This is a genomic window from Acinetobacter sp. I-MWF (genome assembly GCF_025433935.1).
GTDB classification, from domain to species: Bacteria; Pseudomonadota; Gammaproteobacteria; order Pseudomonadales; family Moraxellaceae; genus Acinetobacter; species Acinetobacter guillouiae.
On the sequence record NZ_JAMBAR010000001.1, the window covers coordinates 620961 to 678631 of the forward strand.

The following is a 57671-nucleotide window of genomic DNA, read 5'->3' on the forward strand; positions in this document are numbered from 1 at the left end:
CGTCAACAAGTCGAAATAGATACACCTAAGCGCTTATATAAGCTATGAAATTTAAAAGATTTTAAATATAGGAGATAGGAAAGATGGATTTACACCTCAAAAATAAAGTCTTTATCGTTACGGGTGGTGGTGCAGGAATTGGTGGCGCAATTTCATTATTGCTCGCACAAGAAGGTGCAACGGTTGCCATTTTTGGTCGTTCAGACCTGAGTTCCGAATTTGAAATATCTTTACAGGGAACAGAGGCAAACTACTCCTTCCATCAACTGGACTTGACTGATGAAAAAGCCTGCCAAGAAAAAGTTCAGAATGTCATTGACCTATATGGACGTCTGGATGGTTTAGTCAACAATGCAGGAATAAATGACAATGTCGGACTTGAAGACAGTATTGATGCGTTTAGACAGTCTTTAGATAAAAACCTGATTCATTATTTTACAATGGCTCACTTTTGCATACCGCATCTCAAACAAAGCAAAGGCAGCATTGTCAATATTGGTTCTAAAGTCGCAGTCACAGGGCAGGGACATACCAGTGGATATGCTGCTGCAAATGGTGGCCGATTGGCTTTAACACGAGAGTGGGCAGCGCAATTTAAAGATGATGGTGTTAGAGTCAATGCGGTTTTACCTGCTGAAGTCATGACACCACTTTATCAACGCTGGGTAGATAGCTTTGATAACCCAACCCAAAAGTTAGCACAAATTACCCAAAATATTCCGTTTGGTCATCGTATGACGACGACCAATGAAATTGCAGATACCACGGTATTTTTACTGTCTGATCGTTCTTCGCATACCACTGGACAACTTTTATATGTCGATGGTGGTTATACCCATTTAGATCGAGCCTTAGATCAAAACGAAGACTGATATGCCGCAAAGTGGAGCGAAAAATGAAACGCTATTGTTTGGCTTTAGACCTAGTGGATGATGCTGAAAAGATTCAACAATATCAGCAGTATCATCAAAAAGTATGGCCCGAAATCATCACCAATATTCGCAATCGTGGTGTGCTGGATATGCAGATTTGGCAAGTCGAAAATCATCTTTTTATGATCATGGATACTACCGACGATTATGACCCTGATGTTGCAGAAAATGTTGCTGTTTCAGAACCGAAAAATCTTGAGTGGGAAAGTTTGATGTCGCAGTACCAGCAAGTACTGCCTAGTGCAAAACGTGGTGAAAAATGGATCGAAATGGAAAAAATATTTGATCTAAAACAATAATCCGAATGATATAAGGAATTCAGCCATGAAGGCAAAAATTACAGAACCTCAATTTAGGATGGGGTTGATATTGGTCACGACACTCTTCTTTATGTGGGGATTGTCGTATGGTTTGGTCGATGTTTTAAATAAACATTTTCAGGAAGCTTTGCACATTTCTAAAGCACAATCGGGGCTGATTCAGGCTGCGTATTTTGGTGCCTATTTTGTGATTGCATTACCTGCGGGTTTATTTATCGAAAAAAAAGGCTACAAAGCTGGGATTATTCTCGGTCTTTCCCTTTATGCAATCGGGGCACTGCTCTTTGTCCCTGCCGCAAATATGATGACATTTAGTTTTTTCTTATTTGCATTATTTGTACTTGCCTTGGGATTAGGTTGTTTAGAAACAGCTGCAAATCCTTACTCATCTGCATTGGGACATCCGTCAACTGCTGAACAGCGGCTCAATTTATCTCAGTCTTTTAATGGTCTAGGGCAATTCTTTGGTCCACTGATTGGCGGTTTATTTTTCTTTAACTCTGTAGAGGGTGACAGTGCTGCAAGTTTTGATGCTGTGACCTATACCTATGTCGGTATTGCTGCAATTGTCATTGTTTTGATTGTATTTTTTGCTAAAGCAAAACTACCTGATTTGCGTGAAAATGAGGCGAAACTGGATGCAGCCAATCTTCAAAATAACAATGCATCGATGTGGTCACACGCAGAATTTAAATTTGGCGTCATCACCCTGTTTTTCTATGTCGCCGCGCAGGTGGGGGTAGGTGCATTTTTCATTAACTTGGTGGTAGAAACTTGGCCACAGAGTTCAAGCCAACAAGGCGCATATTTCTTATCTATTGCCATGCTGGCTTTTCTGATTGGGCGGTTTGTCAGTACAGGCATCATGTCAAAAATATCTGCCAACCATTTGTTGCTGATTTATGCCGTGATTAACAGTGTGCTGTGTATCGTGATTTTATCTGGCGCTGAGTATATTTCAGTGATCGCAGCGATTGGTATTTTCTTCTTTATGTCGATTATGTTCCCAACTATTTTTGCGATGGGAGTAAAGAATCTAGGATCTAAAACAAAAATTGGTAGCTCATTTATGATCATGGCGATTGTGGGCGGTGCAATCATGCCTTTTTTCATGGGGAAATTGGCTGATCACTATGGAACTCATATTTCCTATCTATTGCCATTGATCTGCTTTGTGATCGTATTTTTCTATGCGAAGAGTTATCAAAAAATCGCATTGGCACAGATCAATTAATATCCCGATTTTATCGCAGTGAGTGCGATAAGCGTGATAACACCGCCATTTAATAATAAAAGGCGAAAATTATAGGATTAAGGACAATACAATGAAAATTCAAAATGGAAGCCGTAGAAAAGTACACTTCGCAATCCTTGCATTATCAAGTGGTTTAACGATGAGCTCTGCCATGGCAGCAGATGCTTTTCGTGTAGATAGCCCATGGATGTTTGGAGATTGGAATGGTAAAAGAACTGAGTTAAAGGACCAAGGCTATGACTTTAATATCGGTTATACAGGTGAGTTCGCAGGTGTCATCAATGCAGATCGTGATGGTAAGGGCAATGCTTATGCTGATCAGTGGGCTTTTGGTGCAAACTTTGATTTAAATAAGATATTGGGTTGGCGTGATACAGAAGCAAAAATTGTCATTACCCATCGTGGTGGAAAAGCCCTGAATACTGAAGCGGATGTTATGGCACCTCAATTTAACCAAACTCAAGAAGTCTATGGTCGAGGACAAACTTGGCGTTTAACAGACTTATGGATTAAGAAAAAATTTGTAGATCAGCGATTGGATGTAAAACTAGGGCGTTTTGGTATTGGTGAAGACTTTGCAGGTTTTGATTGTGAATTTCAAAACCTTGCTTTATGTGGTGGACAGGTTGCCAATTGGGCTGGAGATCAATGGTATAACGGTCCTGTCAGCCAATGGGCAGGAAGAGTTAAATACAATATTCACCCAGAATTGGCCGTTCAAATGGGAATTTATGAACGTAATACGGTCAACGCCAATGCGACTACTGCCAGTGATGGTTTTAACTTAAGTACAGATGGCTCAGATGGTGCAGTGATTCCATTGGAAATTGTCTGGCAACCAAAAAAAACCAGTAACAATTTGAGTTTACCAGGAGAGTACCGACTTGGATATTTTGTAAGTACGGTGGATACGCAGAATGTTCAGGTGGATTATTCTGCTCCGGGAATCTCCCAAAAATTTGATGCTGATCATCATAAATGGGCTGCATGGCTTTCAGCAAAGCAACAATTGACTCGCCATCATGGCGATGAATCTCGTGGTTTGACCCTGATGGGACAAGCCACTTTTTATGATGACAAAACCAGTGCATATAGCGATGCGCAAAATATTGCAGTGGTCTATAAGGGATTATTTGATGCTCGCCCAAGCGATGAAATTGGAATCGGATTAGCACGGATTGGGGTAAATACTGATGCGATCAAATTTAATGGCAAAGTCGAGAATGAAAAGTTTGATGATGAATTGGATGCAGAAATTTATTATGGCTTAAAAGCGACTCGTTGGTTGACAGTACGTCCAAATATTCAATATGTAAAAAATATTGGTGCCAATAAAGCCTATGGTGATGCATGGGTCGGTGGGGTGAAATTTAATATGAATTTCTAAATATTGAATACGCTTAACTATTAAAACTGAGTTGACTTCTAGACTCAGTTTTAATTTGTCAATTATCTGACACAATAAAATCTGTCGCTATTAAAGGTGTGAATTTATAAATGATATAGTTTTTTATAGCAAGCAAGCCCATGGTTAGAGCATGGGCTTTTTATCTCTATTTACTGTTATTAATTTTTTGCATTGTTTCTGTATCCATGAGGGCACGGATACTTTTAAATAATGGATGTTTATCTGTATATTTTTCACCATAGCTAAGATTAAATTCATAATCAAAGTCATCAGGATTAATTCCTTGATTATGCTGTAAAATTGTTTCTAGCTTATCCAAAGCCTTTACTGCAACAGCTTCTTGCGTTAGACCAGCTTCATATTCTTCCCATAACCCAAGTATGGTGTTTCTTAGGGGAGCATCTAGGGATTGAGTAAGTAATAATAGATCGTTACGTTCTTGAACGTCTTTATCTGGATGGTTTTTCTTTTCAGTCGCTGGAACATCACCATTGATTGTCTCGCCTAAATCATGAACAAGACACATCTTTAAAACCTTTGAAAAGTTTAGATATTTTAATTCATCTTCAAATACAAGAGCTAACAGGGCAAGCCTCCATGTATGCTCGGCTGTACTTTCAATTCTACCTTTAGAGGTATGAGAGGAACGCATTATATTTTTCAGGTTTTCAGCCTCTTTCAAAAAGAGTAGACGACCTTTAATAATGTCAGTATTCATTTCGGTTTCTTATTCCTATCAAAATTATAGATTTTTACTTTTAATAAGCTTAATAAATGCTTTTTAAAGTAATCTGTTTTGATTCTGGTTACTACGAGAGCAGCTACAGGCTTATGTATTAAATAGAAGCAATCAATAACATAATATCCAGATGACTTTTTGCTAACATCTTCAATTCAGGCATATGCGTTGATCGCTGCATTGTAAATTTATCAGCCGAAGCATTGTATATGGATCAGTAAGGGGCTCATCGTGACACAACTTTGGCTATTGGAGTGGTCTACAGCTTATGCTTCAAGATAAATTAAAAAAAGGACAGATGACCTTTTTTTATATTGACCGTAAAATACCTTGTCTCAAGAAGATAACTTGGGTCATGTCACTGTTTATTACCTATTATCTAGGCCCAGTATAGGTTTCAAATATTGATAAAGACTTTGAAAATATAGATAGTTTTGAATGAAGAGTCGTGAAAGATGAGGACTAGTAGTAATGATGAATTAATACAGAATTATATCGATAAGTTTTTTTTATCGCGTTATTTTTCTCCAATATTGTTAGAAAATTTCTTATTAAAACAAATAGAAGCAGGTGAGTATCTGCTTGCACAAGGAAGCTCGCTAAGTAGCCTCTATTTACTTGTGAATGGAAAATTACAAGTAGAACATTACCAAAAAGATGGGAGTTGTGCCGTATTCTCTATTGAAAGGGCTTTTTCCGTGATTGGTGATTTAGAGCTTTTTTTAGATAGAGATATAGGTACAGTAAGTACGGTGACTGCGATTTCAAAAGCGGATATTCTCGAGATATCCCTGAACAAAATTGAGCAATATGCGTTTAACGATCCAGCTTTTCTACGTTTTATCTGCTCTCATCTCAGTCAAAAATTATATGCTTCTACTCAACTGTTAACAAATGCAACGCTTCCAGCATTTATAAAAGTACGTAAATATTTAGCAATTAGGGTGGAAATGGAGGGGAGTATGATTCACTTGGAAAAACGTGATTCTATTGCTGCTATGTTAGGAATTTCGACCAGACAGCTAAATCGGATTTTAAAAGATTTATCAGACTTAAACATCATTCAGCTTAAAAATAAAACGTTAAAAGTTTTGGATAATGACTATCTCGCTGAAATAGAACCGATAGACCTTTTATAATTAGATAGCGGTGAAATAAAAATAGAATTATGTTCAAGATATTTAGTGAGGGTTTTAGCCGTCAAGTTTATGCTTTGAATTGATTATGGAGGACGCTACAAACCTTCTTCTTTCATTGCAAGCAAGCCCATGGTTACCGCATGGGCTTTTTTGATGTAAATGAACAACTCAGGACAGAAGTTCCGAACTACTTTCAGCATGTTTTGACAATGAACGTAAATCTGAACCAGAAGGAGCCTGATAAATTTTTAGCCCAAATTCAGGGATAATTGCCATCAGATGGTCAAATATATCAGACTGGATTGCTTCATAATCATTCCATACCGTTGTATTGGCAAATGCATAGATTTCCAGCGGTAATCCCTCCCTCGTTGGTTGTAACTGACGGATAATTAGGGATTGGTTTTTAGCAATACCAGCGTGTTGTTTTAAGTAGAACTCGACATAGGCCCGAAATGTTCCAATATTGGTTAGGCGGCGCTGGTTATAAACTGACTGATCTTCAAATTGTTGATTAAAGCTGTCCAATTCAGATTGTTTATTATCCAGATATTGATCCAGTAACAGGAACGCTTTTAATTTCTGTTGTTCTTCATGGGTAATAAAATGAATGCTGGTTTGATCAATAAAGATTGAGCGCTTAATGCGTCTCGCCCCCAACAATTTCATCCCACGCCAGTTTTTAAAGGTGTCCGTCACCAACTTATTGGTCGGAATTGTGGTAAAGGTTTTATCAAAATTCTGTACGGTAATGGTATGTAAGGACATATCAATAACATCACCATCTGCATTTAATGTTGGCATTTCAATCCAGTCACCGATACGAACCATATCGTAGGAAGAGATTTGCACCGATGCCACCAAGGACAGAATTGTATTTTGAAAAACCAGTAACAATACCGCTGCCATCGCACCAAAACCAGCAAGCAGGGTAAAAACATCTTTCTTTAAGAAGGTACCTAAGATCAGCAGACCACAAACGATAAACAGAATCAGCTTGATCAGTTGAAGATAGCCTTTGATGGGCTTATTCAGTGATTTTGGATTACGTTGATAAAGCAGATTAAAGACATTTAAAAGTTCACTGATGGCCAGTGCAATGGTCAGGAAGATAAACGCCTGTGCAGCCATTTGTATCAGGCCAACCGCTTTTAAGGACAAATGTGGAACTGTGGTTATACCATTTAAAATAACAATGGCAGGAACAATATTCGCCACTCTGCGGATAACACTATGCTGGGAAAAAATTTCACTGTGTGCAAACTTCATTTTTGAAATAAGTTTACGTATCCCACGAACAACAACTTGTTTTGCAATATAATTTGCGACAAAGGCGAAAAAAATTAGAATGGATAATGATGTTAGCATCTCTAGCCATGGATACTGATCAGACCATTCCTGAATATTCTTTAAGAAGGCAAATTTATCCAAAAGTACAACCTCAAAATAGCAGATACGCTATTGTATTGATTGTGAATGACAATAATTTATAAAAATACTTTTTAGCTACATTCGGTCATCAATTACTTACTCAACAAGATTGACAGACTCTCAGAAAGTCCAAGTGAGTATGTGAAGATAAGTATGCAACCGTTGGGCATAGATAAACCCAGTTTCACGGATCACAATATGCCAATCAACAGTACTTTATTGAATACGATGGGATGCTAAGTTTTAATTTGTGAGACTCAATAGTGGCTGATTTTATCCGCAAGATTGGCAATACGGTTTAGACGGCAAGACTGTGCATCTAACATTTGTCCTTGTCCTTCGGTTTTCGGATCCCAATTACAATACTTGTCGGTGTTTTCCCACCATGCTGCGATTTCATCCATCTGCCGGTCTTTTTTCACACTGTCTGGACGACTGATGATTTTGGCAAAGGCCTGTTGAACGCGGTTCTTATGTTGGGCATATTCTTGGTCCATACAGCTTTGCATTTCAAATGTTACTGCACCGCTTTGCTTGATACATTGGCTATAACTGCTGCTTAATTTGGCATGAATATAAGAATCATCTGGAAGGGGACGAGACATTTCATCATCGGCAAAAGCTGCAAAAGGAAGAAGAGATATGAACAACAATGTAGTAGTTTTAAATTTTTTCATATATTTGACCTTTAGTTTTATCTTGATCTCGATGTTCGTTCTTGAATATCTCTATGCTTTGATTCGCATTATTGAAGTAAATTCAGATAGCGTTGCAATTGTGCAGTACGGCCTGCGATACGCTGTATATCATTAAGTTCAGTTTGCAAGTTGTCTGGCTGTGATTGACCATACAGCGTTGTTTCCAGTTCAGCATCACTTTGACGTGATTGTAGCCAAATGCGTTGTGATGCAACCAGTTTTGTTTTCTGGGTAGCACTCAAATGCGATTGTAATTTTTTATAGGTACTATTCAATCGTGCATCTTGACGTTCAGCCTCATCTTTTAGACAAGTTGCCTGTTCTATAATACCTTGGGCACTGTTGTCACAGTTTATAAAAGCTTGGCTTAATAAGTTTTCATTTCCTATTGGTGCAGCGAAGACCAAGCTTGAAAAAGTACATAAAAAACTGATTGGTAAGCATGCTAATCGTATTTTTTTCATAAAGGATAAACTCTTGATTGATCTATCAGGATGAATGCTGGCTGCTGTGTGAGCTGAATAAAACCTTGCTTGAGTATCGTCAATCACGCATTAGCAAAGATAAACAGGGGTATCATTTTGACCAAAGTGTATCAACTTTAAATTTGAATAATCATGGATATTTGGATGTTTTTTCTCAAAAACACAGATTGTCCTGTACGAATTTCTTTAAAGCTCTGAGATTTATCTTCCGTATAATTACTGCTCCTCAACTGTTTATTCATATAGCTTCAAGATAGTAACCCGTATATCCATTTAAATTGAAATTGTGTACATCGCATTTTTTGGAATTTTATCGCAGACTATTGATGTGAATATATTATGATCGGTTTTTTCACACAATAGTTACAGTGAATATTATTCAAATAGAATGATTTGGGTGTCCGTATTTTTATTAAAACAATAAGTCTCTTAAAAATCAAAATCCCTCAAATTTTGAAGGATTTTGATTTTAGAATGCTTTAAATGGTCTGTGCTCTATTGAGATATAGGCGATCTAGCAGAGAAAATAGTGCAGAACCCATAACCAGACATACACCCACCAGACAAGTCATGGTCCAACCTCCATGATGCCATGCATAAACCCCTAAAGCAGAACCACATGCACCACCTGTGAAATAGGCTGTCATATAGATAGAGTTAATCCGAGATTTGGCATCTGGGCGTAAACGGAAAATAATATTTTGATTGCTGGTATGAACCACAGCGAGCCCAAAGCTAATTAGGCCGTAACCTAAAATATAACTGATGAGGTATTTTCCACCGAAATAAAGCAGCGCCCAACTGACGATCATCAACGCTACCCCAATCCATGTCAGGATACTGGTATGTCCACGGTCTGCAATTTTACCAATTTTTGCAGTGGCTAAAGCACCAAATACCCCAATGATCGTTGCAACACCAACCAAAACATCAGGTAATTTAAACGGTTCAGAAGTCAGTAAAACAGCAATCGTTGAAAATAAAATACTCATGGCTGCAAATGCAAAGCCACCAATAATTGCACGATAGACCAAACGACGTTCTTCTTTTAACAGCACACCCATCGAGTAGAAAATTTTGCCATAACTCATTTTAAACACAGGTACATGTGGCAGACGTTTTTTCAATAAATAGGCAAGAATCAACATTAATACCGCACTGACAAAGTAAATCAGTTTCCAGTTAAACAGGTTAGATAACAAACCTGCAAGACTGGTGGAAAGTAATAACCCAACCAATAGTCCACTCATTAAAAAGCCAACAACTTCTCCTGTTTTTTCAGGTTTAACTGCCATCGTTGCAAGTGGAATTAACACCTGAGCCGCAACTGAAAATAGACCTGTAATAATTGTGCCAACCCAAAGCATGGGTAAATTGACAGCAAAAGCACACATCAATAAACCAATCGCAGCACAAAACATTAACCAAGGAATAAATTTGATTTTATTGACAATATCACCCATGGGCACAATGAATAAAAGACCAAGTGCATAAGACACTTGGGCAAAGGTCACTGTAAGTGCCACTTGTGATTCTGGCATGTTGAAATAGAGTTGAATCGAGTGAATCAGCGGCTGACTATAATAGTTTGCTCCTGCGCATAAACCGCAGGCAATCGCCATCAGCCAAAGTAATGCTTTATTTTGGCTAATATCGAGTTGAGCATTCATAAAAATATCCTAGTTCTTGGAGTTACATACAATAGGCAGTTGCTTCAATTTCAATGAGCATTCCTTGTAAAGCAAGACACGGGACAGGAATCAGTGTACACGCAGGGAAAGGTTGATCTTTCCAAAGTTGTTGCATTTCCTGAATTAAAAACTGATGTTTTTTGGTACTGTGATCGACCACAAGCACTCTTAAAACAGCAATATCCAATAATGATGCATCAGCCGCTTGTAGGGCATGTTGCAGATTGACAAAAGCTTGATGAACTTGTTGTGCAAAATCTTGGGATAATTGTCCTTGTTGGTTTTCACCACCTTGTCCAGATATATGCAAAATACGCAAATAATGGCGTACTTCAGCCACATGACTATACGCAAATGCTGTTGGATTATAAAGTGTATTTGGGTTAATCATTTGGAACGATTTGATCTGCGCGGATTCTGATCTGGAATGCATGGATGACTCTTTTGATTGACTGGAAATTTCCGTCAGTATCAAAGCTCAAGTTAACTTAAGGTCAAGTGAAAATGCCAAGAAAAAACCGAAGCAACTGATCGTATTTATGAATGAACAATCAAGGGGCTGTTAAACAAGAAAACCGTCATATAGAAAAGTGATCAGAAGAAGCACTATGCAAGTGAAGTATTGCTCAGGATTAAAAGTATATAGTTTGTTTATCTTTGCTTTGATGCTCTTAGGAAATCCCAGTAAGCACTGACTAGGATTTCGTAGAGGCCTATCTTAAGCAAGTTATTGGCTATTTTTATATTCAATGAGCTGAAATAGCCCTGTACTAAAATACCCCAGTTATTAAATAACCTAGCCGTTAAATAATGAGTTGTGAATCTACAATCTTGCCCGTTTTCCCTAACCAAAATGGACGGTTGACTTCACCATGACCAAACCAGTCACACTGGTAAAGTGGGATGTGCAGTGGATCGAGATGTTCTTTCACAATCTCAACAATACTTTGCGGGACATTTTTTTGTGGGCATTGATAAAAATCACCCAAGACCAAAGCCTTTAAGTTTGAAGTATCAATACTTTGTAGGAGCTGAGTCAATGAACGTTCAATTCGATAATAGGGTTCGCCTACATCTTCAATCAGTAAAACACTCGGCTGATTCAGTTTTAAGGCAGACGGTGTGCCTTGTAAAGTACACAGTACAGTAAGATTTCCGCCTAAGATTTTAACATCTTCAATGTGCTGATCTTGAGCAAAACCATTTGCGCTGGATAAGGGATAATGACCGTGTTGGTTTATATCCGCAGATAACAGGCTGATGGTTTTTAAAGCATCATACGACAGAGGACTATTGTCTAAATTTTTAACGGCAATTTCCTGAAATACAGGCGCATGTAAAGATTGTCCATGATGCATCGCAATATAGTTTAATAACACAGTGGTATCTGAATAACCAATAATGGGTTTATTTAAAATCCACTCACCTAAAAATGGCAATAACATTGCAGCGCCAGTACCACCACGACCACACCAAATTGCATCAATATCTGGATCTAAACATGCTTGTTTTAAATCTTGAATACGTTGTTCAACTGTACCTGCCAAATAGCGATGTTGTGAAAATACATGTTCACCCAAACTGACTGTATGACCTAACTGTTCCAAATGCGACTGTGCCAACTGGATATTTTCAACATCTACACAGGCACTCGGCGATACAATTTTAAAATGCATATTCCTTCCAAGCTTCCGCACAATTTAGTGTGCAAGTTTCTTTTTAGACAAAGTAATCATCATGACACCGATGATATTCAGTAAACAACCAAACCATTGTATCGCATTCATATGCTCACCGAGCAAAGCCACAGCTAAAATAATGGTTAGGATCGGGCCAATCGAACCAATCATAGCTGCTTGTGCAGCACCTAAACGAGAAATACTTTGCGCGACCAAAATCGTCGGTAAAACCGTCACCAATAAGCCTAAGGCAATACCATACCAAATGACTTGTGTCGGAAGTTGAGTAAGCAGTTGAATCGGCTGGGGTGTTGCAATAATAAAATGGGTTAGCGTACCAAAACATGCAATGCTTAATGCCAAACCTGTGTAATTCCATGAACCAAATTTTTGAATTAAACGTGGGGTCATGAGTAAGTACGTCGCAAAACAGACCGCACTGGCAAAGACTAAACTCACGCCTAGCCAGAAATTTCCTTCATGCGGTACTGTGCTTTGCTCTTGTAGCATCACAATCACTGTACCACCATAGCTTAATGCAATCGCTAGTATGGTTCTAAAGTTGAGTTTTTGCTTATAAATAAAGCTTGTGGCAATCACTGTCAGTGTTGGATAGAGAAATAAAATAATACGTTCTAACGAAGCACTGATATACATCAGACCAGCGAAGTCGAGCCAACTTGAAAGATAATAGCCCATCAAACCTGCAGCAACCAATAAAGCCCAGTCTTTTCCTGTCATATTTTTATTATGATGGCGATTGAACCAACACAGTAAAAGGAAAAAAGGCAGGGCACTTGCCATTCGCAATGCCATAAGCACGGTGCTGTCAACCAATGGTGATAATGCGTAAGCCTGTTTAATAAAAATAGCTTTGGTACTAAATAAGAAAGCCGCACCAAGTGCGAAAATCGAACCGAGTTGGGTACTGGATAAAGAAAGTTTCATGAATTTGACTGCATTGACGATGTCGCTATACGACATGTAAATTTGAACAAGCAGTATAAATGTTGTTTTCAATCAGTGGAAATACAAAAAAAGAATGAATTGGCGCAATAAAAGGAATATAAAACACACTTGCTTACGTCTTTTTGTGTGGATTTAAGTAGCATTAAAATAGATTGAAATAAAAATTGTATAAAAATCAACCTTGAGATCCTTGTTTATAAACTGCTCAAATTCAATATGCTTTTTTTTGCACAAAAAAGGTGCAACATCGTAATGGTTGGTTCAAGCTGTTCGAGTATTATTAACTGACAAAATGGCAAATAAAAAAAAACTAAAATTTTTTGTAATTGCTTTAGACTCAGTTCTAGGGTAATTCTAATGGTTATTCCAAGTACTTTTTTTTATTAATGAAATTAAAAAATGTAATAAAAACCGACTTACATTTTTGACGGAAAAAATGATAGAAAAGGCCAATATAAGCTGATAAAAAAACCATGTAATTTGTCAGAAAGGTCAATAGAGATGTTGGTTTTTGTGCTAAATCTATTGTTTTATGGAGTATTTAAACAGCAAGCTGGAATGCTTAAAAGTGAATCATACTGCTGTAAATGCCAATCAGTAGGGTAGGGTGAGCAGCCTAAAATATGCTAATAAGCTTAAAAAAACATCGTTTTTAAAAATTGGAGACAGGATATGTCAAAAAAACTGAGCAGGATAATACGAGAAAAATACAATAAATTGAATATAGGGTATGTCGCACAATTATATTTATGAATCATCAGTTCAAAATATGGGTATTTATTAAATAAATATTGGGTGGTATTTTAAAAAAGTTCAATTAGAATCCAAAAATTCATAACAACGCATCTGGGGGAAACATCGGGTTATTTACGATGTTTACTTGAAGAAAAATTAGCTTGAGGAACGCTCATGCAGATTGGAATCCCAAAAGAATCTGTCGTCGGTGAAAACCGCGTCGCCGCTACGCCAGAGACAGTAAAAAAGTTGATTAGTGCTGGTCATAGTATTGTCATTGAACGAGGCGCTGGTAAAAAAGCGGCTTATATTGACAGTGCTTATGAACAAGTCGGCGCTAAAATTACAGATGATGCCTATACAGGTAGTCAAATTATTTTGAAAGTTCGTGCACCACAAGGTGAGGAAATTCAAAAGCTTGCCGCAGGAACAGCTGTGGTAGCTATGTTTGACCCATACCGTAATACTGAACTTGACCAATTTGCGTCACAACAAGTGTCTGCATTTGCGTTAGAGCTTTTGCCACGAACACTGTCTCGTGCGCAAAATATGGATGTATTGTCTTCTCAAGCCAACCTTGCAGGTTATAAGTCGGTATTATTGGCCGCTGCGGAATATCAACGTATGTTCCCAATGCTGATGACTGCTGCAGGTACTGTGAAACCCGCTCGTATCGTGATTATGGGTGTGGGTGTCGCAGGTCTTCAAGCCATTGCAACTGCAAAACGCTTAGGCGCAGTTGTTGAGGCAACAGATTTACGTCCAACTGCACGTGACCAAGTCGAATCGCTTGGTGGTAAGTGGTTAGATGTACCGATGTCTGATGAAGAAAAACAAAAAGCTGCCGATGCCGCTAAAAATGGTTATGGCTGGATGCCAGGCGAGCAATATATTCAAGACCAAGCCATCATCGTAGATAAAGCCGTGTCAAATGCAGACATTGTGATTACTACTGCGTTGTTGCCAGGTCGTGATGCACCTCGCTTAATCAAAGCTGAAACTGTTGCCAAAATGAAACCAGGTTCAATCATCCTAGATATGGCGGTTGAATCAGGCGGGAACGTTGAAGGTTCTAAGAACGGTGAAAATGTTGTCACTGACAATGGCGTGACGATTTTAGGTATTCCAAATATTCCTTCTACAGTATCGACAGAAGCTTCGGCACTGTATGCACGTAATGTTTTCAATTTCGTAGAAACTTTGTTTGATCAAGAGAAAAACTTTGCCATCAATCAACAAGACGAAATTCAAAAAGCACTTCTAGTAACTCATGGCGGTCAAGTACTGCTGAAGCGTGGTTAAGGAGAGTCATCATGGTTGAAACTATTACTATTTTCGTCTTAGCCATCTTTGTTGGTTACTACGTGGTTTGGGGTGTCACACCTGCATTGCATACGCCGTTAATGGCAGTAACCAATGCATTATCCTCAATTATCGTTGTGGGTGCGATGATACAAACTGTTGGAATTCCTGGTGTTGTAGATGCAAGTGTACAATTCCAGTCCGTGAATGTTGTTAGTGTACTTGGTGCAATTGCAGTGTTCTTGGCAAGTATTAACATTTTTGGTGGCTTCGCAGTGACTGCACGTATGCTTGAAATGTTTAAGCCAAAACAAAAGAAAAAAGAGGGCTAATCTATGGAATTTATTCGAGAATATGCGGATTGGTTCTACCTTGTAGGTGCTGTCCTTTTCATCTTAACCTTACGTGGTCTTTCAGGCCCTAAAACTGCGATTGCTGGTAACCGTTACGGTATGATCGCTATGGCGATTGCGGTAATCACCACATTCTTTGTCGCAGATCATCCTGTTGTATGGATGATTGGTGGTGCAATGGTGTTGGGTGCAATTGTCGGTATTGCACGTGCACGTACAGTTCCAATGACACAAATGCCAGAAACAGTGGCATTGATGCACTCACTTGTCGGTTTGGCTGCGGTATTAATTGCAATTGCTGCAATTTTACATAATAACCAACTGACTGCTTTGTTTGCACAAAACGAATCTGCTTTAACCGCTGCTGGTGTACAGCATGCGCATATGAGTAAAGTTCATTTATTTGAATTATTCGTCGGTTGCTTCGTTGGTGCGATTACCTTTACTGCATCTGTATTTGCTTATGGTAAGTTAGCTGCAAAGAAATGGGCAAAAACCATTTCAGGTGCTTGGGTTAAACCTGTTCAAGCGATCATTTTTCTGGCTATGCTGGCGTGTGGTGTGTATTTCTTTACCACAGGCAATATGCAAGCATTCTGGGCGATGACTGCACTGGCATTGGCATTTGGTTGGGTTTGGATTGCACCAGTCGGTGGTGGTGATATGCCAGTGGTGGTTTCACTACTGAACTCATTCTCTGGCTGGGCTGCGGCAGGTATTGGTTTCACACTTGAAAACAACATGCTGATTGTTGCGGGTTCGCTGGTGGGTTCATCAGGTGCGATTCTGTCTTACATTATGTGTAAAGCAATGAACCGTTCAATCATCAATGTATTGTTTGGTGGTGCGATGGGTGGTACGGCTGTAGCATCGGTTGATAAAGGTGAGCAAGTTCAACGTAATTACCGTTCTGGTTCTGCGGATGATGCTGGCTTCTTGATGTCGAATGCGGACAGCGTTGTGATTGTACCGGGTTATGGTATGGCGCAAGGTCGTGCACAAAACGCAGTGAAAGAATTGTGTGAAATCTTGAAAGAGCAAGGTGTAACTGTTCGTTTTGCAATCCATCCAGTTGCAGGTCGTATGCCTGGTCATATGAATGTATTGTTGGCGGAAGCTGATGTTGCATATGAAGACATCTTGGAAATGGACGAGATCAACTCTGATTTCCCAGCGACTGATGTTGTACTGGTAATTGGTGCGAATGACGTTGTTAACCCAGCGGCTAAAGATGATCCAAGTTCACCAATTTATGGTATGCCGATTCTTGAAGCACATAAAGCACGTACCATTATGGTAATCAAGCGCTCTATGGCAACAGGTTATGCAGGTTTAGACAATGACTTATTCTACAATGACAAAACCATGATGATTTTTGGTGATGCCAAGAAAGTTGTTGAAGAGATGACAAAAGCAATTAATGGTGGTGGGCACTAAGCCGCTATCGGATTAAATCCACCCCAACCCTCCTTTGATAAAGGAGGGAGCCTAACCGCCTTCGGGCGGTTTTTTATTTAAGCAATTTTAATGCTATGATTTTGATAAAATTGACTGAATAAAAAACGATGAATCAACCATTTAAAATAATCTGTAACAGCTTTGGCATCTATCTGGCATTTTCCTTGTCTATAACGCATGCACAAGTTTTTGAAATTCAAGATGGCTCGAAACACTATGATGCCGTAATTGATATTGCATGTGCAAAAGATGAGTGTGGGGCTAAGGCTGAAGTAAAACTATTAAAAAAGGGCAGCAAAGCGGTATTTCAAGTATTTCACTCTGATGAACTGACCATGTATTTGGACGAAAAGTTTAAACCGAGTGTTAATGTTATACAGCTTTATGGCGAGCAAAGCCCTTTGATTTTTGATGATTTTAACTTTGATGGAACAGAAGACCTCGCAATTAGAAACGGCAATTATGGTTCTTATGGCGGTCCTGTGTATGACATTTATGTATTTAATCAAAGCAAGAATAAATTTGTTTTAAGTCAGGAACTGTCTGTACTCACTCAAGAAAATTTAGGCATGTTCGAGCTAGACAAAAAGCGTAAACGCATCATCACCTTTAATAAAAGTGGCTGTTGCTACCATATTCGTTCTGAGTATCAAGTTGTGCCTAGAAAAGGTTTATTGCTGGTTCGAGAGTTTATTGAGGATGCTACTTCACCACAAGGTGATCAAGTTGAAGTCACAGATCGTAATTTGATTAATGGAAAATGGAAGGAAAAGACCAAGTATTATCCAACAGCAAAATATTATGCTCAGTAGTCACAATTTACCTCGTATACCTATTCTGTATTGATATCGCTATATGATGTAAATCAACAGATGCTGAATTGTGGGATAGCGTAAGGTTTTATGAATAGAACAACTTCTTTACAGTGTGATGTTAAATTTTAAGCATAAAAAAGCTCATCCAAAGATGAGCTTTTTTAATTAAAACTGAAACTTAGTGAGGAATATGCTCTTCATCTTCAAATTCAGGTTTAACTTGTACGATAAAGTCTTGACGGTTAAGACCACGCCACAATGCAAATGCGGTACCAATATAGATTGAAGAATACGTACCTACAAATACACCAATAAACATGGCAACTGAGAACCAGTGTAAGCCATCACCACCCAAGAACATCATTGCAAGTACAACCAGCAATAATGTCATCGAGGTATGAATGGTACGTTTTAAGGTTTCAGTTAAGGCAATATTCACAATTTCTAACGGTGTCGCGCCACGAATCTTACGGAAGTTTTCACGGATACGATCCGATACAACAATGTTATCGTTTAACGAGAAGCCGATTAAGGCAAGAATAGCCGCTAAAACAGTAAGGTCAAATGGCCATTGCATCATTGCAAAAATACCAATCGTTACGATCACATCGTGCAGTAATGAAAGCACTGCACCAACTGCAAGTTTAAACTCGAAGCGAATGGTCACGTAGATCAGCATAAGCAGCATCGCAAGCGCTACAGCACCTGCAGAGCGTAAATATAGCTCATTACCGACTTGACCACCGACAGAGTCAACTTTGTGAACAACAGCAGTGTTATTCGGCAGTTGAACTGCTTTGGTGATGGTATTGCTTAAGTCTTCAACTTTAAGGTCTTGCGCTGGCATACGTACAATTAAGTCTTTATTTGAACCTAATGTTTGTACAACTGCATCTTTAAAGCCAGCTTTATCCAAATTAGAAATCACGTCTGCTGGTTTTGCCGCATATTGATAGTTCAATTCTGCAGAAACACCACCAGTAAAATCTAAACCAAGATTTAAGCCTTTGGTTGCAATAAAGAAGATGCTTGCAATGGTCAAAAGGATTGAGATGATTGCCGCTGGTTTGGCAATCTTCATGAAATTAATTACATGCTCATCATCAGGGCGACCATATTTCTTTTTCGGTTGAGTCACATCAGTCATCTTCGATCTCCTATATGCTCAACTTATTCAAGTTACGTTTTCTGCCATATACCAATTGGACAATTGCACGTGTTACTGTAATTGCAGTAAACATTGAGCAAATAATACCAATCATCAGCGTTACAGCGAAGCCTTTGATCGGACCTGTACCAATAGCAAACAGAATAAATGCAACCAAAAATGTGGTTAAGTTTGAGTCGAGAATGGTGTTATAGGCTCGATCATAACCGGCAATAATGGCTTGTTTGGGCGAGGCGCCCCAGCGCATTTCTTCTCGTATTCGCTCACAGATCAGTACGTTGGCATCGACCGCCATACCAATGGTGATTACGATACCGGCAATACCTGGCAAGGTCAGTGAAGCCCCGATCCAAGACATGATGGTGAGAAGCATTGCCAAGTTAATCACTAATGCTACATCAGCAATTAAACCAAATAGACGGAAGAACACGATCATCCAGATTGCAACAAGCAGGAAACCAACTTGCGTTGATAATACGCCTTTATCGATGTTCTCTTGTCCCAAACTTGGACCAACAACACGTTCTTCTACAAAGTACATTGGTGCAGCTAAAGCACCAGCACGTAACATCAATGCAAGTTCAGCCGCTTCTTGAGGAGAATCTAAACCAGTAATACGGAAAGATGAACCTAAAACCGCTTGAATATTTGCAGCATTGATTACCACAGATTCAGTATATGGGGTACGAACTTCTGTCATTGCACCTGTAACTGGATCAGCAACAGAGGTGATTTTTTGTTTATTTTCAATAAACAAAACCGCCATACGTTTGCCAACAGCAGTACGGGTTGCGTCTGACATCAACTTACCACCAGCAGTATCTAAAGTAATATTTACTTCAGCGCCACCACTATCTTGGCTAAAACCACTTGATGCATTTTGTACACGTTCACCCGTAAGGATACGGCTGCGATTTAATAATAGTTCACGACCACTGTCCAAAGATTCGTAAGCAAAAACTTCAGTACCTGGCGGTAAAGGTTGACCATTATATTTACCTGTGAAACGGTCAATATATTGATCATTTAAATCAGACACTAAACGGAATTCAAGGTTTGCAGTTCGCCCCAAGACACGTTTAGCTTCGGCAGTATCTTGTACACCAGGCAATTCAACCACAATACGGTTGCTACCTTGGCTTTGTACCAATGCTTCAGCCACACCTAACTCATTAATACGGTTACGTAAAGTGGTTAAGTTTTGGTTAAGTGCATAAGATTGAATATCTTGCTTGGTCGCATCGTTATAAGTCAACTTAAGCGTAGAACCTGTATCCGTTGCTAAAGCTTGTTGATTGAACTTATTCCCATCACGACGTAAAAAGTCCATTACCGCTGCACGGTCATCATTATTTGCAAACTGAATCGTAATGGTATTGTTGTTCAATGAAAGACTATTAAATTTAATCTTATTGTCACGGAACTCACGACGTAAGTCTGTTGCTGAGGTTTCCATACGTTGTGCAATAGCTTTGTCCATATCTACTTCAAGTAAGAAATGAACACCACCACGTAAGTCCAAACCAAGCTTCATTGGCTTAGCGCCAATTTTTTGCAACCACTCAGGTGTGGTTGGTGCAAGGTTTAATGCAACGGTATAGTTCTCACCCAAACCTTTGCTGAGGACATCTTTTGCTTTTAACTGTGCTTCAGACGTATTTAAACGCAGAAGGGCAGCATTGTTGGTGAAGGTATTATCATGACTGCTAATATTTTCACTTTTTAAAATTTGCTCTGCTTTTTGTATGACAGACTGATCAATTGTGGTACCAGCCTTGGCACCAGAAATTTGAACAGCAGGTTCGTCAGGATACAAACTCGGCAGCGCATATAATGTACTGATCACTAGTACCACTAGAATCAATATATATTTCCATGCAGGGTAACGCATTCGCTTTCTTCTTAAAATGAAAAAGTCGTGCTAAGTGCACGACCGTTTTATGATTAAAGGTTATTTAATGTGCCTTCAGGGAGTACTGAAATAACACTTGCACGTTGAACTTTGACTTCATTTCCTTTGCTTAATTCAACCACTGCAAAGTCGCCATCAATTTTTAGGATACGACCCATTAAGCCGCCTGCAAATACAATTTCACTGCCAACACCTAAGCTTTCGATTAAAGTACGGTGTTCTTTTGCACGTTTTGCTTGAGGACGCCAGATGAGAAAATAAAAGATTGCAACAAATACTACAATCATCAATATGTTTGCCATCATGCCTGGGCCTTGTGCAGGCGCTGCTGCAGCGTGAGCAGAAGAAATAAATAAGCTCATTCTAATTTCCTAATGTTAAAAATTATCTGCCATTTTCATGGCTTTTAAATTGACTTGTTCAGCAATTTACCTTGTCTTGGGTTTCAGCGCAAATACTGTTGAATTAATCTTCAATTCAACTTTATATTGGGGCATTAGTCAGCAGGACAAGGAGGAACTTCTAAACCGCGACGTTGATAGAAATCAGTCACGTATTCATCAAAAGTTCCCTGATCTAAAGCATCACGAATATCTTGGGTAAAACGTTGGTAATAACGTAAATTGTGGATCGTGCCCAACATCGAACCGAGCATTTCACCGCATTTTTCTAAATGGAATAAATAGGCACGAGTGAAGTTGGTACAGGTATAACAGTCACAATGTGGATCCAGTGGACTTTGATCATGACGATATTGGCTGTTACGAATCCGAACCAGACCATCGGTAACAAAATAATGACCATTACGTGCATTTCGAGTTGGCATAACACAGTCGAACATATCGACACCGCGACGAATTGCTTCGACGATATCTTCTGGTTTACCCACACCCATCAAATAACGTGGTTTATCTTCTGGCATTTTTACAGGCAGATAATCCAAAACTTTGATCATTTCTTCTTTTGGTTCACCGACAGATAAACCACCAATCGCAAAGCCATCAAAATCAATTTCTTTAAGACCGTTTAAAGACTCTTCACGAAGGTCTTCATACATGCCGCCTTGAATGATTCCAAACAATGCGTTTCTATTTTTTAAAACATCGTGATGTTGAGTTTTACAACGCTTTGCCCAACGTAATGACAGTTGAAGTGATTTCTGTGCTTCTTCATGGGTTGCTGGATATGGCGTACATTCATCAAAAATCATCACAATATCTGAGTTCAATGTATGTTGAATATCCATTGAAATTTCAGGAGATAAAAAGACTTTTGAACCATCAATAGGTGAGCGGAAAGTAACTCCTTCCTCTTTGATTTTACGCATAGCACCCAGACTGAAGACTTGGAAGCCGCCTGAATCAGTAAGAATCGGTTTGCCCCATTTCATAAACTCATGCAAACCGCCGTGTTCACGGATAACATCTAGTCCAGGACGTAAATAAAGATGGAAGGTATTGCCTAAAATAATTTGTGCTTTGATATCTTCGATATCGCGTGGCAACATGCCTTTAACTGTGCCATAAGTTCCCACAGGCATGAACACAGGTGTTTCAATCACACCATGTTCTAAAGTTAAACGACCACGACGAGCACGCCCCGACTGACCTAATTTTTCAAACTTCATAAATAACCTAAATCTGGCGAAAAAACAGTTCGCTGATTGATAATTGCAAAAGGGGGCTATTTTCCCTGATTTTATGGTCGAATACCAGTCATGTTGTTTTTCATAATGTTAAATTTAAAATTATTGATTTAGCGGCTTGAATATCAATAGATTGATACGAGAATAATTTTTTTATCGTTGAATAATTATTGTTTGAATATCAAGGTATTATTTTTATGCTGCTCAAAAGCGAATAGTGGTTCGCTTTTGAGCTTAGATTTGGACAAGATAGAAAATTAGTCTTTTGCCTTACGACCGATAATGATCAAGGCGATAACTCCCAGAATCATGATGAATATTCCATAATGATTCCAAAAATTACGTTGCATTTTATTTTCTTGGTATTCAGGGTTTTTACTTAAGGTTGAAATGACATCATCAGGTAATTCATAAAACGTATCTGGTTCTGCATCGGTCATGCCGACTAAGGTGCAGTCCCATGTTTTGACATCTGCCCATAAGATTCCAAAGTGACTACATTTATACCCTGCATTTAAACTTTTAAGATCTTCATATTGACTTAACACTTCTTGTGGAAATGGGCCAACTTTAAACATTTCATCGCCTGTATTAAAAACTAACAGGCCTTTCGCTTGAGCAGGGGCTTGCCAGAGAAAACACAGACATAACATCATGAATAATTTTTTTAACATTTGATTTACTCCAATCTTTAGATTGTCTTTTTATTAAGTTGATCATTTTAAGTTGATCGTTTTGTTCTAAAAATAGTCATTTTTTAGCGGTTTGAAAATATCAGAAAATGATCGAAATGTCATTTTTTATATTGAAAATAAACAGGATTATGGCTGAATTTTTATTCAAATTTCCACATGGTGATTTAGGCGATATGTTTCGAGTCAAATATACTCAATCGCCATAATCGATTCCTGATCATGGCTTTAAAGCTGATCCAAAAAAATTGTTGAATTTATCAAACTGATTTAGCACTTGTTCAACCTTGGCAATCCGTTGTTCTAAACTTCCTGTTAAAGCGATGTATGGAATCCGACGTTGTTTGAGATCCGCAATAATTTGCTGATGAAAAATAGCTCTTTTTTGGGGGCCGCTACGATCCCAAGTGTCGTCATAAGCAATATCATCTTCACACAAGAAAAATAAGTCATAGCGCTGTGCATTTTCGAGTGCAAGTTGTTTGAGGTGCTCAGGTAATCGTCCATGATAATCCATACAAAACATCGCTGTGGTTATCGCGTTGGTATCTACAAATAAATAACGGTTTGCATCTAAAGTGACCTGATCTTCATAGGCGATATGACGATCTGCAATAATAATGAAATCTTCAAAACCGATACGACGATCAACTTGGTGAGTTTCCCAATATTCACGCCCATATTCTGGGGCAAAAGTTGTTGCATACTTTTTCGCAAGCGCTTCAACCAGAGTCGACTTGCCTGTAGACATTGCACCGACAAAGACGACTTTGCTAATCAAATCTGCATAGACACAGTTGGGGATAAATTTCCGATTTTGAAAGGCATTTGCTCGAATCATTGTAGCGGAGATCGGCACCTGTAGACGTGATTCATCCACTCTACGATCAATTGCATTGAGTGCAGTGCTGACATGCTCACCATAAAATTCACTACTATAAAAATGCGAAATTTTCACGCCATTGAGCTTTTGAATGATGTAATTTTCTTGTTCTATTTCAAACGCCCGATCATTGGAATATCCCTCAGGCCCATCCCATGCTTCAATTACATGAATTTGAGGAAATAAATCTCGGATCCATTGGGCGCGAATGTTTAAAGGGATGCTTGTAATTGAACTTTGATAGATCAAAACATACAGCTCATCCACTTCTTGTAATGCTGTTTCAAATACATGCATATGACCTGCATGTAAGGGTGCATATTTACCGAGTGTCAGTCCGATTTTTTTCATGGTTTTTAAATTCAATAGGATGAGTTTGAATCGTTTTGTGCAAGTTTGTTCCAGTTATAGTAGCCATAGATGGCATTGATCAGAAAGGCCGACCACATCAATAACATCATTGCACCATCACCACTACCATCAAGGGTTCGGATCGCCCACATTAAAATACTGAAGATATTTAAAGTAATATAAAACCACCATTGCTCTTTAAAACGCAGTAGCATCAAAATCGTTGCTGTGATTGCAAGAATATTGGTGGTTGCATCTATATAAGGCGTATTTTGAGTGGGAATTTGGGTAAGCAGATAACCGAGTATCGCAATACAACCTATATTGCTCAGGATGATCAAAATCAAATAAACCTGCCGAAGGGTATAGGCCTGTTGTAATTGTTTCTCTTTGGTATGTTTCTGCCAAAGTAGCATGCCGATCAAAGCGGTTGGGACAAAGAACAAGAGATTCAGTCCCATTTCGCCATAAAGGCCGTTGTTATAGCAAATCCATGCATAAGCACAGCTATTAAATAAACCAAAACTATAATTGAGAATATTGCCTTTTGCTGCCAATACCACACAGAGAATTCCGCTGAGTAATACCACGAAATTAAACCATGTATCTTGTTGAACTAAAGTAATGATACAGCCGATGAAAATAAAACTAAAAAGCCAAACAATTTCAAATACATTCCAGTTTTTGAAAAGAAGGCGAAAGGAATGGTTGGAAAAGATTTTCAACATAGGGTTTGTAATTCTAAGTAATGCTGCTGGTGTGATTTGCTGGTAATTTATACTCGATTTAAATCCTACAGACGATTTGAAATTTTAGTTTAATCGCATGCAAGGGCTGGATTGTTGACCATTGTTTTAACAAGCTTGTTGATAAATCCATTGCCAGTATTTGTTTTTTACGTATTTATTCAAGTAATGTTTGATCAAAGAACCTTCCCAATATTTCTTTGAGACTAGCGTGTTTTTTGCCGCTACGTCGTTACGAACTACTCATTTAGAATGACTAAATGTCGTATTTCGTGCCTAGTATCGCCTAAAAAACACATGTAGTCGCAAACTTAGACGAATTGTCTACAGACCCTAATTAAAATTAGGCTTGTAATCAAAATTCTGAGTGACCACATTGTCGGAAAATGGACGAATTGTTTTCTTTGCCAAAGTAATGGTATTGATCATGTTGTTTGGAAAAATTTCGATGGTGTTATTAAATTCTTCAACATTACGGTTAAAGATGGTGATTGCTGCACCGACATTTTCATTTTGTTCTTGAATATCATCCATCATTTTTGAATACAAAGTATCTGCTTTGAGTTCAGGATAATTTTCAACCACCACATTTAAACTTTTCATTAAATCTTGATTGAGTTTTTCAACATGTTGCAGTTGAGAAACATCGGTATTGTTTAGATTTAGATTCAAAATTTGCTGACGTAACTCGGTCACTTTTTCCAAAGTTGATTTTTCAAACTGTGTATATTGCGCCAAAGTTTGCTCTAAAGTTTCCAGTGTTTTTACTTTCTGGCGTTCAAAGTTGGCAACTTCAGCCCATGCGCGTTGTGTCGCATTGAAATAACGCACAATGTTATTTCTGACCAGAATACCCCAAACGATCAGAACAATAAAAATCCCAATAAATATGATTATACCCATTTTGATTATTCCTTTTGATTTATGAAATCAAGTTTAGCATGCACTGTTTAAATTTTTCATATTCAGGCATGGTTAATGTTCTTAAATGTCCACGAAGTGCTGAAATATCCTGAAGCTTTTGTTTTTTACGGCGAATGCGAAAGAGATCTTGATCTCCCATATAGCACAGCATATTTTCTTCAAAATGATAAACAATATCACCTGAATAGTGTTGAAAAAAATCACTTAATTTTAAGGTGATACTTGGACTAATGGTACGGGCAAGTTGATGTTGATCATAGCCAAAAATATATAAATTTTGACTGACCAGAATATCCGCAGTTTTCCATATTTGGGTATAGGGCGGAATAAATTCATGATGTTTATTACTGGCGGCAAAGCCGAGGGCGGGCAATTGAAAAATAAAAGCACCCCATTGGTTTTTATGAGTTTCCTTAATTATCTGTTTTTCACCCTGGGTATTGGGCAGTGAAAACTCATCGACATAATGATACTGAAATAACATCACATGATGTTCTTGTTCACCATCAAACCATTTGGTGGATGCAAATTGTTCAATCTCATTCAACACATTGCCTTGCGAAAACAACGGAAAACTTTGTTTTAACTTACTCATGACCAAAAAGCTATTGCTTGTTGTGGAGATATGACTTGGGGTTTTATTAAAATCTAATTCGTAGCGGAGAAACATCATGCGCTGTTCTAAAAAATTGATGACTTCATCAATTGGATCGCTTTGCTCATAAATTAAATAAGCAGCAAAACAGCATAACAAGGCTGCTAATAGACTCAGTGGGTAGGGAATATAGTGATGAATCAGCCAACCAAAAATTGCAGTCAGTACCCCAATCATAAACAGCAGTCTGGGGATGAGGTTATGAAAAAATAACTCTCTACATTCTCCCCACGGATGTAAGCCATCTAAAATATCTTGTGCAGATTGAGCCTGTTGTCCAATTTCCCAAAGCCGAGCGATATTGCGCATCACATGTTTATTTTTTCTTGTGCGTAGGTGAAGTAATCGCTCAACGGTTTCTATAGGCATAGCAAATAATCATGATTGAAGTTTATTAAAGTTCGAATTCCAGATTGATCAGTATGCGATAAATTATTGTATCGACAAAGTAAATTGTTTATTTTTCAACTTTATTTGTCCCATAATGAGGCTGGACTTCTTGTAGAATCGTGATCAGTGAATCTTTAAGCTGCTCATAATCAGGCATGTTCATACTTTCAAGTTGTGCAGCCAAATCATAGACAGTTTGAACTTTATCGACTTGCATCTGCGCTTTGGTAATATCTGTTTTAAACAGCCAGCACAAAGAAGGGCGCTGGGCTTGAACATAAAAATCACCTTTAAAATAAGCCATGGCTTGATCAAGCATTAATACATGATTTGGTGTGAAAAATTTGGCAAGTTGCATTTCATTTGTACCACTTAATTGGTACTGATTGTCGAAACGAATATCCCCACTCGACCATTTTACCCCAAGACGGCAGGCTCGATTTTGTTTAGATGAAATACTGATACCTTGAGCAGGGAAGTTTTCTAGAATGATCCCCCATAAATCATAATGACGATATTCAGTCTTTTTTTTGCCTTCTGAATCACGCGTTTCGACTTCATCCACATAATGATAATTAAACAGCATATATGGGTAGTTGATGCCGTTGACCTGCCAAGCGCCATAAATGCAATGACCAATCGTATTTTCATGATCCCCTAAACCAAATAATGGGAAATTATAGGGAGACTCAATATTTTCATCGAAGGCATTGGGATAGAAGCGAATTTGATATTTTGCTTCTAGGTTCTTTTGATGAGCATCTTCAACCAATTGATTGAGTGCTTTTGTCGAAGTGCGCTTATAGAAAGCAAAAGCCACACTCGCACCCGCAACCAGTAAGAGTATCGGGTGGGTAAAAATAGCCAGTATAAATAAACCAATCGCGATCGCGATAAAAAGCCAAAACGTATAATTTTGAATAGACAGACTCGGATCATCTTGCCAATTCTTTAAACTTGCAATGATCTGTTCAAAATCCTGATTTGACGAGAGTAACTGATTGATCGCATGGATATTGTGCTGAGTCTTGCCATTGTTGGCGTGTTGTTGACTAAAGGCATTTTGAATTTTTGTGAGTAAATCATTCATCTTTATTCATTATTGTAGCAAGTGCTTAGATGCCTGATTGTAACGAAAAAATGATTTTGAATGCAAAGTGTGGTGTTTAAACCACACTTTGCATATTGGTATGCTGACTAAGCAATAATTTTTAAATACATTGCGCTTAGTTAGACCTTAGCCATTTGCGTTTTCAATCAACATTGCATCGCCATAACTAAAGAAACGATATTTGCTTGCAACAGCATGTTGATATGCGTTCATAATATTGTCACGGTTGGATAATGCAGATACCAACATTAACAAGGTAGATTCTGGTAAATGAAAGTTGGTGATCAAGCGATCAACCACACAGAATTGATACCCTGGATAGATAAAGATTTGTGTATCGCCTGTCCACGCGGCAATTTTTCCGCCAGATGCTTGTGCTGCACTTTCTAAAGCGCGTGTTGCTGTTGTTCCAACGGCAATCACTTTGTTGCCACGTGCTTTGGTTTCTTGAATCAATTTTGCGGTTGCTTCAGGCACATCACACCATTCACTATGCATGATATGATTTTCGATCTGATCTGTACGTACGGGTAAAAATGTTCCAGCACCCACATGCAAGGTTACAAACGCTTTATTTACGCCTTTTTGCTCTAATTTTTCTAATAGGGCTTGGTCAAAGTGCAAACTTGCTGTCGGTGCTGCTACGCTGGCCAATTTGGTTGGATCGTTAAACACGGTTTGATAACGTTCTGTGTCAATGGCTTCTGCTTCACGGTTAAAGTAAGGCGGAATAGGCAATTGTCCGTATAAATCTAAAACTTGCAAAATAGGCTGAGAAAATTCCACCACAAATAAGTTTTCATGACGCCCTGTTACCGTCACTTTAACTTCATCTTTGCCAATAAATAACTCAGCACGTGCTTTAGGCGAATTACTGGCTTTGATATGACAATGTGCAATGGTCTGATCAAAAATACGTTCAACCAAAACTTCAATAGCACCACCAGAGGCGCGTTTACCTTTTAAACGTGCTTTCATCACTTTGGTATCATTGAGTACCAATAAATCACCTTCATTGAATAAATCAAAAACATCGGTGAAGTGAAGATCTTGGTATGAACCATCTGCATTGAGATGTAAAAGGCGAGAAGCGCTACGTGTTTCAAGTGGGTAGCGCGCAATGAGTTCGTCGGGAAGTTCGAAATTAAAATCGGAGAGTTGCATCATGAGGAAGAAAAACTGACATTTGGGATTTAAAAACTGCCGCTAGTATAGTCGTTTTTCAAATTAATGGCTGAAATTGATGTTTTATAATCCAAAAAAACCAAATATGCCTTAAAATTAAACAAATGTGAAAACTTGTCGTTGACAAGAAAATGAAACGCGCTATTATACGCACACAACCTCTCCCGAGGTGGTGAAATTGGTAGACGCGGTGGACTCAAAATCCACTGTCAGCGATGACGTGTCGGTTCGAGTCCGACCCTCGGGACCATATATTATGGAAAGCCTTCAAGCATATTTAGACTTGAGGGCTTTTTTATTGCCTGAAATTAGTGCTATCAAAAACTAAGAAATGAAATAAGAACGCGAATGCTTAAAAAGAAAAAACTGATTCTGATCACTATGGATCAATTAATAGATTGGCATTTAAATGATGGTTTCGATGTTTAATTAAAATTACGTAATTTCTAGTGTTCCTTCGATCCCTCTTTAATGACGCATTTTTATAATAAATATCAGTATGCGATAAATAGTACCTGATCATTTAACAATGACAGTTAAAATTTTTAATTTCAATCATTTAAAACTTAACCAAAGGTGTACATATTTCTTGCCTATAGGAAAATTAATTAGTTATAGTTAAAAGTGTTTTAAATAATTTGAAAATATTTTATTTTTCCCGCTATTTTGAAAAATAACTAAATGATCTCAGTGCGGCTTATCCAGTAAAGAAGATTGGTTTTATTTAAGGAAAATCAAGGACACACCATGGAGATACAGAAATCATAATCGGAGTAAAATTATAATGAATCTAAGTATTATGATCATCATTGGTTTAATCGTGTATTCGATAGCAGCCATGACTTATGTATACCGTTGGCGAGGAAAAGCACGTTATGAGTCACTTTCACAATATTTAAGAAAAAGCTGGCCAATATTTGCACCATTTAATTGTGTTCTTTATATGACGACACGCAGCTTTGCAAAAAAGCCAATATTAGATGCTGATTTTTTGGAAAATATTGAAGTACTTAGAGCCAATTGGACAATTATTAGAGATGAGGCAATAGCATTAGTGTCATCGGGTGTGTTTGAAGTGATCAAGACACCTGGAGCAGACGGTTATTATGATGTTGGTTTTCGCACTTTTTACAAACGTGGTTGGAGTAAATTTTACTTAAAATGGTATGGAACAACGCATGTTTCTGCGCAAAGATTATGTCCCAAGACATTGGCATTACTTAATCAAGTCCCTGCTATTCGCGGTGCCATGTTTTCACTGTTACCAGCAGATTCTGAACTGAGTTTACACGCTGATCCTATTGGTAGTAGTTTTAGATACCATCTCGGTTTGCTGACACCTAACGCTGAAAATTGCCAAATTAATATTGATGGGCAAACCAGTACTTGGTTTGATGGTAAAGATTTTGTCTTTGATGAAACCTATCCACATTTTGCATATAACACAGCTAATTCAGCGCGTTTAATTCTGATGTGTGATGTTGATCGTCCGATGAACATATTTGGACGAATTTTTAACAGTGCTTATCGTATTCTTGTCAAAGGTACAGTTGTTCCAAACACGCCTGAAGATAAAAGAGGGGTGTATAGTGCGATTTTTAAATTTTTTGCGCCATTTAGACAGTATTCAATACAATTTCGTGAAAAGCATTTCAAGACGTATAAAATACTCAAATTCATTTTAAATTTAACGCTGCTATCTCTGATTTTTATGATCTTGTATGGTGTGGTTTATTTATTTGAAATGCTCTTTTTAATGAATTAAAAATAACGTATTTTCTCACTCATTTAAGGTATATCCTTGCTCTGGTTGATGCCGAATTTTACTATTGTGTATTTTACAGCGGCTTCTACATCCTTAAGCTTGGCTATAGACGCCAATAGGTTGATATCTGATTTATTGATTTGATCACCATGTTTTAAACCATTGGCTTTTATAAAATGCTTCGTTTTTTCTATTCAAATCATAAAAATATATAAGGCTCTAACTGATTGCTCATATTGAAAAAAATGTGAAATTTATCGAAATTTTCACCCCATTGTTTTTATTTGATTGTATTGCTGTTATATTGTTTTATGTGAACATTTGTAAGTGCTCTTCCAAAGCTGTGTTTTGCAATCTGTCTTAAGTTTTGATGTGTTTGGAAGCAATTGATATTTAAAAGTGGGCGATTTAAATAGCTAACGTGTTAACTGAAAGTGCAAATGAGGTAAACATGAAATTAGAATTCTTAGAAGCTCATCAGACCGAACAGCTCAGTGCTTGTCGACTATCGCTGATTTTAGGGGTCTATACCTCAAATAATAAAATTGAACGCTATTTACGTGTAGCGCGTGCCGTTCTCAATGTAGAAAATGCTTTTTTTACTTTTCATAATGAGCCTTATATTTGGGTTGCAAATGAAGACGGTGATTTCAAAGCCGCGTCAGTTCCGCATAAACTAAGTTTATCGCCGTATTTTGGCAATCAGCTCATCGTTTCAGAAACCCATAAAAATTATGAAAAATTCTCGCAATACATGGCTGAAATTGGAATAAAACACCAACGCTTATTGTGCTATGACTTTAAGTTAGAAGATGATGATTCTATTGCACATGTTTATTTTTATGATGATAAAGATACAAGATTTACAAGCAAACAGCAGGCTTTATTAGAAGAACTTAGCTCAGGTTTGGTGACGATTTTAGCGCGTAAATCTGAATCTCAAGATTATTATGAGCTATATGAACAAGAACGTGCTTTAAATTTTAGTAAGACCAAGTTTTTCCAAGTCATTGCACATGATTTACGTGCGCCGTTTCATGGGTTAATTGGCTTCTCGGATGTTTTAGCAAATGAACGAGAAACATTGAGTGATGACGGTATACAGGATATTGCAGACTATCTACATGATACCTTGCAATCGACTTATTCCCTACTTGAAAATTTGCTCAATTGGGCGATGGCAGAAGGTGGACGCTTTGTTTATCACCCGATTAATTTTAAATTAAAACAGACCACAAAAATCGTTTACGATGTGCTTAAGCCTTTGGCAGTAAATAAAAATATACAACTGATTGAAAATGTTGCTGAGGATTTAAGTGTTTTTGCTGATATGAATATGGTGACCTCGGTAATTCAAAATTTGGTTTCAAATGCCTTAAAATTTACCCGTACTGATGGTTCTGGAAAAGTTTCCATTGTTGCGCACCCCGTAGGGAAAAATATAGAAATTATTATTCATGATACTGGTTTGGGAATGACACAGTCGCAAATTGAGCAACTATTTGAACCACAGATCAAAGCCAGTATAAAAGGTACCATTGGGGAGCGAGGAACAGGTTTAGGGCTGGTTCTATGTAAACGATTTGTGGATCTCAATCATGGAAAAATCTCTGTAAGCTCTAAAACAGGTGAGGGAACGACTTTTATTGTTGCGTTACCCGCTGCAAAAAACACCCATCAAACTTTGGTCTGTCCTGAAATCAAGCAAGATAAAATAAAAATTTCATAATTTTATGTTTGAACAATTTATATTGATTGAAGGTGGTGGTTTTTTGAGCTTTGTTTTTTAAGAAAAGTACAAAAACCTCCCTAAATGTAAAGCAAACTGCTATAAATAAGCTGATAAAACATAAGTACAGGCTTTTCAATGAACATTGAGCAATTGCAAAAAACATTACATGCAAGTCAGTATGCAGAACAAGTATTAAGTCTACATCAAGCCACTTTAGAACATGATTATGCAATTGATCAATTTCAACAATCGCTCAGTACAGCACAAATTCAACAACTCGTTTACGATCATTTAGTCAATATTCAAGATGAAAATACATGGATGAAAGTCTTACGTATTCTTCGTGCACGCTTAATGTTTCGTTGGATTTGGCAAGATGCCAACCAACTGACCAATGTGGTGAAGTTAACACGAGAACTGTCTGATTTTGCAGATGCCTGTATCGTTGCAGCAAAAGATTTTGCCCGAATTCCTTTGCTGGCAAAACATGGCGAACCGATGGGGTATAACGGCAAGCTTCAAGATTTGATCGTCATTGGGATGGGCAAGCTTGGGGCACAAGAGCTGAACTTATCTAGTGATATTGACCTGATTTTTGCCTTTGATGAACAAGGTGAAAGTAATGGTCGTAAGTGTATTGATGTACAGCAATTTTGCATCTTGTGGGGGCAAAAACTGATCTATTTATTGGATCATATTACTGCAGATGGTTTTGTATTCCGTGTGGATATGCGTTTACGTCCTTGGGGGGATGGTTCAGCACTGGCAATAAGTCATGTGGCTTTAGAAAAATATTTAAGTCAGCATGGGCGAGAGTGGGAACGTTATGCATGGATTAAGGCACGTATTATCACAGGTGGACAAGACGGTGATAGTTTATTGGACATGACCCGCCCATTCGTTTTTCGTAAATATGTAGATTACACCGCTTTTGAAGCCATGCGTGAAATGAAAGCCATGATTGAACGAGAGGTGGCTCGGCGTAACATTGCAGATGATATTAAGCTGGGTGCTGGTGGTATTCGTGAAGTTGAATTTATTGTGCAGGTTTTTCAGCTGATTTATGGCGGAGCAAAATTAGAGTTACAAGACCGCCAATGCCTTGTTAGCCTAAAACATTTGGGTGAGGCTGGATTACTCGATCATCAATCCGTTGAGGATCTTGAAGATGCCTATCTATTCTTACGACGTGTAGAGCACGCTATTCAAGCCTTGAATGACCAGCAAACACAATCTTTACCGACAGAACCTGAACTTCGTCAGCGAATAATTGATACCTTGGGTTTTGATGATTGGGATGCTTTTATTGATTTTCTCAACCAAAAGCGCAGCAAAGTAACTTTTCAATTTGAGCATTTGATTAAAGAAAAAGGGCTAGATTCTCCAATTGAAAGCTTTAGTCAGTTGGAAAGCCAGCTCAATGAAATCTTAGACAGTAATGCTCAAAATCTGATTCATGAGTTTTGGTATGGTCATGCAATCAAGAAACTGCCTGCTAAAGCTGTACAGCGTTTAAAAGAATTTTGGCCGCATTTGGTTGAAGCAGTTTTACAGTCGAATAGTCCGCAAGTGGCTTTAATGCGATTGATGCCGTTGGTCGAATCTGTAATGCGCCGTACTGTATATTTGGTGATGCTGATTGAAAGCAAAGGGGCGCTGCAACGTTTGGTCAAAATGGCCACAGTCAGTCCATGGATTTGTGAGGAATTGACACATTATCCAGTTCTGCTGGATGAGTTTTTATCCATGGATTTTGAACTGCCTCGACGAGATTATTTGGAAGATTCGCTCCGTCAGCAATTATTACGCATTGAAATCGATCAAGTTGAAGATCAAATGCGAGTATTGCGCTTATTTAAAAAATCCAATGTGCTTACTGTTGCCGCAAGCGATGTACTAGCAGAAAGCCCGTTGATGAAAGTTTCGGATGCTTTAACGGATATTGCAGAAGTTTCTGTGATTGCGACATTAAATTTGGCTTATCAGACGGTTGCCAAGCGTCATGGTTATCCTGTTGATGCAGAAGGCCTACGTTGTTCATTAGACCATATGGCCTATGCTGTGATTGGTTATGGCAAAGTAGGGGGCATTGAACTGGGCTATGGTTCAGACCTTGATCTGGTTTTTATTCATTATATGGATGAGCAAGCAGATACCGATGGTCAAAAGGCCATTAGTGGTTTTGAATTTGCCATGCGTGTTGCGCAGAAGTTTATGTCTCTGATGACCACACAAACTTTAGATGGTCGAGTCTATGAAATTGATACCCGTTTGCGCCCCTCTGGTGAAGCAGGCTTATTGGTCACCAGTTTAAAAGCATTTGAACAGTATCAACTCAAAAGTGCCTGGTTGTGGGAGCATCAAGCAATTGTTCGCGCACGCTCAATTGCGGGTGAGCAAAGCCTAAGAGCAAAATTTGAAGAATTACGTTGCAGGGTTCTCACATTACCGAGAGAAGAAGAGACAGTTCGCAAAGAAGTCTTGAACATGCGTCAGAAGATGAAAGATCATTTGGGTTCCTCAAAAGATCAGAAAAAAGATGGAATTTTTCATCTAAAACAGGATGCAGGTGGTATCGTTGACATCGAATTTATGGCACAGTATGTCGTATTAGCCTGGAGTGGGACGAATCCTGATCTCGCCCATTATTCCGACAACGTACGAATCCTTGAAGATGCCGCAAAGGCAGGTTGCTTATCCAGCGACGATGTATCCGCATTGATTCAAGCTTATCTCAGTGAACGCGCCGAGAGCCACCGTTTGGCACTTGCAAATCATAATATGCAAGTGAGTGCTGCGGATTGGCACGATACCCGAGAGGTCGTTTGCAAGTTATGGCAAAGATTAATTGATCCAACAGCGAGTTTCGCTTTGGAAAGTGAATAATTGTGTAAAAATTTGGAGTGTGCGCCATGAATTTGGCTGATCGTGATGGTTTTATTTGGCAAGATGGACAAATGGTTGATTGGCGTGAAGCTAAAATTCACGTCTTAACTCATACATTACATTATAGTATGGGTGTTTTTGAGGGTGTCCGTGCTTATGAAACACCTAACGGTACTGCGATTTTCCGTCTCCAAGACCATACAAAACGTTTGTTAAATTCTGCAAAAATTTATCAAATGAAAGTTCCATTTGATCAAGCAACTCTTGAACAAGCTCAAATTGATGTTGTCCGTGAAAATAAATTGGCGTCATGCTATTTACGCCCAATTATTTTCATTGGTTCGGAAAAATTAGGTATCGCTGCAACTGATAATACCATTCATGCGACAGTTGCTGCATGGAGCTGGGGTGCTTACCTTGGCGATGAAGCAATGGCGAAAGGTATTCGTGTTAAAACCTCATCATTTACCCATCATCACCCTAACGTGACCATGTGTAAAGCCAAGGCTTCAGGTAACTATACTTTGTCTATTCTTGCACACCAAGAAGTGGCACATTCTGGTTATGATGAAGCAATGCTTATGGACCCTCAAGGGTATGTATGCCAAGGTTCAGGTGAAAATGTATTCTTAGTCAAAGATGGTGTATTACATACACCAGATATTGCTGGCGGTGCATTGGATGGGATTACGCGTCAAACGATTATCACCATTGCGAAAGATATGGGTATTGAAGTTGTTGAACGTCGTATTACCCGTGATGAATTTTATATTGGTGATGAAGCATTCTTTACTGGGACTGCTGCTGAAGTGACGCCGATCCGTGAATATGATGATCGTGAAATTGGTTCAGGTGCACGTGGTCCGATTACTGAGAAGATTCAAAAAGCATTCTTTGATGCTGTTCAAGGTAAAGATCCAAAATATGCACATTGGCTGACTTATGTAAAATAAGTGGCTGAATGCTAAAAAAGGATTCCTAGAGGAATCCTTTTTTTGTGCTTAGATTTGAGTATTGAAAGAAAAATTCAAATGTTAAAATTAAGCTTTAAACTGAACAATACTATTGATTAAACCTGATAAAAATCTCGATACCAATCTACGAATTGCTTAACACCATCGTCAACAGATATCGATGGTTTGTATCCGACCATCTGTTCTAAAGCACTACTATCCGCAAAAGTATCCGGCACATCGCCCGGTTGTAATGGAAGTAATTCTAAAATTGCTTCTTTGCCTAAGGCTTTTTCAATAGCATGAATATATTCAATCAATTTTACTGGATTGTTATTGCCGATATTGAAAATACGGAAAGGCGCATAACTGGTCGATGGATCAGGATTTTTGCTATCCCAATTTGGATCAGGCTGCGCAATTTGATCACTTGAACGAATCACACCTTCCACAATATCTGAAATAAAAGTGAAGTCGCGGGTATGGTTGCCGTGATTAAACACAGGAATAGACTTGTTTTCAATAATGTTCTTGGTGAACTTAAACAAAGCCATGTCTGGGCGTCCCCAAGGACCATAGACAGTAAAAAAGCGTAAGCCTGTTGTCGGTAGATTGAAAAGATGGCTATAACTGTGCGCCATGAGTTCATTGGCACGTTTGGTTGCCGCATAGAACTGTACAGGATGGTTAACGCCATGTTTTTCACTAAATGGCATGGTGGTATTCGCACCATAAACACTACTGGTACTGGCATAGGTTAAATGTGGCGTTTTGGCATAACGGCATGCTTCAATAATATTGGTAAAGCCAATTAAATTACTTTCGACATAGCTCAATGGATTTTCTAATGAGTAACGGACACCAGCTTGTGCAGCCAAATGAATCACCCGATCAAATTGATGATCTTGAAAACATTGATCAACAATTGCTTTATCAGCAAGGTTGGCATGAATAAAAGTGAACGTTTGCTGGGTTTGTGCTGCTGTATCCCTAAGAACTGCTAATCGGGCTTGTTTTAATGCGGGATCATAGTAATCATTCATATTGTCAAAGCCGACAACATCATCACCACGCTCTAAAAGTTTTTTTGCAACATTGAAGCCAATAAAACCTGCTGCACCTGTGACGAGGACTTTCATTCATCTGCTCCGAAAATATCTCGTGTATAGACTTTATCTAATACATCACTTAAGTCATTAGAGACCCGATTGGCAATAATCACGTCACTTTGCTGTTTAAATTGTTCTAAATCATTGACGACTTTGGACTTAAAGAACTCATCTTCTTGTAAAGTTGGTTCATAGACAATCACTTCAATTCCCTTGGCTTTGATGCGTTTCATCACACCTTGGATTGCCGACGCTCTAAAATTATCTGAACCACTTTTCATCACTAGGCGATAAATACCAACTTTATTGGGATTACGTGCAATCACCGAGTCTGCGATAAAGTCTTTACGCGTACTGTTTGAGTCAACAATGGCTTGAATCAAATTACTTGGAACGTGATTATAGTTGGCTAAAAGTTGTTTGGTGTCTTTCGGTAGACAATAGCCGCCATAACCAAATGATGGATTGTTATAGTGATTACCAATACGTTGATCTAGACAAACACCATCAATAATTTGATGAGTATCTAAACCAAAAATTTGCGCATAGGTATCCAGTTCATTGAAATAGGCAACGCGCATAGCGAGATAGGTATTGGCAAATAACTTAATTGCTTCAGCTTCAGTTGCGTCGGTAAATAAAACAGGGCTGTCCTTTTTGATGGCCCCTTCGATCAATAAGTCAGCAAACAGTTTTGCCCGGTCAGATTTTTCTCCAACAATAATACGGGAAGGGTACAAATTGTCATGCAATGCTTTTCCTTCACGTAAAAATTCTGGAGAAAAGATAATATTTTCAGTGTGGAGTTTTTCTTTTAAGCCCTTGGTAAAGCCGACAGGGACAGTTGATTTAATCACCATCACTGCATTGGGGTTGACCTCTAAGACTTGCTGGACCACGCTTTCGACACTTTGCGTATTAAAATAATTGGTTTTAGTGTCGTAATCCGTTGGGGTCGCAATAATCACAAAATCCGCATTGCGATAAGCGGCTTGGTAATTTGTCGTGGCTGTAAAATTTAATGATTTTTCTTTTAAAAATAATGAAATATCTGCATCTTGAATGGGCGATATTTTATTGTTGAGCAAGTTAACCTTAGATTCTAAAATATCTACTGCAACAACTTCATGATGTTGTGCAAATATCATTGAATTGGATAAGCCAACGTAACCTGTTCCAGCGACTGCTATTTTCATAAAAACCTAATATAGAAAATGTGCTTGCAAAAGTTGTATTCAATTTCACAGAGCGTTCATTCAAAGATTGTTCAATAAAATATCGAACAATTAAAAAATGACTATGCTCAATGTAAATTGTTAGCGCATCATAGCATATTCTCGTGAAACAAATTGTTCAGCATATGCAATCGAATACAGTAACTTGGCGACGGTAATGGTATGATATGGGGATTGCTCAGGTGGAAGATTGATGCATGCAGGTCAATGAATCAAATTTACAGTCGAATTTAGTTGAATCAGAACAGAATATCGTTTTGTGTATGAAGTGGGGCAGCAAATATGGTGCTGATTATGTCAATCGCCTATATAACATGGTCAAACGACATACCACAATTGATTTCCAAATGGTGTGTTTGACTGACCGTACAGAAGGTATTAATCCAGAGGTTCAATGCTTTCCAATTCCGCCGTTAGCATTGCCTGAAGGAAGTCCTGAACGTGGATGGAATAAGTTATCAACTTTTGAACCTGACTTATATGGTTTAAAAGGCAATTTATTATTTTTAGATCTTGATGTGGTCATTGTAGACAACATTGATGACTTCTTTAGCTATCCGGGTGAATTCCTCATTATTCACGACTGGAAACGTCCTTGGCGTGTGACTGGCAATAGTTCAGTTTATCGTTTTAAGTTGGGTACTTTTCCTGACATCTTGCCTTATTTTCGTGAAAACTTTAAAGAAATTAGTCATAAATTTCGAAATGAACAAGAATATCTGTCTTGGTATGTCGACCAGCAGCAAAAACTCAGCTACTGGCCAAAAGATTGGTGTAAGAGTTATAAATACCATTGTTTGCAAAAGTTACCACTTGCTTATTTTAAGCCACCAGTCAAGCCACAAGATGCCAAAATTATTATTTTCCATGGGGAAATTAATCCACCTGATGCCGTGACTGGCGGTGGAGGTAAATGGTACCGCTATGTGTTGCCTTCAGACTGGATTAAAGACGCTTGGCAATAATTTTATTTAGATGATTAGAACATTTGAGAACAATATAGATGCAAAACCTTGATATCGTGATTGCTTGGGTCGATGGCAATGATGTTGAGTTAAAACGTAAACGTCAGCAATACCTCACAGGTGGTGATGCCTCAGATGCTGTGAGCGATACACGTTTTGCCAGTAATGATGAGATCTATTACAACATTGCATCTATATTGAAGTATGTGCCTTTTTGCCGTCATATTTTCATTGTTACAGATAATCAGCAGCCTGAATTTTTAAATGAATTTGTAGCGCAAGGTCTTTGTGATGCAAATAAAATTCGTGTTGTTGATCATCGTGAGATTTTTGCCGGTTATACGCAATTTCTACCCACGTTTAATACCCGGTCAATTGAAAGCATGTTATGGAATATCAACGGGCTTTCAGATTATTTTATCTACTTAAATGATGACTTCTTTTTTAATTCACCCGCTCAAATTGAAGATTTTCTTGAGAGCGATAAAATCGTCACCTATGGACACTGGAAAAGTTGCTTTAGTTACAAGACCAAGCTGAAATATCGTCAATTTTTAAATCGTAATTTTAATAAACCGATTCAACCCGGTCATGTGATAGCACAAATGCTGGGTGCTGATATTTTAGGATTTAAAGAATTTTTTGAAATCCATCATTATCCACACTGTGTCGATCGTAAAATTTTAAGTGAATACTTATTGCATCATCCAGATCTACTAGAAACACAGATTAAATATAAATTTAGAAGTGTCGAACAATTAAATCCGATTTCATTGATGAATCATTTAAAGATTCAAAAAAATGAAGCTGTTTTAAAGCCTGATTTAGCTTTGGCTTATTTGAAAAATGCTGAAAGCTTAGCTGCGTTTGTAGAAGCATTGAATCAAGACAATATTAAATATGGTTGTATCCAAAGTTTAGATCAACTGAATTCTGAGAATGCTGCACAGGTACGTCGTAAAATGATCGATAAATTATATGATTATTTGCCTAAATCAGTGATTTCAGCCAAAGCTTTATCGTAGGAAGCCAATCATGAAAGTTAAAACATATCTGATCAATTTAGATGGTAGTGATGAGCGGCTTGCTCGCGCAACAGAACAGTTACAGGCGGTAAACTGGGAGTTTGAGCGTTTTTCTGCTTATGATGGCCGCGGCAAAGAACTGTCATCTTTTCAGGATTATGATGATGCGTTGACGCAGCAAACTTTAGGAAGACGTTTACTCAATTCAGAACTGGGTTGTTATCTCAGTCATTATCGCTGCGCTCAGAAATTTTTAGCAAGTGATGCGGATTATCTTGTTGTCTTAGAAGATGATATGAAAATTACAGCTGATTTCAAACAATCTATAGATCAAGTTTTAGCTTATTTAGATCGCCATCAAGCGCTAGATTGGTATTTGGTGAATTTAGCGGCAAAGAAGAAAAAGTTAGCCAAAGATATTACTCAGTTAGGTGACTATTCATTGTGGCATGCTTATTATTTTCCTATTCGTGGTTTGGGCTTAATCTGGTCACGCAAAGGTGCTGAAGCATTTATTGCGCAAGGCAAAACAATTGCCATGCCTGTTGATATCTTTTTCCAAACTTGGCTGAGTAAGAATGGGAAAGGATTGGGTGTTTGGCCTGCTTTTGTTCGTCCAGCAGGTCTAGATAGCGATATTTTAGGTACAGTTGCAACACAAGGAATATCTCGTAAAGAGAAAGAAAATCGTGATCACTCTTATGGTTTTAAGAAGCAAAAACGTATGTGGCGTGATCGGATGTATGCATTTAAACATCTTTATTTTTAATTGTATTAAGATGTAAGTGGATAATTGTTAGTTAAATATACTGTGTAAAATGTATTTTTATTGGGATTGCTTTAGGTAAACGTTGTGGATTTATTATATGAAAATTTTTAAAAAACTATTTTATTTAGCTAAATTTCATATGATGTACTATTACAAAATTAGACATACCAATAAAAAAATTGATAACTATGCAGGACAACTGGTTTTTAATCCTGTTGCTAGCTCTATCGAATTGCCAAAAAAAATATGGATATATTGGGAAGGTAATTTTCCTGAGTTTGTAGAGAAGTGTGTTCAAAATATTCAAGAAAAAAACCCGTCTTATCATGTATATGTACTTAATCCAGAAAATGTAAGTGAGTACAGCGATATTGATTTCTCCTTATTGAAGGATGCAACACCTCAACAAAAGGCTGATTTACTCAGATTTGATCTATTATACCAGCACGGTGGGATTTGGTTGGATGCCAGTATTATTGTTTATGATAATTTGGACTGGATTCCTGAACTGATGCAAAAAAATCAGACAGAATGTTTTTCTTATTATCGAAAAAAAAATACCACAAATATCGATTATCCTGTATTGGAAAATTGGCTATTGGCAAGTGTTAAAAATAATGTTTTCTTTAAACATTGGTATGATGAATTATATTTAGCAATTCAGCAAACGCCTAAAAGTTATGTACAAAATATTCGAAATACAGAAAAAAATAGCAAAGATTTTTTTCAAAGAATTAGTAATCTTGAATATTTAGTCGCCTATGTTGCATGTCAAAAAGTACTAAGACGATCTTTTCCAAGTATTACTTTGATTGATTGTGATGAAAATGCATTTTACTACCAAGTGAAAAATCGCTGGGTAAAAGAAAAGATTTTGATTGATATGGCAATTAATTATCCAGCGGAAGAATATCCTAAGTTAATAAAACTTGCGGGAAAAGAGCGTAATTATTTATGTCAATATTATGATAAAGGAATGTATTTTAAAGGCTCCTTTATTGATTTTTAACTTTAAAGTTTATTTAATCATGTTTGAAAACTAAGCTTTGATCTTATCTAGGAAATCAAAGCTTAGTTAGATTAGAATTTTCCCAACATAAAAATTAACTATTCCTGCTTAGATAAAAACTGTTTAAGTACTTTATATTTAGCTTGTTGGGTAAAGTACTCTTCAGATGACAATGAACCAAAAACAGATAAATGGCGGCCATCCAAAGAATAGGGAATACTTTCTTTTGCCATATGATTTGGTTTAAACAAATCAGTTTGTGTGAGCAATAACGTATTTGGATAGCGTTGGGTCATGTCTGTAATGAGGCGCGATGCGGTTTTTTGCTGTTTAGCTTTAACATTATCGAAATAACCATTAAGATTGAAATTTCGATGTAACCACAATGATCGTTTGTATAAAATGCTAATGTTTGCGTCAAAAGCATAAGGTTCAGACATCACAATAACTTTCTTATGAGATTGATTGGCGAGTTTTAGCAAATTCTCAAAGCTCTGTTCTTGATGTTGTTGTACAATATCGGACCAGCGACCTGCAAAAATTAATGCATTATATTGATTTATATTGTTTTTTAAGTGGTCTCTGTTCAGCATACATTGCTGATAGGCAGTAGAGTTTTTATCCCCGGTAAATTGTTTATCTGTACTTGGATAACACCAATTGGTAGTAATTGCGTGGATATTTAAGTTGAGTTCTTTCCCTAAATAATGCCAGAAGGGAATATTATGACCAGCAAAAGAATCACCAAATAAAAGCACGGGTTGAGCATCTGCTTGCTTCGATCCGATATGACATTCAAGTCCCTGTTGCCCCACCTTCAAACTATGATCATCTTTAATGTTATAAAAACACCAGCCATTGGAAACTTTTGGCATTTCTAGCTTTTCATTGTGTTGTAAATACAGTGAATCTGCACGATTCTTTAAACCATCCTTATTGATGTATGAATAGAGCATAGACGAAGAGATAAGAATGATAAAGAATAGTAAATAACAGTAATATACCTTAATATTGACTAAATATTTTCTTGAACTTTCAATATATTTATAACTTAACCAACCTAAAATAAAAGAAATTAGAATCGCTAAACTAATATTGACTAAATTTTTTTCAAAGAAAAAATATCCGAGTAAGAAGGCAACAGGCCAATGCCATAAATAAATGGAGTACGAAGCACTACCTATATTTTGAATCAATTTAAATTTGGTAAAGATTGAATTTTGTTGGTTGGCAATAAGAATAAGCATCGTTCCAACCACAGGAACTAATGCATTATAGCTTGGCCATATTGTATCTTGACCAAATAGAACTAAACTTAGTGCAATACTTGCAAAACCAATAATTTCAAGACAATGCTTTATCGGTTGAGTAGGCGTATATGTTCTAAAATAGTAGTAAGCCAAGCCACCAGCAAGCAACTCCCAAGCACGAGAGGTGAGCTTAAAAAAGGCATAGATAGAATCTTTAGATGAGATATAAATCGAAAAGCTTAAAGATGAAATACATAATAAGATTAAAAATATCCCTAAGAATTTTTTATTTTGAATAATTTTAAAATATAAATAAACAAGAATAGGAAATAATATATAAAATTGCCATTCTACTGATAAAGACCAGGTATGAAGTAAGGCTTTATCATGAGAGCTTACAGCAAAATAATCGCCTGCTTGACGATAATATAGGTCATTGGATAAAAAACTTAGACTATATTTTGCATCTTTAGCAAATAGCTTGAAGTCTTCTGGGATGAAAAAAAACCATCCACAAATTGTCATGATTAAGACGACAAAGAAAAGTGCAGGAAAAATTCGTGTGATTCGTGCTAAATAAAAATTTATAAAAGAAAAGCTATTTTTTTCAAGGTTCTCAATAATAATCTTTGTCATTAGATAACCAGAAATGACAAAGAAAACATCGACGCCTAAGAATCCAGCAGAAAATCCTGAAACGCCGAAATGGAACAGAACAACAAGTATTACAGCATAGGCGCGAAGCCCGTTGATATCATCACGAAAAGTTTTGGTTTGCATATTGAAGACAAATTAAGAGCTAAGGTGAATCCAAAGCGTTATAAAAGCTTTGGATCTAATTTCTCAAAAGACTCTATCGCACTTTTCAGTGAAAGATTGTAAACTTTAATATTCTGCTTGTTTAAAAAGTGAGAGGCGGCCTCAAATGCTGGAAATATTTCAGTTAAATATTGGTCGAGCATCGTCGGTTGCTTATTGCTACTTTTTTCATAAAAACGTGGCTGATTAAAGTTATTCATATCTAAACCTGCCAAATAAATTTCTTCATAAGACAGAGAATAAATAATTTGTAAAGCGACATAGGATACTGTGAAATAATCAAAAAGGGAGTCACGAATATGCAAGGAAAACCCTTTACCACCCTCTAGATAAAAATAGTCTTGATGGGGATCAATGGCGATACGTGGACCTAAAAATCGCTCAACGATTCCTTCAGTAATCGTTTCAATAATTTTGATCTGACATTTTATTTGGTCAGGACTGATTCTTCTTAGAATTATGTCAAGACAGCGATGGGTGGTGAAAAAAGTACATTGGCTTTGGAGTACTTTAAGCACTAAGTCAAAACGATTTTTAGTAAAATTGAAGTCAATAATGACATAATATTTAAAATGAACGTAGTCCAATGATATTGAACCATTAATTCCAATATAATCTATATCTTGTCTTTTAAAAACATCTTCGGGGCATTTCTGAACGGAAGGACCAGTTGCAACCAGCATGCTTTTTTTACAAGTGCGTGTTGGCATAACGGAATTGTCAGCAATGAGCTTCTTACGAAAATACACCTGATCAATTCCACCAAGTTCATTTCTTTTGACAGAATAATAAGGCCAGTATTTGCGATTATGTCGATGTGTTTTAGGATGGCTATGTTTATAAATAAATTTATAGATATTTCTTAAAACAAAATTTGAAAAGAATAATTGAATCGATTTTGGTGTTTTATGGTTCATATAGTGTCGTAATGAGAAAATGAGTGAAGATGGAAAATTGTCTATTCGACAATTTATCCATCTAACGTAAATGTAGGCTTTTTAAATTTAGCTTTAATTTTTCGGATTTGCTTGCTCAACCAATTGGTTTCTTGATCTGGGCGAGTCACTTTATTCCCTTGGTAGTTAATTTGAGTTGCTTTTGAAAAAGTTCCAAAAGGTTCAATTAAATAATTTTCAGGTTTATAACCAAGTTCCAGCGCTTCTGCATAATATTGATCAAATAATTCAATCAAATCTTGGCGAGGATGAGGCATTATTTTGCCATCAAACCAATGTTTTTGATTCACTTCGGCAAGACGTGGAATTGCATATTTATGGCTAAATTGAGTTCCCATGTCTGAGTAGTGTAATACTTTGATTTGTTCGATAGCTAAGTCTTCACCATCAATATTGTTATAAGAATCTTGATAAGGTTCAACCAATTGAGGCTTGTCTTTGATAAGACGCATTAAATTTTTATGACTGTCTGGATTGGTACGGATTTCATTAAGTGGTGGCAGGTATTGTTTGGCTTTCTCACAATCCCATACACAAGTACATAAACGCGCTGTACTTTTTCCGCCTTTAGCAATAACAATTGCATCATTATTCATAGGATGTGACCAAAGTTCTGCAATATCACAGAGCACGACGACATCTGCATCCATATAAATTGCACGACCTGTGAAATCACATAACTCAGGTATTGCCCAACGGAAACCAGAAAAAGGGGTTGCCCATTTTTCTGTAGACCATCCTTTACCTGTTTCTTGATCGCTATACCATGGACTATTTATGTCATGACTAAGTTGCATCCAAATAAATTCAACATTATGCTGTGTATGTTTACGAACACTATGTTCTAATACCATGAGTTGTTCAAGGTCACAGTTATTTGGATCACAACCTACAAAAATTTTAATGTTTTCACTAATCATTATTTATAGCCCCTAAAATCACATTTATTAGAGTGGTGCCATATAGTATATCGCTAAATGCGATTAATTTAAATGAACATTAATCTTTATCGTAGGTCGATCTCAAAATTAAATTTATAAGTAATTGTTGTAAGAGTTTTTATGAAAAAAGTTGTCATTAGTTTATCAACTGCTCAAGAGCGCCGTAAGCATATTATTGCTGAATTTGAAAAACAAGAAGTAGATTTTGAATTTTTTGATGCGATCACGCCTGCAAATATAGATATGGCGACATCTAAACTTGGTCTGGTCGGGTATACAACTGCTTTACACCAGAACGAAGTCGGTTGCTTACTAAGCCACATGCTGTTGTGGAAGAAAGCAATAGATGAGCAGCTCGATTATATTGTAATATTTGAAGATGATATTTATTTAGGTGATCATGCAAAAGATTTTTTATTGGATGATGTATGGATTCCAAAAGAATGTTCAGTAATCAAATTAGAAATCTTTTATAAAAAAATTGGGGTGGCGTTAAAACAACATAATCTTTCGGCTCCCGATGCCCGTAAACTATTGTTATTACGTGAAGCACATATGGGATGTGGCGGATATATCATATCGCAAGATGTAGCAAAAAAATTGCTGAATTTTATTGTTGAATCGAAAGTATTAATCCCAGTGGATCATTTTTTGTTTAGAGAGTGTCCAGAGCTTGCCGTGTATCAGCTTAGCCCCGCATTGTGTATTCAGGATATGATATTGACGAATGGTAATACACAGTTCCCAAGTGCCTTGGAAGAAGTTAGGAATATTAGAAAAGGGAAGTATTTGAAAAAGGAAAAATTGAAATTTAGCGCTAAATTGAAAAAAGAATGTTCACGAATTGTTAGGCAAATTCAAAAAATGATGATTAAACTGGCAAAGTTTAGACAAGGTATTCGGACCGTGAAAATAAAATTTCGTTGAACGTTAATGCTTTAGATATATGTTTTGAAGTGTTGATTGCTAGGAAGGAATTTGCTTATTTATACAAGTTCCTGCCACCCTCTAACTTCCTAAATCGTTTATAACCCCATAAATACTGTTCAGGAGCGATATTAATCATTCGCTCCATCTCTTTATTCAATGTATCAACTGAGAGTTGTAAGTCTTTAGAATTAATATCTTGAGATAGTGCAGTAAAATGTAAATCAAAACCTGAGAAATCAGGGCGACGGACACAGGTTAAACCCACGACTGAACATTGGGTTTTTGCTGCAAGCTTCGAAAGCAAAGTTGAAGAAAATGCTTTTTGCCCATAAAAGTCAGAATAAATACCTCCAGACTCTTTGGGAATATGGTCGGGAAGGATAGCGGTAAACCCACCTTGTTTTAAATGTTTAAATAAGGCACGTACACCAGTATCATCAGTGGGTACCAATGTTGCATTTAAGCGTTGGCGAGACTCTAGCATAAATCGATCTAAGTCTTTATTTCGACTCGGCTTATACATGATAACGGGATGAGTATGTTGATTGATCCACGCATTCATGAGTTCCCACGCTCCAAAATGAGGGACTACACCAATACAACCATTGGGATTCTTCAAGGCATTGAGAAAAATCTCAGCATTATAGACCTGTTTAATTTGTGCTAAGGCGAACTCTGGAGAAGATCCCCAAACTTTAATTGACTCTGCATAAGTCATACATTGACTTTTTAAACTGGCTTTAATTAGTTGATTACGTTGTTGTTCATCAAGCTCAGGATATGCCGCAGTTAAATTCAATTCAGTGGTGCGTTTTGCTGAAGAATTACTCATAAACAATAAATTCCCGACACCTCTGGCAATACTTTGTATCATCGCTAGAGGTAATCGAGAGAAAGTTTTAAGTAGCTTATACATTTAATTAATATTAGTCGCGGTCAGCATTGCCTTTCAACACCAAGTAAATCAGCGCTGAAATAATAAAGAAACCAGCAATAAAACTGCTCATGCTGAAATATAAAATACGCTGATAAGTATCTAAATTAAACAACTGATGGCTTAGGATATAACGCATAAATCCCCATTGAACCACTGAAAATACAATGATAATAATTGTATGACGAAGCACATTAGGTCGCATAGCCATAGGTTTTCACCTCAAAAGTTAACAGCGATAGTATGCCATTTATGAGAACTTATCTCAATTAGAACCTATCGAAATAAAATACATACGAAAACAGAAAACCCTGCATAGCGCAGGGTTTTCGACGCAACCGCCAAAAATTATTTAGCTTCTTCCGCTTTCGGTTTTTCGCGTAAACGAATACCTAAGTCACGCAATTGATTTGGTTCAACTGGTGCAGGTGCTTGAGTTAGTGGACACTCAGCAGTTTTAGTTTTTGGGAAAGCAATCACATCACGGATAGATGATGAGCCTGTCATCAACATCACTAAACGGTCTAAACCAAATGCTAAACCACCATGAGGAGGCGCACCGAATTTTAAAGCATTTAATAAGAAACTGAATTTTTCTTCAGCTTCTTCTTCGCCAATACCTAAAGCTTCAAAAATTGCTTTTTGCATTTCTAAAGTGTAGATACGCAATGAACCACCACCGATTTCAGTACCATTCAATACCATATCGTAAGCAACAGAAAGTGCTGCGCCAGGATTGCTTTTCACTTCTTCAACGCTTGATTTTGGAAGTGTGAATGGGTGGTGAACAGACGTCCATTTACCATCATCAGTTTCTTCGAACATTGGGAAGTCAACGACCCAAAGTGGCGCCCACTCGGTTGTTGACATGTTCATGTCATGACCGATCTTGATACGTAAAGCACCCATTGCATCATTTACAACTTTGGCCTTATCTGCACCAAAGAATACGATGTCACCATTTTCAGCACCAACGCGCTTTAACAAATCAAGCACGATTGGTTCGATGAATTTAACGATAGGTGATTGAAGACCTTCGATACCTTTTTCAAGTTCATTGACTTTAATATAAGCCAAGCCTTTCGCGCCATAAATTCCAACGAATTTAGTGTATTCATCGATTTGGCTACGTGGCAGTGAACCTGCACCAGGTACACGAAGTGCAACAATACGACCTTTAGGATCTTTTGCTGGACCTGCAAATACTTTGAACTCAACGTCTTGCATCATGTCGGCAACGTCTACAAGTTTCAAAGGAATACGTAAGTCTGGTTTGTCAGATGCATAATCACGCATAGCGTCTGCATAAGTCATACGTTGGAATTTGTCGAATTTCACACCAAGAAGTTCATTGAACATCTTAACGGTCATACCTTCCATCAAATCCATAATATCGTCATCGTTTAAGAACGATGTTTCGATGTCGATTTGAGTGAATTCTGGTTGACGATCTGCACGTAAATCTTCATCACGGAAACATTTTGCGATTTGGTAATAACGGTCTACACCACCAACCATCAACAATTGTTTAAACAATTGTGGTGATTGCGGAAGCGCGTAAAAGCTACCATTTGAAACACGGCTAGGTACTAAATAGTCACGTGCACCTTCAGGTGTTGCACGTGTCAAAATTGGTGTTTCAACATCCAAGAAACCATGTTCATCTAAGTAGTTACGAATTAACGTCGTTACTTTAGAACGGAAACGTAAACGATCAATCATTTCTGGACGACGAATATCAAGGAAACGATATTTCAGACGGATTTCTTCAGAAATATTGGCATTTTCATCATTCAATGGGAATGGTGGAGTTTCAGATGCAGCAAGAACTTCGATTTCTTTACCTAAAACTTCGATTTGACCGCTCACCATATTGGCATTTTCTGTGCCTTCATAGCGACGACGTACACGTCCTACAATTTTTAATACATATTCTGAACGTGCTTTATCCGCAGTTGCAAATGCTTCAGGAGTATCTGGATCGATGACGACTTGAACGAGACCATCACGATCACGCATATCAAGGAAAATCACCCCACCGTGGTCACGGCGACGATGTACCCAGCCGCAAAGCGTTACAGTCTGGTCAATTTGAGCTTCGGTTAAAGAACCGCAATAATGAGTTCGCATCATAGCGTTAAAAATCCAACTATATGGGTTAAGGAAGCGAGTACGTAAACAGCGCATCGCCTAAAAATGTAATGTGAGATTATGCCTCTTTGAGCGGTGAGTCACAAGGACTTGGGGCAAAAACTACTGTATAGCCAAATAAATTTAAGCTAATTTCTAAAAACTTTCAGTGACTCAATCGGCAAATAGAGCATTATTTAAGATATTTTTTATAATTTAAATAATGAAACAATAGGCAACCTAAAGTAAAACAAAGGATTGAACCTTGGGTAAAGGCTTTCATAAAGAAGCCAATCAGTACATATAGGTCAGTGTCTTGAGGAACGAAGCCTGTACTTTTGGCAATATAAACATAATACAAGCAACCACTAAAAAACGCAGTTACAAATAAACTTATACAGAAAAAATTTACTTTAGGATTTCGTATTTGACTGGCTCTATATTTAAAAAAGTAATGCAAGCCCATCCATATTAAAAACGGTAAAGCAGCAGCAGAACAGCCGATTTGTAGGACTTTATGCATCGGATAAATACGATCAAACATACTGACGGGTTGCGCTAAAAACGCTTTAAAAGCGAAAGTTCGAAAATCTAAATGAGTTAAACCATCCCAAATAATATGGGTTGCTGTACCTAAGATAATCGCCAATATCGTCCAAATTAGAAATTTAAAAAAAGTTGAAAATGAAACGATGTTTAATGGTTTTTGAATGCCTAAAAACTTAAATAATAATGGGCGATATAAGCTATACCAAAGTAAGCAGAACAGTAATCCCACCAATAAATCTGGATAGATGATTCCTTTAAACTGATGATTTAAATAAATTTCAGTTTTAACCAACACTCTATACAAATCTGGTGTCATTGTGCCAATCGCGAGTGCTGCAATCGGCAAGCGATTTCCTGAAAGTTTGGACAAAGGTGGTGCTAAAACAGCATGTGAAAGTGTAAAGGGCATTAGAATATTAAAAAGTTAAGCAATGGTTTTGAGCTGATTCTATATAAAAAGCCAAAGTGCAAATGTTTTTTATTGCAAAAATATTGAAATGTTATAATATAACATTATTCAAAAATATTGAGCTTTGAGAGCAATCGCATGTCCTTTACCAAAAGTGCCCTAACACTTTCCATTTCTGCAGTTATTTCAACTTCTATTTGGGCTGAAGATCAAACCAATACTGAAAAAAATCCACAACAATTAGAAACCATTACCGTTGTTGGACATCCCTTGGTCCGTTCAAGTCAAGATTTTGGCGTTGCAGATGAAACTGTTTCACGTGAAAAACTACAACAGGCGGGCACGACTTTAGGTGAGGCACTCAAAGATGAATTAGGGGTCTATTCCAATACCTTTGGGGCGGGTTCTAGTCGCCCTGTAATTCGTGGGCAAGAGGGGGCACGGGTTAAAGTGACTCAGAATGCAACAGAGACGATGGATGTTTCAAGTTTGTCACCAGATCATGCAGTCACTGTAGATCCGCAACTTGCACAAAAAATTGAAGTCATTCGTGGACCATCAACATTATTATATGGGGCTGGATCTGTGGGTGGTTTAGTCAATGTAGTTGACAGCAAGATTCCGACAGCGATGCCTGAAAATGGTTATGAAGGCAATGTTGGTCTGCGTTATAACACGGGCAACGACGAAAAAATGGCACATGCTGGAGTGACTGTTGGATTAGGTTCAAATGTTGCATTACGTGTAGAAGGCTTAAAACGTGACGCCAATGATTATATTACCCCGAACTATATTGTAACTGAAGAGCATGGTGATCATGCACATAGTACGAAAGAGCGTCGAGTTGGCAATACATTTTCAGAGTCTGAAAATGTAAATGTGGGCTTATCTTGGATCGGTGAGCGTGGTTTTGCGGGTGTGTCTTATAGCAATCGCCAAGATCAATACGGTTTACCTGGGCATAGCCATGAATATGAGTCATGTCATTTACATGGCTTATCACTGCATTGTGGTGGGCACGATGATGACGATCACTCTGGTCATGATCATGGTGAAGAAGAGCATGATCACGCTGAAGCAGGGCCATGGATTGATATGAAAACAGAACGTTATGATTTCCGTTCTGAGCTCAATGAACCTTTTGCTGGCTTTAAAAAACTTCGTGCACAAGCAAGTTATACTGACTATCAACATGATGAAATTGAAGGAAGTACAGCAATGACAACCTTCAAGAGCAAAGGTTATGAAGGTCGTGTTGAGTTGTTACACAATCCGATTGCTGCTTGGGAAGGGGTGTGGGGTGTCCAAGCCAGCCAGCAAAAATTAGATATCACAGGTGAAGAAGCGGTTCTTGCACCAAATAAAACCCAAAAATATAGTGTATTTGGCTTAGAGCATCGCCAATTTGGTGATTTTCATGTGGAATTAGGGACTCGTTTTGATCATCAAACAGTGGATGTCGATTCAGCTCAAAAAGACTTTGATGGCAATGCATTCTCATATTCTGGTGCTGTGAATTGGGCATTTGCACCAAATTACACGCTCTCTTTAATGGGTTCTCATCAAGAGCGATTGCCTTTAGCACAAGAACTTTATGCTGATGGAAAGCATTATGCAACCAACACCTATGAATTGGGCAATCAAGACTTAAATAAAGAGAAGTCAAATAATGTGGAATTAGGTCTTCATTATGACAATGACAAGTTGAGCTATCATGTACATGTCTATCAAAATTGGTTTGATAACTACATTTATGCCAAAACTTTGGATCAATACGAAAACTTCCGTTTGATCAAATATAGTCAAGATAAAGCCAAGTTCTATGGTACAGAAGGTGAAGTCGCTTATCAGTGGAATGATGTGTATAAAACCAGTCTGTTTGGTGACTATGTACGCGGTAAAATTGAAGATGAAAATGCACCGCGTGTTCCTGCTGGTCGTTTAGGCGCTCGTGTAAATGCTGAGTTTGATGAGCGTTGGTCTGGTTCAGCAGAATATTCACATGTGTTTAATCAAGATAAATTTGCGTCTTATGAACAAGAAACCAAAGGTTATAACATGGTGAACCTAGGCGTTGCTTATCAATATCCTTTGGCCAACAAACAAGAAGCGAAAGTATTCTTTAAAGCCAACAACCTGTTGGACGAGAAGATTTATGAACACACTTCTTTCTTATCGAATATTCCACAAATTGGACGTAACTTTGTCATAGGTATGGACTATAAGTTCTAATTATTTGCAATCATTCACCAAATCGTTATTGAAAAATAAAGGAATTCGACCTAGGCTCTAAGGGTCTGCCAATACTTCATCTGTATTTGCGACAACGAGTGTTTTTTTAGAGGATACAAGGCATGAGCTATGAAATTTAGTGATCTAAATGAGTAGGTCATAACGATGTAGCATCAAAAAACACTCTAGTCGTCTCTGCTGCGCCTTGCGCTGCAAACAAAGCAGTGCTTTGTTTTTTGCTCAGGGTTGTGGTTAAAATTATCTCAAACATCGTTATGAAACTTGAAAATAGTCTCGCTATTCTCTTCATTTCATGCCTCGTTTGCTCAATTTTAGCCGACAACGCAAGTTATATATGAAATGTTGACAGACCCTAAATTGGTCTAGGTCTTTTCTTATGCGTATCTTCAATAAAATTCAAAACAAACTGAATTGGTCAAAACGTCGCTATTTCGGCATTATTATCGGCATATTGGCCTTAGGATATCTTTCCTCTGCGATTTATCATGTTTATAAACCACTTCCTAAAGGGCTGAATTTTACCGGACCATTGCGTCACGCCAATGTAAAATTTATTGCCGATGAAACCTATATTGATGTGCAAGGGAAGCAGCAACTTGATCAGCAAATCTTTGATCAGGTGTTACAGCTGATTAAGCAAGCCAAGACCACCATTGTGATTGATATGTTTCTATTTAACAGTGAAGTCGGCGATTCTAAAGTCCAGCAACGAGAATTAACTAAGCAATTAACCCAAGCCTTGATTAATGAAAAAATTGTAAACCCAAGCTTAGAAATTAAGTTTATTACCGATCCAATCAATTCTGTTTATGGTGGAATTCAGCCTGAACAATATCGCCAATTACGTTTAGGTGGTATTGACGTGATTGAAACGAATTTAACACCACTCCGTGCATCTAATCCTACTTGGTCTGGGATATGGTATTTATGCTGTCAGGATATTGGCAATAACCCAAATAAAGGCTGGCTGAATAATCCATTTGGTAAAGAAAAAATTACAGTTCGTAGCTATTTAAATTTATTTAATTTTAAAGCCAATCATCGTAAAACCATCGTGGTTGATACCGCGGAAGGTTGGAAAACTATCGTCACATCCGCTAATCCTCATGATGGTAGTTCACGTCACTCCAATATCGCATTAATGGTTGACGGTGCAACTGCGACAGATATTTTAAATACTGAACAAACCGTCGCGCATATGTCGGGAGGTGATACGCCTTTTGTTGCTTTCGGCAAACTACCTGAAAATCCAAATGATCCTCAGGTTCAAGTACTGACTGAAAAAGCAATTTATGATGCGGTCTTAAATATGTTGGCGTCAGCAAAAGCCAATGATCAAATTGATTTAGCCATGTTCTATTTGTCAGAACGCCAAATTGTTAAAGGTTTAGTTGCTGCCAAGCAACGTGGAGTGAAATTACGTATTTTGCTTGATCCCAATAAAGATGCATTTGGTCGTCAAAAAAATGGTATTCCAAACCGTCAAGTGGCTTCAGAGTTAAATGACGCAGGAATTGATGTGCGTTGGTGTAATACCCAAGGTGAGCAATGCCACAGTAAGATGATCGTAAAGCATAATGCGCAATCTGCGGAAATGATTTTAGGTTCTGCCAACTTTACCGCACGTAATTTAAAAAATTATAATTTGGAAACAGATTTACGCGTGGTTGGCAATCCACAACAACAAGTCTTTATCGATGCTGAACAGTATTTTAATACGGCTTGGTCAAACTTAAATGGTCGTCAAATGAGTGTGGATTACAGCAAGTATGCCGATGAATCAAAACTTAAATACGGGGTTTACCGTTTTATGGAATGGAGTGGTTTGTCGACGTTTTGATTTATTCAAAAAATATGTATCGAAATGAATAGATTTCGGTACATAATTTAAAGCTTGGTAGATTTTTTAATAACAAAGCTGAGCTTTAAATGAAAACATTACAAACATCATTTTTAAAATCATTACTTACACTGAGTCTGTTTATTTCACCACTTAGTTTTGCAGAGAGTGCTTTAGTAGTTCAAGCAAAAACATTGCAAACAGGTAGTCCCACTGTCTCAATCAATATTGACAAAGCCATTCAATTATTCAAACAAGCTGCAGAACAAGGTGATGCAGAGGCTTATTTTCTACTTTCAAAATATTATTCTAATTCAGCAGATTATCGTTTTTTACCTGAAAATAGTCATTTATATAAACAGCTGCGTTTGGAAGCTGCTCAACGTGGTAATTTTGACGCATATTTATCATTAGATTTAGAAGCGGGTATTGCTGAAGGTTTCGGTATTTCTAATGATATCAGGCAAAAACTAATAAAAATTCGCCCACAAATTTTAAAACTTGCTGAACAAGGTGATGTTGAAGCCATACGTACATTCGTGCTTGCATTAGACCAAGGTACTGAGAATTATAGTGATGAACAGTGTCAATGGTTATATAAAGCAGTACAGCAAGGGGATTTATTGTGGGCGGGATCTAGTATCCAGAATTGTCCAGAAAACATTCTAAAAAAACTGGGTGCCAAGACGAAAGCTGCTTATGAAAAAGATCATAAAGATAGTGATTTAGCTCATTTTCAAATGCTTCAGCAACGTTCGAATCAAGGTGATATTGGAGCAAAAATAAAATTACTTGAAGATTATGTTGCTGACTCATACTTGTCAGAAAAGGATATTAAACAGCTCGAAAATGAGGTTTTAACGCATTATCAAAAACAAGCATCTCAAGGTGCGAGTGATGCGTATTTGATGCTTGCATTAAAAAAAGATGCTGATAAAGATAAGCAGAATTTGTATCTAAAAGCTGCGCAATTAAATAATCATGTGGCATTAACAGAACTTGGATCTGACTATTTATGGTCAGATGATGAAAAACAAATAGATATTAATAAAGGTCTAATTTATTTAAAAAAAGCTGCAGCACAAAACGATCCTGATGCAATAAATTATCTCGGTGTTTGGTACTATAACGAAGAAAATGAAGGCTATGATGAAGCACTTGCGCAAAAATATTTTAAACAAGCTGCTCAACTAGGATCTGTCAATGCAATGGATAATTTGGCACGCATCGAAGATGAACCAGAAGATTATCGTTGGGCTGTTTTGGCTTATGAAAATGGATCATCTGAAGAAGATACGCAAAGTAAAGCCCTAGAAGCGTATCAAACAGGCAAGGGCACAACTAAAGATCCGATCAAAGCGAGAAATCTAAAAACATATATTCAAATGCGAGCCCAGTTCAACAATAATTTAGGTGGCTTGATTGAAAGTATCAATAATGATACTGAGCGTACTGAAACTGAATCTAAGAACCGAAAAAGATAAACTCAGTTCTTCAACCTTAGTGTTGATCAGTTAAACATTTTTAAAACCTCCCCCCTTCAGAGTAAGCTATGCTTGTAGCTGCGAAGGGGGAGGTTAACGAATTGAAATGTGTGCTTAGCTGTCGCTTTCTATTTAGTTTTTGGGATTTGGTGGAACTAACTCATCCAAATCTTTATTTGAAATATGATCTAACTCATGTAAATCAGTTTTGATTTTCCATTTGCTTTCATCATCTACGGGTTTTGGTAAACGTGCCTCTAACCAGTCACACACCACATCGGGCGAAAAATCTGCATGGTTACATTGAATCACCCAAGCTAAAAATTGTTTCGCTTCACCATTCATATACGGAGGAGGAGAAACGGGTAAAAACTGAGTCGGAAGGCGTTCATTTTTAGAAATATAATTTAGAACGTGACCAAGTTCTTGTACAGTTTGCCACGCTAAAGGATGGTCAATATTGATTTGAAACTTAAACCACCATGCTTGTTTGCCATCTGAACCATAGCTATCAATAAATGCCTCTTGCACACTTGGGATTTTGCAAAAAAATTGATGTAAACGGTCAAAGCTCAGTTCAGCCACAATACAGCACTCATCAGATTAAAATTATATTTTATCAGATTGATGTCAGAATTTACCCAAGTTGATGTATAA

Annotated in this window: 51 protein-coding genes and 1 tRNA gene (1 of these 52 only partly in view); 23 read left to right on the forward strand and 29 right to left on the reverse strand. The window is 37.6% G+C overall.

What is annotated here, in order from left to right; all coding sequences use genetic code 11:
• The 5 genes from M2R48_RS03035 to M2R48_RS03055 form a co-directional block, all read left to right on the forward strand.
• On the forward strand, positions 1-48 hold the final stretch of the coding sequence (locus tag M2R48_RS03035; RefSeq protein ID WP_262085057.1) for an amidohydrolase family protein. The gene continues 777 nt to the left of window position 1, outside the view; 48 of the gene's 825 nt are visible here — the last part of the coding sequence; the start codon falls outside the window, past its left edge; the stop codon is at positions 46-48.
• Positions 49-83: 35 nt separating this feature from the next.
• Entirely contained in the window at positions 84-872 is a 789-nt protein-coding gene (locus M2R48_RS03040; protein WP_244014966.1) for an SDR family oxidoreductase, read from the forward strand.
• Positions 873-895: 23 nt separating this feature from the next.
• A complete protein-coding gene (locus M2R48_RS03045; RefSeq protein WP_244014968.1) occupies positions 896-1231 on the forward strand; it encodes an L-rhamnose mutarotase in 336 nt (111 codons plus the stop codon).
• Positions 1232-1256: 25 nt separating this feature from the next.
• Entirely contained in the window at positions 1257-2486 is a 1230-nt protein-coding gene (gene fucP, locus M2R48_RS03050) for an L-fucose:H+ symporter permease (RefSeq protein ID WP_004818999.1), read from the forward strand.
• Between the two features lie 91 nt (positions 2487-2577).
• Entirely contained in the window at positions 2578-3894 is a 1317-nt protein-coding gene (locus tag M2R48_RS03055) for a carbohydrate porin (RefSeq protein WP_262085059.1), read from the forward strand.
• 166 nt (positions 3895-4060) lie between these two features.
• On the opposite strand, the gene M2R48_RS03060 is transcribed toward M2R48_RS03055, so the two are convergent.
• A complete protein-coding gene (locus M2R48_RS03060; RefSeq protein ID WP_244014972.1) occupies positions 4061-4633 on the reverse strand; it encodes an HD domain-containing protein in 573 nt (190 codons plus the stop codon).
• Positions 4634-5109: 476 nt separating this feature from the next.
• Here M2R48_RS03060 and M2R48_RS03065 point away from each other — a divergent pair, with 476 nt between their 5' ends.
• A complete protein-coding gene (locus M2R48_RS03065) occupies positions 5110-5793 on the forward strand; it encodes a Crp/Fnr family transcriptional regulator (protein WP_244014974.1) in 684 nt (227 codons plus the stop codon).
• 168 nt (positions 5794-5961) lie between these two features.
• Here the strand turns inward: M2R48_RS03065 and M2R48_RS03070 are convergent, their stop codons facing one another.
• From M2R48_RS03070 to M2R48_RS03100, 7 genes are all read right to left on the reverse strand, one after another.
• Complete coding sequence (locus M2R48_RS03070) at positions 5962-7224, reverse strand: mechanosensitive ion channel family protein (protein ID WP_262085060.1); 1263 nt, start codon at positions 7222-7224, stop codon at positions 5962-5964.
• A gap of 257 nt (positions 7225-7481) precedes the next feature.
• Positions 7482-7829 carry a hypothetical protein gene (locus M2R48_RS03075; RefSeq protein WP_262085061.1) on the reverse strand — a complete coding sequence of 116 codons (348 nt, stop codon included), beginning with the start codon at positions 7827-7829 and terminating at the stop codon, positions 7482-7484.
• Between the two features lie 140 nt (positions 7830-7969).
• Positions 7970-8386 carry a lysozyme inhibitor LprI family protein gene (locus M2R48_RS03080; protein ID WP_166783124.1) on the reverse strand — a complete coding sequence of 139 codons (417 nt, stop codon included), beginning with the start codon at positions 8384-8386 and terminating at the stop codon, positions 7970-7972.
• A gap of 500 nt (positions 8387-8886) precedes the next feature.
• Positions 8887-10077 (reverse strand): MFS transporter, encoded by a 1191-nt coding sequence (locus M2R48_RS03085; RefSeq protein ID WP_262085062.1) that lies wholly within the window; start codon positions 10075-10077, stop codon positions 8887-8889.
• A 22-nt stretch (positions 10078-10099) separates the two neighbouring features.
• Positions 10100-10531, reverse strand: coding sequence for a RidA family protein (locus M2R48_RS03090; protein WP_262085063.1), 432 nt, complete (start codon positions 10529-10531; stop codon positions 10100-10102).
• Between the two features lie 370 nt (positions 10532-10901).
• The gene (locus M2R48_RS03095) at positions 10902-11774 is read right to left on the reverse strand and encodes an LD-carboxypeptidase (protein ID WP_262085064.1); all 873 of its coding nucleotides are present in this window, start codon (positions 11772-11774) and stop codon (positions 10902-10904) included.
• 24 nt (positions 11775-11798) lie between these two features.
• The gene (locus M2R48_RS03100; protein ID WP_171478416.1) at positions 11799-12725 is read right to left on the reverse strand and encodes a DMT family transporter; all 927 of its coding nucleotides are present in this window, start codon (positions 12723-12725) and stop codon (positions 11799-11801) included.
• A gap of 930 nt (positions 12726-13655) precedes the next feature.
• Here M2R48_RS03100 and M2R48_RS03105 point away from each other — a divergent pair.
• The 4 genes from M2R48_RS03105 to M2R48_RS03120 all read left to right on the forward strand — a co-directional run bounded on the left by M2R48_RS03105 (position 13656) and on the right by M2R48_RS03120 (position 17406).
• A complete protein-coding gene (locus M2R48_RS03105) occupies positions 13656-14783 on the forward strand; it encodes a Re/Si-specific NAD(P)(+) transhydrogenase subunit alpha (RefSeq protein ID WP_004723168.1) in 1128 nt (375 codons plus the stop codon).
• A gap of 11 nt (positions 14784-14794) precedes the next feature.
• Positions 14795-15115: a proton-translocating transhydrogenase family protein gene (locus M2R48_RS03110; protein WP_004723166.1), complete on the forward strand. Its 321-nt coding sequence runs from the start codon at positions 14795-14797 to the stop codon at positions 15113-15115.
• Between the two features lie 3 nt (positions 15116-15118).
• Positions 15119-16573 carry an NAD(P)(+) transhydrogenase (Re/Si-specific) subunit beta gene (locus M2R48_RS03115; RefSeq protein ID WP_151801647.1) on the forward strand — a complete coding sequence of 485 codons (1455 nt, stop codon included), beginning with the start codon at positions 15119-15121 and terminating at the stop codon, positions 16571-16573.
• A gap of 128 nt (positions 16574-16701) precedes the next feature.
• The gene (locus tag M2R48_RS03120) at positions 16702-17406 is read left to right on the forward strand and encodes an XAC2610-related protein (protein ID WP_262085065.1); all 705 of its coding nucleotides are present in this window, start codon (positions 16702-16704) and stop codon (positions 17404-17406) included.
• Positions 17407-17587: 181 nt separating this feature from the next.
• Here the strand turns inward: M2R48_RS03120 and secF are convergent, their stop codons facing one another.
• From secF to queA, 11 genes are all read right to left on the reverse strand, one after another.
• Entirely contained in the window at positions 17588-18556 is a 969-nt protein-coding gene (gene secF, locus M2R48_RS03125; protein WP_004723159.1) for a protein translocase subunit SecF, read from the reverse strand.
• 10 nt (positions 18557-18566) lie between these two features.
• Positions 18567-20468, reverse strand: coding sequence for a protein translocase subunit SecD (gene secD, locus M2R48_RS03130; protein WP_004723158.1), 1902 nt, complete (start codon positions 20466-20468; stop codon positions 18567-18569).
• Between the two features lie 53 nt (positions 20469-20521).
• Entirely contained in the window at positions 20522-20851 is a 330-nt protein-coding gene (gene yajC, locus M2R48_RS03135; protein ID WP_004723156.1) for a preprotein translocase subunit YajC, read from the reverse strand.
• 134 nt (positions 20852-20985) lie between these two features.
• Positions 20986-22116, reverse strand: coding sequence for a tRNA guanosine(34) transglycosylase Tgt (tgt, locus tag M2R48_RS03140; protein WP_096733032.1), 1131 nt, complete (start codon positions 22114-22116; stop codon positions 20986-20988).
• Between the two features lie 275 nt (positions 22117-22391).
• Positions 22392-22808 (reverse strand): hypothetical protein, encoded by a 417-nt coding sequence (locus tag M2R48_RS03145; RefSeq protein ID WP_056514982.1) that lies wholly within the window; start codon positions 22806-22808, stop codon positions 22392-22394.
• A 238-nt stretch (positions 22809-23046) separates the two neighbouring features.
• The gene (locus M2R48_RS03150; protein ID WP_234622434.1) at positions 23047-24060 is read right to left on the reverse strand and encodes an AAA family ATPase; all 1014 of its coding nucleotides are present in this window, start codon (positions 24058-24060) and stop codon (positions 23047-23049) included.
• An 11-nt stretch (positions 24061-24071) separates the two neighbouring features.
• Entirely contained in the window at positions 24072-24788 is a 717-nt protein-coding gene (gene pnuC, locus M2R48_RS03155) for a nicotinamide riboside transporter PnuC (RefSeq protein WP_262085066.1), read from the reverse strand.
• A 351-nt stretch (positions 24789-25139) separates the two neighbouring features.
• Positions 25140-25709, reverse strand: a complete 570-nt coding sequence (locus M2R48_RS03160; protein WP_262085067.1) for a LemA family protein — start codon at positions 25707-25709, stop codon at positions 25140-25142.
• A 19-nt stretch (positions 25710-25728) separates the two neighbouring features.
• Positions 25729-26754: a hypothetical protein gene (locus M2R48_RS03165; RefSeq protein ID WP_096733038.1), complete on the reverse strand. Its 1026-nt coding sequence runs from the start codon at positions 26752-26754 to the stop codon at positions 25729-25731.
• A gap of 88 nt (positions 26755-26842) precedes the next feature.
• The gene (locus tag M2R48_RS03170; RefSeq protein ID WP_262085068.1) at positions 26843-27865 is read right to left on the reverse strand and encodes a PRA1 family protein; all 1023 of its coding nucleotides are present in this window, start codon (positions 27863-27865) and stop codon (positions 26843-26845) included.
• A 147-nt stretch (positions 27866-28012) separates the two neighbouring features.
• Entirely contained in the window at positions 28013-29050 is a 1038-nt protein-coding gene (gene queA, locus M2R48_RS03175) for a tRNA preQ1(34) S-adenosylmethionine ribosyltransferase-isomerase QueA (RefSeq protein ID WP_262087435.1), read from the reverse strand.
• A 184-nt stretch (positions 29051-29234) separates the two neighbouring features.
• On the opposite strand from queA, the gene M2R48_RS03180 reads away from it, so the two are divergent.
• The 5 genes from M2R48_RS03180 (at position 29235) to M2R48_RS03200 (ending at position 36407) form a co-directional block, all read left to right on the forward strand.
• Positions 29235-29321: transfer RNA gene (locus M2R48_RS03180), tRNA-Leu, on the forward strand.
• 534 nt (positions 29322-29855) lie between these two features.
• Positions 29856-30836 carry an aspartyl/asparaginyl beta-hydroxylase domain-containing protein gene (locus tag M2R48_RS03185; protein ID WP_262085069.1) on the forward strand — a complete coding sequence of 327 codons (981 nt, stop codon included), beginning with the start codon at positions 29856-29858 and terminating at the stop codon, positions 30834-30836.
• Positions 30837-31287: 451 nt separating this feature from the next.
• Positions 31288-32565 (forward strand): sensor histidine kinase, encoded by a 1278-nt coding sequence (locus M2R48_RS03190; protein ID WP_262085070.1) that lies wholly within the window; start codon positions 31288-31290, stop codon positions 32563-32565.
• A 138-nt stretch (positions 32566-32703) separates the two neighbouring features.
• Positions 32704-35454, forward strand: a complete 2751-nt coding sequence (gene glnE, locus M2R48_RS03195; RefSeq protein ID WP_262085072.1) for a bifunctional [glutamate--ammonia ligase]-adenylyl-L-tyrosine phosphorylase/[glutamate--ammonia-ligase] adenylyltransferase — start codon at positions 32704-32706, stop codon at positions 35452-35454.
• 26 nt (positions 35455-35480) lie between these two features.
• A complete protein-coding gene (locus M2R48_RS03200; RefSeq protein ID WP_004723137.1) occupies positions 35481-36407 on the forward strand; it encodes a branched-chain amino acid transaminase in 927 nt (308 codons plus the stop codon).
• 116 nt (positions 36408-36523) lie between these two features.
• On the opposite strand, the gene M2R48_RS03205 is transcribed toward M2R48_RS03200, so the two are convergent.
• On the reverse strand, positions 36524-37546 hold the full coding sequence (locus tag M2R48_RS03205) for an NAD-dependent epimerase (RefSeq protein WP_262085073.1): 1023 nt from the start codon (positions 37544-37546) through the stop codon (positions 36524-36526).
• Entirely contained in the window at positions 37543-38712 is a 1170-nt protein-coding gene (locus M2R48_RS03210) for a nucleotide sugar dehydrogenase (RefSeq protein WP_262085074.1), read from the reverse strand. The genes M2R48_RS03205 and M2R48_RS03210 overlap by 4 nt, the downstream gene beginning before the upstream one ends.
• Positions 38713-38948: 236 nt before the next feature.
• Between M2R48_RS03210 and M2R48_RS03215 the strand changes: the two genes are divergently transcribed.
• From M2R48_RS03215 to M2R48_RS03230, 4 genes are all read left to right on the forward strand, one after another.
• On the forward strand, positions 38949-39716 hold the full coding sequence (locus tag M2R48_RS03215) for a hypothetical protein (protein ID WP_004723130.1): 768 nt from the start codon (positions 38949-38951) through the stop codon (positions 39714-39716).
• Between the two features lie 38 nt (positions 39717-39754).
• Entirely contained in the window at positions 39755-40741 is a 987-nt protein-coding gene (locus M2R48_RS03220) for a stealth family protein (protein ID WP_262085075.1), read from the forward strand.
• Between the two features lie 10 nt (positions 40742-40751).
• Positions 40752-41510 (forward strand): glycosyltransferase family 25 protein, encoded by a 759-nt coding sequence (locus M2R48_RS03225; RefSeq protein WP_262085077.1) that lies wholly within the window; start codon positions 40752-40754, stop codon positions 41508-41510.
• 97 nt (positions 41511-41607) lie between these two features.
• Positions 41608-42519, forward strand: coding sequence for a glycosyltransferase family 32 protein (locus M2R48_RS03230; protein ID WP_262085078.1), 912 nt, complete (start codon positions 41608-41610; stop codon positions 42517-42519).
• Between the two features lie 98 nt (positions 42520-42617).
• Here M2R48_RS03230 and M2R48_RS03235 read toward each other — a convergent pair whose 3' ends face one another.
• The 3 genes from M2R48_RS03235 to M2R48_RS03245 are packed head-to-tail and all read right to left on the reverse strand — an operon-like array spanning position 42618 to position 46464.
• Complete coding sequence (locus M2R48_RS03235; protein WP_262085079.1) at positions 42618-44549, reverse strand: acyltransferase family protein; 1932 nt, start codon at positions 44547-44549, stop codon at positions 42618-42620.
• A 38-nt stretch (positions 44550-44587) separates the two neighbouring features.
• Positions 44588-45505, reverse strand: a complete 918-nt coding sequence (locus M2R48_RS03240) for a lipopolysaccharide biosynthesis protein (RefSeq protein WP_410004152.1) — start codon at positions 45503-45505, stop codon at positions 44588-44590.
• A 53-nt stretch (positions 45506-45558) separates the two neighbouring features.
• Positions 45559-46464, reverse strand: a complete 906-nt coding sequence (locus M2R48_RS03245) for a glycosyltransferase (RefSeq protein ID WP_262085080.1) — start codon at positions 46462-46464, stop codon at positions 45559-45561.
• Between the two features lie 141 nt (positions 46465-46605).
• Between M2R48_RS03245 and M2R48_RS03250 the strand changes: the two genes are divergently transcribed.
• Positions 46606-47412: a glycosyltransferase family 25 protein gene (locus M2R48_RS03250; RefSeq protein WP_262085081.1), complete on the forward strand. Its 807-nt coding sequence runs from the start codon at positions 46606-46608 to the stop codon at positions 47410-47412.
• A gap of 55 nt (positions 47413-47467) precedes the next feature.
• Here M2R48_RS03250 and M2R48_RS03255 read toward each other — a convergent pair whose 3' ends face one another.
• The 4 genes from M2R48_RS03255 to M2R48_RS03270 all read right to left on the reverse strand — a co-directional run bounded on the left by M2R48_RS03255 (position 47468) and on the right by M2R48_RS03270 (position 51437).
• On the reverse strand, positions 47468-48331 hold the full coding sequence (locus tag M2R48_RS03255; protein WP_262085082.1) for a lysophospholipid acyltransferase family protein: 864 nt from the start codon (positions 48329-48331) through the stop codon (positions 47468-47470).
• Positions 48332-48341: 10 nt separating this feature from the next.
• The gene (locus tag M2R48_RS03260) at positions 48342-48560 is read right to left on the reverse strand and encodes a hypothetical protein (RefSeq protein ID WP_004723114.1); all 219 of its coding nucleotides are present in this window, start codon (positions 48558-48560) and stop codon (positions 48342-48344) included.
• Between the two features lie 137 nt (positions 48561-48697).
• Positions 48698-50482, reverse strand: a complete 1785-nt coding sequence (gene aspS, locus M2R48_RS03265; protein ID WP_004819069.1) for an aspartate--tRNA ligase — start codon at positions 50480-50482, stop codon at positions 48698-48700.
• A 190-nt stretch (positions 50483-50672) separates the two neighbouring features.
• Positions 50673-51437, reverse strand: a complete 765-nt coding sequence (locus tag M2R48_RS03270) for a DUF4184 family protein (protein ID WP_262085083.1) — start codon at positions 51435-51437, stop codon at positions 50673-50675.
• 138 nt (positions 51438-51575) lie between these two features.
• On the opposite strand from M2R48_RS03270, the gene znuD reads away from it, so the two are divergent.
• From znuD to M2R48_RS03285, 3 genes are all read left to right on the forward strand, one after another.
• Positions 51576-53669, forward strand: a complete 2094-nt coding sequence (znuD, locus tag M2R48_RS03275; RefSeq protein ID WP_262085084.1) for a zinc piracy TonB-dependent receptor ZnuD — start codon at positions 51576-51578, stop codon at positions 53667-53669.
• A gap of 397 nt (positions 53670-54066) precedes the next feature.
• A complete protein-coding gene (locus M2R48_RS03280) occupies positions 54067-55530 on the forward strand; it encodes a phospholipase D family protein (protein WP_262085085.1) in 1464 nt (487 codons plus the stop codon).
• Between the two features lie 89 nt (positions 55531-55619).
• Positions 55620-57014, forward strand: a complete 1395-nt coding sequence (locus M2R48_RS03285) for a tetratricopeptide repeat protein (protein WP_262085086.1) — start codon at positions 55620-55622, stop codon at positions 57012-57014.
• 132 nt (positions 57015-57146) lie between these two features.
• Here the strand turns inward: M2R48_RS03285 and M2R48_RS03290 are convergent, their stop codons facing one another.
• The gene (locus M2R48_RS03290) at positions 57147-57599 is read right to left on the reverse strand and encodes a hypothetical protein (RefSeq protein WP_004723101.1); all 453 of its coding nucleotides are present in this window, start codon (positions 57597-57599) and stop codon (positions 57147-57149) included.
• Positions 57600-57671: the final 72 nt, after the last annotated feature.

Bases quoted from the DNA above. Each gene is read 5' to 3' on its own strand.
- M2R48_RS03040 (WP_244014966.1), top strand. From the start codon at position 84: ATGGATTTACACCTCAAAAATAAAGTCTTTATCGTTACGGGTGGTGGT.
- M2R48_RS03045 (WP_244014968.1), top strand. From the start codon at position 896: ATGAAACGCTATTGTTTGGCTTTAGACCTAGTGGATGATGCTGAAAAG.
- fucP (WP_004818999.1), top strand. From the start codon at position 1,257: ATGAAGGCAAAAATTACAGAACCTCAATTTAGGATGGGGTTGATATTG.
- M2R48_RS03055 (WP_262085059.1), top strand. From the start codon at position 2,578: ATGAAAATTCAAAATGGAAGCCGTAGAAAAGTACACTTCGCAATCCTT.
- M2R48_RS03060 (WP_244014972.1), bottom strand. From the start codon at position 4,633: ATGAATACTGACATTATTAAAGGTCGTCTACTCTTTTTGAAAGAGGCT.
- M2R48_RS03065 (WP_244014974.1), top strand. From the start codon at position 5,110: ATGAGGACTAGTAGTAATGATGAATTAATACAGAATTATATCGATAAG.
- M2R48_RS03075 (WP_262085061.1), bottom strand. From the start codon at position 7,829: ATGTCTCGTCCCCTTCCAGATGATTCTTATATTCATGCCAAATTAAGC.
- M2R48_RS03080 (WP_166783124.1), bottom strand. From the start codon at position 8,386: ATGAAAAAAATACGATTAGCATGCTTACCAATCAGTTTTTTATGTACT.
- M2R48_RS03085 (WP_262085062.1), bottom strand. From the start codon at position 10,077: ATGAATGCTCAACTCGATATTAGCCAAAATAAAGCATTACTTTGGCTG.
- M2R48_RS03090 (WP_262085063.1), bottom strand. From the start codon at position 10,531: ATGCATTCCAGATCAGAATCCGCGCAGATCAAATCGTTCCAAATGATT.
- M2R48_RS03095 (WP_262085064.1), bottom strand. From the start codon at position 11,774: ATGCATTTTAAAATTGTATCGCCGAGTGCCTGTGTAGATGTTGAAAAT.
- M2R48_RS03100 (WP_171478416.1), bottom strand. From the start codon at position 12,725: ATGAAACTTTCTTTATCCAGTACCCAACTCGGTTCGATTTTCGCACTT.
- M2R48_RS03105 (WP_004723168.1), top strand. From the start codon at position 13,656: ATGCAGATTGGAATCCCAAAAGAATCTGTCGTCGGTGAAAACCGCGTC.
- M2R48_RS03110 (WP_004723166.1), top strand. From the start codon at position 14,795: ATGGTTGAAACTATTACTATTTTCGTCTTAGCCATCTTTGTTGGTTAC.
- M2R48_RS03115 (WP_151801647.1), top strand. From the start codon at position 15,119: ATGGAATTTATTCGAGAATATGCGGATTGGTTCTACCTTGTAGGTGCT.
- M2R48_RS03120 (WP_262085065.1), top strand. From the start codon at position 16,702: ATGAATCAACCATTTAAAATAATCTGTAACAGCTTTGGCATCTATCTG.
- secF (WP_004723159.1), bottom strand. From the start codon at position 18,556: ATGACTGATGTGACTCAACCGAAAAAGAAATATGGTCGCCCTGATGAT.
- secD (WP_004723158.1), bottom strand. From the start codon at position 20,468: ATGCGTTACCCTGCATGGAAATATATATTGATTCTAGTGGTACTAGTG.
- yajC (WP_004723156.1), bottom strand. From the start codon at position 20,851: ATGAGCTTATTTATTTCTTCTGCTCACGCTGCAGCAGCGCCTGCACAA.
- tgt (WP_096733032.1), bottom strand. From the start codon at position 22,116: ATGAAGTTTGAAAAATTAGGTCAGTCGGGGCGTGCTCGTCGTGGTCGT.
- M2R48_RS03145 (WP_056514982.1), bottom strand. From the start codon at position 22,808: ATGTTAAAAAAATTATTCATGATGTTATGTCTGTGTTTTCTCTGGCAA.
- M2R48_RS03150 (WP_234622434.1), bottom strand. From the start codon at position 24,060: ATGAAAAAAATCGGACTGACACTCGGTAAATATGCACCCTTACATGCA.
- pnuC (WP_262085066.1), bottom strand. From the start codon at position 24,788: ATGTTGAAAATCTTTTCCAACCATTCCTTTCGCCTTCTTTTCAAAAAC.
- M2R48_RS03160 (WP_262085067.1), bottom strand. From the start codon at position 25,709: ATGGGTATAATCATATTTATTGGGATTTTTATTGTTCTGATCGTTTGG.
- M2R48_RS03165 (WP_096733038.1), bottom strand. From the start codon at position 26,754: ATGCCTATAGAAACCGTTGAGCGATTACTTCACCTACGCACAAGAAAA.
- M2R48_RS03170 (WP_262085068.1), bottom strand. From the start codon at position 27,865: ATGAATGATTTACTCACAAAAATTCAAAATGCCTTTAGTCAACAACAC.
- queA (WP_262087435.1), bottom strand. From the start codon at position 29,050: ATGCAACTCTCCGATTTTAATTTCGAACTTCCCGACGAACTCATTGCG.
- M2R48_RS03185 (WP_262085069.1), top strand. From the start codon at position 29,856: ATGAATCTAAGTATTATGATCATCATTGGTTTAATCGTGTATTCGATA.
- M2R48_RS03190 (WP_262085070.1), top strand. From the start codon at position 31,288: ATGAAATTAGAATTCTTAGAAGCTCATCAGACCGAACAGCTCAGTGCT.
- glnE (WP_262085072.1), top strand. From the start codon at position 32,704: ATGAACATTGAGCAATTGCAAAAAACATTACATGCAAGTCAGTATGCA.
- M2R48_RS03200 (WP_004723137.1), top strand. From the start codon at position 35,481: ATGAATTTGGCTGATCGTGATGGTTTTATTTGGCAAGATGGACAAATG.
- M2R48_RS03205 (WP_262085073.1), bottom strand. From the start codon at position 37,546: ATGAAAGTCCTCGTCACAGGTGCAGCAGGTTTTATTGGCTTCAATGTT.
- M2R48_RS03210 (WP_262085074.1), bottom strand. From the start codon at position 38,712: ATGAAAATAGCAGTCGCTGGAACAGGTTACGTTGGCTTATCCAATTCA.
- M2R48_RS03215 (WP_004723130.1), top strand. From the start codon at position 38,949: ATGCAGGTCAATGAATCAAATTTACAGTCGAATTTAGTTGAATCAGAA.
- M2R48_RS03220 (WP_262085075.1), top strand. From the start codon at position 39,755: ATGCAAAACCTTGATATCGTGATTGCTTGGGTCGATGGCAATGATGTT.
- M2R48_RS03225 (WP_262085077.1), top strand. From the start codon at position 40,752: ATGAAAGTTAAAACATATCTGATCAATTTAGATGGTAGTGATGAGCGG.
- M2R48_RS03230 (WP_262085078.1), top strand. From the start codon at position 41,608: ATGAAAATTTTTAAAAAACTATTTTATTTAGCTAAATTTCATATGATG.
- M2R48_RS03235 (WP_262085079.1), bottom strand. From the start codon at position 44,549: ATGCAAACCAAAACTTTTCGTGATGATATCAACGGGCTTCGCGCCTAT.
- M2R48_RS03240 (WP_410004152.1), bottom strand. From the start codon at position 45,505: ATGAACCATAAAACACCAAAATCGATTCAATTATTCTTTTCAAATTTT.
- M2R48_RS03245 (WP_262085080.1), bottom strand. From the start codon at position 46,464: ATGATTAGTGAAAACATTAAAATTTTTGTAGGTTGTGATCCAAATAAC.
- M2R48_RS03250 (WP_262085081.1), top strand. From the start codon at position 46,606: ATGAAAAAAGTTGTCATTAGTTTATCAACTGCTCAAGAGCGCCGTAAG.
- M2R48_RS03255 (WP_262085082.1), bottom strand. From the start codon at position 48,331: ATGTATAAGCTACTTAAAACTTTCTCTCGATTACCTCTAGCGATGATA.
- M2R48_RS03260 (WP_004723114.1), bottom strand. From the start codon at position 48,560: ATGGCTATGCGACCTAATGTGCTTCGTCATACAATTATTATCATTGTA.
- aspS (WP_004819069.1), bottom strand. From the start codon at position 50,482: ATGATGCGAACTCATTATTGCGGTTCTTTAACCGAAGCTCAAATTGAC.
- M2R48_RS03270 (WP_262085083.1), bottom strand. From the start codon at position 51,437: ATGCCCTTTACACTTTCACATGCTGTTTTAGCACCACCTTTGTCCAAA.
- znuD (WP_262085084.1), top strand. From the start codon at position 51,576: ATGTCCTTTACCAAAAGTGCCCTAACACTTTCCATTTCTGCAGTTATT.
- M2R48_RS03280 (WP_262085085.1), top strand. From the start codon at position 54,067: ATGCGTATCTTCAATAAAATTCAAAACAAACTGAATTGGTCAAAACGT.
- M2R48_RS03285 (WP_262085086.1), top strand. From the start codon at position 55,620: ATGAAAACATTACAAACATCATTTTTAAAATCATTACTTACACTGAGT.